Genomic DNA, 57671 nt, shown 5'->3' with positions numbered 1-57671 from the left:
CCTGGTCGAGAACTCGAAGTGGGCCGATGTCTTCGACGGCATCGACATCGACTGGGAGTACCCGAACGCCTGCGGCCTCACCTGTGACACCAGCGGGCGCGAGGCGTACAAGAACCTGATGGCGGCGCTGCGTTCGAAGTTCGGCGGCGACTACCTGATCACCTCCGCCATCCCGGCCGACGCCTCCGAGGGCGGCAAGCTGGACGCCGCCGACTACGCGGGCGCCGCCCAGTACGTCGACTGGTACAACCCGATGACGTACGACTTCTTCGGCGCCTGGGACGCGCAGGGGCCGACGGCGCCGCACTCGCCGCTCACCTCGTACGACGGGATTCCGAAGGCGAGTTGGCACTCCTCGGCCACCATCGCGAAGCTCAAGGAGATGGGCGTGCCCGCGTCCAAGCTGCTGCTCGGGATCGGGTTCTACGGACGCGGCTGGACCGGCGTCACGCAGGACGCGCCCGGCGGCACGGCGACCGGGCCCGCGGCCGGCAAGTACGAGCAGGGCATCGACGACTACAAGGAGCTGAAGAGCAAGTGCCCGGCCACCGGCACCGTCGGCGGCACCGCGTACGCGCGCTGCGGGAACAACTGGTGGAGCTACGACACCCCGCAGACCATCGCCGGGAAGATGGACTACAAGAATCAACAGGGCCTGGGCGGCACCTTCTTCTGGGAGCTGTCCGGTGACACCTCGGGCGGCGAGCTGATCAAGGCGATCAACTAGCCCGAACGGCAAGCGCCATGGTGCTCCCCTGTCCCGTACGGGTCAGGGGAGCACCGGCGCGGGGTACGAGGGCTCGAACTCCTCGATCACGCGCAGGGTATGACCGAGGGTGCGGACCAACAGGGCGCGCACCCGGCCCCGGTCGAGCTCCTGGTGGCCGATCCAGTCGAGCGTGATGCCCTCCACGCCGCACAGCCAGCCGAGCAGCGCCGTCCGCGCCAGGCGCGGCACCTCGGGCGTCCCGTACGCGGCCCTGGCGATGGTGTCGATCAGCGCGTCGCGCACCCCGTCCCTGATGGCCTGCACCTGGGCGTCGAAGCCGACGCCGCCCGTGACGATCGTGCGGTACGCCGCCTGGTTCCGCTCCGCGTAGCGCAGATAGCCGTCCACGGTGCGGTGCACGCGCTCGACGGGGGCCAGGTCGCCGACGCTGCTCGCGCCGTCGACGAGTTCGCCGACGGACTCCTCGATGATCGCCAGGTAGTAGCCGCGCTTGGACTTGAAGTAGTAGTAGATCAGCCCCTTGGCCACGCGCGCGTGCTGTGCGATGTCGTCCATGGACAGCGCGTCGTAGGACGTGTCGGCGAACAACTTGCGGCCGATGGCGATGAGTTCGGCGCGGCGGGCGGTGGAGCGGTCGGTGCCGTGCGCGGCCCGCTGGTGGCTGGTGTCGCTTGTGTCGCTGGTGTCGCTGGTGTTCACGTGCGGCCCTGGTCTCGGACTCCTGGCGGATGCCGCAGTATGGCAGACGCCTCGGTCACATCCAGCCGAGCTGGGTGACGAGCATCGCGAGGACCACGACGAAGGTCCAGCCCAGGACGTGTTCGAGGATCTTGGGCCCGTTGTCGTCGGGGCCGCCGGTGCGGGCGCGAGGGGCGGCGGCGGAAGCGGCGGTGGCAGAGCTTGCGGTCATGGGTGTCTCGCTCGGGTCGCGGTGCTGGTCCTGGCTCCCCCGGCGGCGCCCGGACCCCCTCCGGCGCCTTCTCCACCATGCCACCGGATCGCCGCCGCGCGGCCGAGAGCTTGGTCACGTACAACCGGGCCGCGCTGTGACGCGTCCCATATTGCGACGCGTTCCGTCCGACCGGAAGGTTCCCGATGAGCCCGCTCAGTACGTACCGGACACCCCGCCGCAGAACCCGTCTCGCCCTCGCCGCCGCGATCACCGTCACCGCGGCGCTGACCGGCCCGGCAGCCGTCTCCCGGGCGGCGACCGAGACCCCGACGCCGGGCGCCGCGGGCCTCGGCGACCCGATGTTCCCGCTCGACGGCAACGGCGGCTACACGGTGCGCCATTACACGCTCGACTTCGACTGGCAGGCGCCGCGCACCCCGTTCGCCGCCGCGACCACCGTCAAGGCCACCGCCACCCAGGCGCTCTCCCGCTTCGACCTCGACTTCGCGGGGAACGAGCTGCGCTCGGTGACCGTGAACGGGAGCGCCGCGCAGACCAGGCGCGAGGGCGACGAGCTGATCGTCACGCCCAAGTCCGCGATACCCAAGGGCAGTTCCTTCACCGTGCGGGTCAGGTACACCGCCGACCCGACGCAGGTGCGGCACCGCGACGACGCGATCGAGGACTACGGCTGGATCCCGACGCCGGACGGCACGGTCCTGTACCCGCAGCCCAACGGCGCCAAGATGATCTTCCCGTCGAACGACCACCCGAGCCGGCGTGCCCCCATCACGTTCCGCGTGACGACCCCCGCCGACCGGACGGCCGTCGCGAACGGGCGCCTCGTGGACCGCGCCGAGCAGGGCGACGGGCGGGTCCGCTGGACGTACGACTCCGAGCAGCCGCTCGCGACGCAGCTGGTCCAACTGGCCATTGGTAAGTTCCAGTTGATCGACGGCACGGGCCCCGACGGGCTGCCGCTGCGCGATGTCGTGCCGGACGACCTCGTCGCGCCGACGAAGCAGTACCGCGACCTCACGCCCGACCATTTGGCGTGGCTGCGGGAGAAGTTGGGCCCGTACCCCTTCAACCGGTACGGCGTCCTCGTCGGCGACACGGACCTCGGCGTCGCCCTGGAGACGCAGACGCTGTCGCTCGTCCCGAAGGCGGACCTGCTCGGCACCAAGGTCGACGCCGAGCGCAATCTCGTGCACGAGCTGGCCCACCAGTGGCTCGGCGACAGCGTCGGCATCGCCACGTGGTCCGACCTGTGGCTCAGCGAGGGCCACGCCCGCTTCTACGAGCGCTGGTACTCCGAGGAGCACGGCGGCGACAGCTTCGAGGCCGCCATGAAGACGGCCTACGAGAACCACGACCAGTGGCGCCACGACTACGGCGCGCCCGCCGAGCCCACCGAGCCGAACCTCTTCAAGCGCATGCGCTACGACGGCTCGGCGCTCGTCCTGTACGCGCTGCGCGCGCAGGTCGGCGCGGAGACCTTCGGGAGGATCGAGCGGGCGTGGGTCACGCAGTACCGGGGGAAGACCGCGTCCACGGCCGACTACATCGCGCTCGCCTCGAAGGTCGCGGGCCACGACCTGTCGGACTTCCTGCGTCCCTGGCTGTACGGCTCCAAGACGCCGCCGATGCCCGGCCACCCGGACTGGGTGGTCAACCCGGTCGTCACCGGCTGACCCCGGCCGTCACCGGCCGCCGACCCGCTCGTACACCACCCCGAAGTCCGTGTGCCACGCCTCTCCGTCCTTCGACGCCTCCCAGGCCCCCGTGAGGGTGTCGCCCGAGGCGTCGAAGCGGGCGGAGAAGCGCTGGTGGAAGTCGGGCGCTGACCGCCAGATCCGCAGCTCGCCCTCGGTCAGGCTCAGCCCGTACGCGCGGGAGACGCCGCGCCCGTCGGCGTAGAGCATCGTGAAGTGCCCGGCCGCGTCGTCGTACCCGATGTAGGCGACGGTCGGGAACGGGTGGTGTTCGCGCCAGCCCTCCGGGAGGACGAGGTCCGGCGGGAGGTCGGCGCGCTGCACGAGGAAGCCGCCGTCCGGTGTCCAGGCGTACGAGGTGGGGATCGGCCCGATGCGCGTGGACCCGCCGGGGAGCGCCCACTGGTGCCAGTCGCCGACGAGCGGGGCGAGTGCGCGGAGGGCGGGGTCGTTGGTGTTGCGCTGCCGCATCGCGGTCTCCTTACGTAGAGCGTCTCTACGTAAGGAGACCGCGGTGGGCGGTCCGGCTCATCGGTGCGCGGTCAGCGCACGCCCACCGCCGCCAGCGCCTTGCGCTGCCTGTCGGTCGGCTGGGCCGGGAAGTACAGGTAGCAGACGCCGCCCGTGCCGGAGACGACCTTGCCGTCGGCGTTGTAGCGCTTGGTGCGCAGCCAGATGTTCTCCCACTCGCGCCTGTTGTAGACGCGGCGGACCGCCTCGTCGCTGGGCGAGGCCGGGTCGTTGGCGATCACATCGCCGTCGGCGGTGAAGCCGATGACCGTCATCAGGTGTCCCGACGTGCCGTAGCCCGCTCCGGTCAGCTCCGACTTGAGGAACGACTGGGACGTTATGGCCGGGATGCCGGCCGCGATCAGCGTCTCCAGGTCCTTCAGGGAGGCGAGACGGGTGACGACGCCCTGCATGTCCTTGTACGTCGCCGCGTACGCCGCGTTGAACGGCCAGTTGCCGCAACCCTCGTACTGGTAGTCATACGTATAACGTGCCGCGTGGCAGACCTGTGGGTCGGCGAAGGACGGGTCGACCCAGGCCAGCTGCTCGGCCGTCGGCCTGCGGCCCCAGTACTCGATGATCATCTGCGAGGACGTGGGACTGCACCAGGCCTCGCCGCCGTTGTCGTACTCGGGGTACTGGCCGACGTGGATGTTCTGCGAGTAGCGCGGGACCTTCAACTCCTTGACGAGCCCCGGCGCGGACGCGGGCACCGTGAAGCGGTCCGGGATGTCCGAGCCCATGGCGCCGAGCCGCCACACCGTGGGCGACGCCTTGGAGCCCGGCGCGCGCAGCAGCGTGAGCCGCAGCCGGTACGAGACGAGGCGAAGGCCGGAGGCGGTGTCGTCGATGGAGAACGTGTCCGTCCAGATGCTCGACTTCCCGTCGGACTGGTCGTCCACCGAGGTGCGGCGGATGTCGGCGCTCTCGTCGTCGCCCGCCGTCCAGCGGCCCATCACGTACCACGGCGTCTCGGCGCCGTCCGTGTACGTGCCCTGGAGCTCGATCTGGATCCAGGTGCCCTTGGGGGTGCGCGCGTTCCAGGACGCGACGACCTCCGTGGCGGGTACGGAGAGCGCATGAACCGGGGAGAGCCACTCGGCGTACTCCCAGTCGGCCTTCTTGTGGAGGTGCGGATCGGTGTACGTCCGTGTGCCCGCGGGCGCGGCGATCGTCACGCCGGGGCGCTCGCCGTCGAGGGCGCGCGTGCCGTTCGCGGTGCCGGAGAGCCAGTCGGCGTACGACGTCCAGGTGCGGTTGTCCACGAGGCGGGGCGCCGCCTTCTTCTGCGCGGGCCGGGTGGCGTTCTGGGAGTTGCCGGAGGCGTGCGCGGGGACCGCGGCGGCCGTCGTGGCGAGCGCGGCGCCCGCGGCCGCCGCGAGCAGGGTTCTGCGGGAGAGGGGGGACGCGCTTTCGGGTCGGGTCATCGGCTGATCCCTCGGTCGACGGGTCGAACTGGTGTGGAGGAGTGCGCCAACTATGGCCGCAGAGGCGGGATTTCCACCAGCGTTCCGGGCCCGCGCCGCCGCACCAATATTGGTCTTCACCACTGGCATGACCTGCGGCGGCGCGCGCGAAACCGATCCGGGCCGCGTCGTACCCTTGCGGCCGTGAGCTACCACCATGTGCCCCTGTCCGAGCTGGCCGGGCGGATCCGCCGGCTGCCGCCCTCCTGCGGCCGCACGCGGCTCGTCGGCGTCGACGGGCACGCGGGTTCCGGCAAGTCGACGCTCGCGGTGCGGCTCGCGGAGGCGCTCGGCGGGGCGCCCGTGCTGCGGCTCGACGACATCGCGAGCCACGACGCCCTCTTCGCCTGGACCGAGCGGCTGCGCACGCAGGTCGTCGACCCGCTCTCCCGCGCCGAGGCCGCGCGCTACGAGACGTACGACTGGCACGCCCGCCGCTACACCGACGTGGCCGAACTGCCGCCCGCGGACGTCGCCCTGATCGAGGGCGTGGGGGCGGGAAGGGCCGAACTGCGGCCGGAACTCGCGGTGTTGCTGTGGCTCGACATGCCGCGCGAGGCGGCGTGGGCGCGCGGGCGGGCGCGGGACGGCGAGGCGCAGCGGGAGTTCTGGGACGGCTGGATCCCAGCGGAGCGAAAGCACTTCGAAGAGAACCCGTCCTTCCCCTTCGCACATCTTTTGGTACGCGAGTGTCCAGAGGGGTACGAGGTGCGGGAAGGGCCCGGTGGACGCCAACCCTCAAAGCCAGCCGTCACGCACCGTGATGAACCGCCAGCGGTGCGGTGAACCTCTGGAAACAGCCTTCCGCCACTTTGCACGAGAGCCCCAACTCTGCTTGACCGAGGGGCCGTACAGGACTTACGTTCTGAATGTGCGGCCTTGCGGGGCCGCCTCCAGACGCGAAGCCCCCGGTTGTTCCCCCGTGATCGGGGGCTTCGTTCTGCCCGCAATGCCCCTTCCCGAGCGCACCGAGGCGCACTTCGCTCACCCTGGGTCACCATTCGACACGGCGCTCACCTGCACCGAATCCCCCCTTTCGGACCCCGATCCGACCGACCCGCGCCCTACGGCCCACCTGACCCCCGCAGGTACGATGCCCTCGGTGCGGCCTACGGACGGCTCGCTGTCCGCATCGTGACAACTCCCGTCCATGACAGAGCGGTTCACAGAACGGTTCGACAGAGCGGTTCATCGGGGGCACGGTTTGTGGGGGACGTGATGGACTTCGGCACCGGTGCACAGGCCGGACCGGCCGACCTCGCCTGGCTGCGAGGCGTCGACGCCTACACCATGGGCGCCTATCCGCAGGCGGAGGACGAATTCCGCGCGGCGGTACGGATGGATCCGGGGATGGCCGACGGCTGGCTCGGGCTGCACGCGCTGCGCGTCGACACGACGACTTCGCTGCTGCGCATGTTCCGGCACCGCGACCGGTTCGGGGAGCAGCGCGCCCGGCACCGGCGCACGCTCAACTCCTGGTACTGGCTGGGCTGGTGGGTGCAGCCGGTGCTCGAGCACCCGCGCGATCTGCTGCTCGCGCACGCCTCGCACTGGCTGGACGGGCGCCATGTCCCGGACCTGGACCGGGCGCTGGCCACCCTGCCGCCGTTCGACGCGGACCCGCAGGTGCGGTTCCTGCACGCCTGCCGCTCGTACCTCGTGAAGGACTGGGAGCAACTGGTCCGGCACACCGACCCGTTGACCGACGACGCGATGCTCGGCATCGAGGCGGGCCTCTTCGGCGGCATGGCGCGGGTGCGCCTTGAGATGTACGGGCAGGCGGAGCCGCTGCTCTCCTCGGCCCTGATGCGCTGCCGCAGCGAGCAGCCGCAGCGCAAGGAGTTGCGCTACTGGCTGGCCAGGGCCCATGAGGGCACCGGGCGTTCGGCGGCGGCGCTCCCCCTGTACCGGGCGGTGCACCGGGTCGACCCGGCGTTCATGGACACCTCCGCGCGGCTCGCGGCGATCGCCGAGGCGGACGGGTACGGGGAGTTCGGCGACGGGGCCGACCTCACGACGCTGACCATGACGGGGTATCAGGACGGGCTCGACGGGGACCCGGGCGATCCGCTGTACGAGAGCGACGGGCGGGGGCTGAAGGTGTCCGATCCGGGGCTGTCGGCGCCGGGTGGGGCGGGTTCGGGTGCGGGCTCCGGGGTGGCTTCGGACGATGCCGACATGGTGCGGGAGAAGGCCGTGGTGCCGGTGCCCGCGCCGCCGCCGGCCTCCAGTACGGATCCGGTGCTCCTGGAGGAGGCGCTCACCGAGCTGGAGCGGATGGTGGGGCTCGAACCCGTGAAGCGTCAAGTGAAGGCGCTGTCCGCGCAATTGAACATGGCGCGGTTGCGGTCCGGGCAGGGGCTTCCGGTGCAGCCGCCGAAGCGGCACTTCGTCTTCTCCGGGCCTTCGGGGACGGGGAAGACGACCGTGGCGCGGATCCTTGGGCGGGTGTTCTACGCGCTGGGGCTGCTGGGCGGGGACCACCTGGTGGAGGCGCAGCGGGCGGATCTGGTCGGCGAGTATTTGGGGCAGACGGCGGTCAAGGCGAATGAGTTGATCGACTCGGCTTTGGGTGGGGTGCTGTTCGTCGATGAGGCGTATGCGTTGTCCAATTCCGGTTACGGGAAGGGCGACGCGTACGGGGACGAGGCGCTTCAGGTGTTGTTGAAGCGGGCGGAGGACAACCGGGACCATCTTGTTGTCATTCTCGCCGGGTACCCGGAGGGGATGGACCGGCTGCTCGCGGCGAATCCCGGGCTGTCGTCGCGGTTCACGACGCGGGTCGACTTTCCGTCGTACCGGCCGCTCGAACTCACGTCGATCGGTGAGGTGTTGGCCGGGGAGAACGGGGATGTGTGGGACGAGGAGGCGTTGGACGAGTTGCGGTCCATCGCCGGGCATGTGGTCGATCAGGGGTGGATCGACGAGTTGGGCAACGGGAGGTTCCTGCGGACGCTGTACGAGAAGTCGTGTGCGTATCGCGATTTGCGGTTGACCGGGTACACGGTTGAGCCCACGAGGGATGACTTGGCGACGTTGCGGTTGCCGGATCTTATGCAGGCGTATGGGGAGGTGTTGTCGGGCCGGGGGCCGTCCGGCGGTTGATCCGTCGGGGTGGGGCGGCCCCTCCGTTCCGTTCGGCGGCGCCGGGGTTGGCGTCGCGGGGCTCTGCCCCGGGCCCCGCTGCTCAATCGCCGCAGGGGCTGAAAATAGTCACCCGCCGCCGAGGCTTGAATGGATCGGCCGCCGCCAAGGCTTGAATGGATCGGCGGCCGCCAAGGCTTGATCTGGTTACGCCAGGGCCTCCTCACGGGTGCGGGCCGGGGGGACGCGTGGGGGGTCGGGGGTGCGGTGGGTGGGGTCTTTGACTTCGCCTACGAGGAGTTCGAGGACGTCTTCCAGGGCGACGAGGCCGAGGACGCGGCCGGAGGCGTCGGCGACCTGGGCGAGGTGGGTGGCGGCGCGGCGCATCACCGTCAGGGCGTCGTCCAGGGGGAGTTCGGCGCGGAGGGTGGCCATGGGGCGCCAGAGTTGTTGCGGGACCGCGCGGTCCGTGTCAGGGCCTTCGATGAGGTCGAGGACGTCCTTGACGTGCAGGTAGCCCATGAAGGCGCCGTCGTCGGAGCAGAGGGGGAAGCGGGAGTACCCGGTGCGGGCAGTCAACTCGATGATTTCGGCCGGGGTGACCGAAGGGCCGACCGTGACCAGGGACGCCTTGTCGATCAGGACGTCCGTCACCGGGTGCGAGCCCAGTTCGAGGGCGTCTTCGAGGCGTTCTTGCTCCTCGGGCGCGAGGAGGCCCGCCTGGCCCGAGTCCTCTACGAGGCGGTTGAGTTGTTCGCTGGTGAAGACCGCCTCCACCTCGTCCTTCGGGTCGACCCGGAAGAGGCGCAGGATGAGGCGGGAGCAGGCGCCGAGCGCCGCCGTCACCGGCTTGCAGAGGCGGGCGAAGGCGACGAGGCCGGGGCTGAACCACAGCGCCGTCTTCTCGGGCGCGGCCATCGCCAGGTTCTTCGGCACCATCTCGCCGATGACGAGGTGGAAGAAGACGACGGCCGCGAGCGCGATCACGTACCCGAGCGGGTGGATCATGCCGTGCGGGACGTGGGCCGCCTCGAAGACGGGCTCCAGGAGGTGGGCGACCGTCGGTTCTGCGACCGCTCCCAGGGTCAAGGAGCAGACGGTGATACCGAATTGGGCCGCCGCCATCATCTGTGGCAGGTGTTCGAGGCCGTACAGGACCTGTTTGGCGCGTTTGCCGGGGATGGGTTCGATCTGGCTGCGGCGGACCGAGACCAGCGCGAACTCCGCTCCTACGAAGAAGCCGTTCGCCAGGACCAGCAGGCCGGCGAAGACGAGTTGCAGGGCGCTCATCGGGCCGCCTCCAGGACGGGCGTGGGGGCGTCGGCGGTCTTCACGAGCCGGACGCGTTCCGCCCGGTAGTGGTCGACGGCGCGCACCGAGAGGCGCCAGCCGGGGAGTTCTGCCCTGTCGCCGGGGGCCGGGATGCGGCCCAGGAGGTCGGCGACGAGGCCGGCCACCGTCTCGTACGGGCCCTCGGGGACGTCCAGGCCGATGCGGCGCAGGATGTCGACGCGGCAGCCGCCGTCGGCGTCCCAGGCGGGGCGGCCGTCCTCGGGCGGGGCGGTGGCCAGCTCCGGGAGGTCGAGGCCGTCGTGTTCGTCGCGGACCTCGCCGACCAGTTCCTCCACGATGTCCTCCAGGGTGACGACCCCGGCCGTGCCGCCGTACTCGTCGACGACGACGGCGATCGGCTGCTCGCTGCGGAGGCGGGCGAGGAGGGGTTGCACGGGGAGGGTCTCGGGGACGAGGAGGGGCGGTTGCGCGATGCGGCTCACCGGTGTGCGGAGGCGCTCGTGCGCGGGCTTCGCGAGGGCGTCCTTGAGGTGGACCATGCCGATGATCTCGTCGATCCGCTCCCGGTAGACCGGGAAGCGGGACAGGCCGGTGGCGCGCGTCAGGTTGACCACGTCCTCGGCGGTCGCGGACGCCTGCAGCGCGCTGACCTTCACGCGCGGCGTCATGACGTGCTGCGCGGTGAGTTCGGCGAGGGACAGCGTGCGTACGAAGAGGTCGGCCGTGTCCTGTTCGAGGGCGCCCGCCTGCGCGGAGTGCCGGGCCAGGGAGACGAGTTCGCCGGGGGTGCGGGCAGAAGCGAGCTCGTCGGCGGGCTCGACGCCGAGGGCGCGGACGATTCGGTTCGCCACCGCGTTCAGCAGGGCGATCACCGGGCGGAACAGGCGGGAGAAGGCGTGCTGGGGGCCGGCCACGAAGCGGGCCACCTGGAGGGGCTTCGACACCGCCCAGTTCTTCGGTACGAGTTCGCCGATCACCATTTGCACGGCGGAGGCCAGGAGCATGCCGACGACGACCGAGATGCCGCCGACGGCGCCTTCGGGGAGGCCGACGGCGGTGAAGGGGGCGTTCAGGAGCTGGGCCAGGGCCGGTTCGGCGAGCATGCCGACGACCAGGGAGGTGATGGTGATGCCGAGTTGGGTGCCGGAGAGCTGGAAGGAGAGCTGCTTGAGGGCGTTGACCACGGTGCGGGCGCGTTTGTCGCCCGCGGCCGCGGCCTTCTCGGCGTCGGGGCGTTCCACGGTGACGAGGCCGAATTCGGCCGCGACGAAGAAGCCGTTGGCGAGGATCAGGAGGAAGGCGGCCGCAAGGAGCAGCAACGGGATGGTCATGCCGCCGCCTCCGGGGACGTGTGCGCCTGGGGGGCGCTATGTCGGGAGGGGGCGGCGCAGGTACTACCGGACGATCCGTCCATCGCTGGAGGGAGTCACTCCTCGGTTAGCAGGAGCCCTTGGCTCCGCCGGGGTGGCGGGGCACGGGCGGGGCGGCGCGTGTGGCTCGCCCCGCCACCAGATTAATCAAGCCGGGGACTCGGAGTCACCGGCAACGGGGGTGGCGTCTCGGGGCGCTACCCCGGACCCCGCTCCTCAATCGCCGGCGGGGCTTGAGTGGGTCGCCGATTCCGTCAGGGCGCGGAGCGCCTTGGCGTCGCGGATGGCGGATTGTTTGGCGATGCCGGGTTGGATGCCCATGGCGGCCAGACTGGTGCCGTCGGTGAGGTCGAGGAAGACCCAGGGGTCGCCGGGGCGGAGGTTGACGCGGACGATTTCGGCCCAGGAGAGGCGGCGGCTGCGGGCGACGTTCACCACCGTGACGCCCTCGGTGTCGGCGACGACCTTCGGTCGGGCGAGGAGCCACAGGACTGCCCAGAACAGGGCGCCGGTGAAGACGAAGCTGGCCTTCTCGCCCGGGCTCAGGCCCGCGAGGAGCAGCGCGACGATCGTGATCACGACGAAGGACGCCGCGCCGAGGGCGTGCAGGATGGCGCGGGTGCGGGACGGGCGGAACGTGACCGGGAGGGCAGGGGGCTCGGACATGACGAGGGTCCTCAGAGGCGGCAGGCGTGGATGGCCGTGGTGAGGATGGCCCGCGCGCCGAGGGCGTACAGGTCGTCCATGATGCGCTGGGCGCCCTTGGCCGGGACCATGGCGCGGACCGCGACCCAGCCCTCGTTGTGGAGCGGGGAGACCGTGGGCGATTCGAGGCCGGGCGTGAGGGCGACGGCCTTTTCGAGGTGTTCGGCGCGGCAGTCGTAGTCCATCATCACGTACGTCCGGGCGACGAGGACGCCCTGGAGGCGGCGGAGGAACTGCTGCACCTTGGGGTCGTCCGTGCCCTCGCCCTCGCGGCGGATCACGCAGGCCTCGGAGCGCATGATCGGCTCGCCGAAGACCTCCAGGCCGGCGTTGCGCAGCGACGTGCCGGTCTCGACGACGTCGGCGATCGCCTCGGCGACACCGAGTTCGATGGCGGTCTCGACGGCGCCGTCGAGGTGCACGACGTTGGCGTCCACGCCGCGCTCGGCGAGGTAGCGGGCGACGATGCCCTCGTAGGAGGTCGCGATCGTCTTCCCGGCGAGGCCGGCGATGTCCTTGACCGCGCCGGGGCGCGAGGCGAAGCGGAAGGTGGAGCGGGCGAAGCCGAGCGGCAGGATCGTCTCGGCCTTGGCGCCGGAGTCGATCAGCAGGTCCTCGCCGGTGATGCCGATGTCGAGCTTGCCCGAGGACACGTAGATCGCGATGTCCTTGGGGCGCAGGTAGAAGAACTCGACCTCGTTGTCCGGGTCGACCGTGACGAGTTCCTTGGACTCCTTGCGCTGCCGGTATCCGGCCTCATGCAGCATGTCCGACGCAGGCCCTGAGAGTGAACCCTTGTTGGGGACGGCGATGCGCAGCATGAGGGCGGATTCCTTTGCGTAGGTGGGGAGTTGGGGATGGGGCGAGGCGTACGCGGGTCTAAAGGTGCGCGTACACGTCGTCGAGGGAGATGCCGCGGGCGACCATCATCACCTGCACGTGGTAGAGGAGCTGCGAGATCTCCTCCGCCGCGGCGTCGTCGCTCTCGTACTCGGCGGCCATCCAGACTTCGGCGGCCTCCTCGACGACCTTCTTGCCGATGGCATGGACGCCCTTGTCGACCAGTTCGGCGGTGCGGGACGTGGCGGGGTCGCCGTTGGCTGCCTTGTGCTGGAGCTCGGTGAAGAGCTCCTCGAACGTCTTATTGGACATGGTGGCGTCTACTTTACGCGTCCCGGACCGGCCCTCAGCGCCAGGGCTCGGCGATCGTGCGGAGCGTGGTCGCGGTGGCGACGGCCGCGGTGACCGCCTCGTGTCCCTTGTCCTCGCTGGAGCCCTCGATTCCGGCCCTGTCGAGCGCCTGCTCCTCGGTGTCGCAGGTCAGGACGCCGAAGCCGACGGGGACGCCGGTGTCGACGGTGACCTGGGTGAGGCCCTGCGTGACGCCCTGGCAGACGTACTCGAAGTGCGGGGTGCCGCCGCGGATGACGACGCCGAGCGCGACGACCGCGTCGTAGCCGCGGCCCGCGAGGACCTTGGCGACGACCGGGAGCTCGAAGCTGCCGGGGACGCGGAGCACGGTGGGCTCGCTGATGCCCAGTTCGTTCAGGGCGCGCAGCGCGCCGTTGACGAGCCCGTCCATGACCTGCTCGTGCCACTGCGCCGCGATGACGGCCACCCGCAGGTCGCCGCAGTTCTTCACGCTCAGTTCGGGTGCACCCTTGCCGCTCACGCGCTTCTCCTCGTACGTACGTAGATCAACAGTCGGTTGTTACTGGGTTGCCGCTACTGGTTGTTGCAGGCCGACGCCGCGGAGGCGTCGAGCCACGGCAGGTCGTGGCCCATGCGGTCCCGCTTGGTGCGCAGGTAGCGCAGATTGTGCTCGCCCGCGGTGACCGGCATCGGCTCCCGCGCCGTGACCTTGAGGCCGTGGCGGGTGAGGGCGTCGGTCTTGTCGGGGTTGTTGGTCATCAGGCGCAGGCTGCGGACGCCGAGGTCGCCGAGGATCTGGGCGCCCGCCGCGTAGTCGCGGGCGTCGGCGGGCAGGCCGAGTTCCAGGTTGGCGTCGAGGGTGTCGCGGCCCTGCTCCTGGAGTTCGTACGCGCGCAGCTTGGAGACGAGGCCGATGCCGCGGCCCTCGTGTCCGCGCAGGTAGACGACGACGCCGCGGCCCTCGTCGACGATGCGGCGCATCGATTCCTCCAGCTGGGGGCCGCAGTCGCAGCGCAGGGAGTGGAAGACGTCGCCGGTGAGGCACTCGGAGTGGATCCGGGCGAGGACCTCCTCGCCGTCGCCGATCTCGCCGTGGACGAGGGCGACGTGCTCGACGCCGTCGACCGTGGAGCGGTAGCCGTAGGCCGTGAACTCGCCGAAGGCGGTGGGGAGTTGGACGGTGGCCTCGCGCTTGACCGTGGGCTCGGAGGTGCGGCGGTAGTCGATCAGGTCCTTGATGGAGATGATCGTCAGGCCGTGCCTGCGGGCGAACGGGACCAGCTCGGGCAGCCGCAGCATGACGCCGTCCTCGCCCGCGATCTCGACGATGGCGCCGGCGGGGCGCAGGCCCGCGAGCCGGGCGAGGTCGACGGCGGCCTCGGTGTGGCCGTCGCGGACGAGCACGCCGCCTTCCCTGGCGCGCAGCGGGAAGATGTGGCCGGGGCGGACGAAGTCGCCGGGCACGCTCTCGCCGGAGGCGAGCAGCTGGAGCGTGGCGGCGCGGTCGGCGGCCGAGATGCCGGTCGTGACGCCGTGCGCGCCGGAGGCGTCGACGGAGACGGTGAACGCGGTCTTCATCGACTCGGTGTTGTCGCCGACCATCTGCGGGAGTTCGAGCCGGTCGAGCTCGGCGCCCTCCATGGGGGCGCAGATCAGGCCGCGGCACTCGCTCATCATGAACGCGACGATCTCGGGCGTGATCTTCTCGGCGGCGACGACGAGGTCGCCCTCGTTCTCCCGGTCCTCGTCGTCGACGACCACGACGGGCCGTCCGGCGGCGATGTCGCGGATCGCCATCTCGACCGGGTCGAGGGCGAGGTCCTCGACCTCGTACAGGTTGGGTGCCGTGCTCATGCGCGGGCTCCTTCCATGGCCGTGGCCGGGGTGGCGGGGGCGGCGGCCGCGCGGGAGCGCAGCCACCAGTCGCGCATGCCCCACAGGACGAGCGCGCCGTAGATGACGTAGACGAATCCGGAGAAGGCGAAGCCGTTGGCGAAGTTCAGGGGGACGCCGACGAGGTCGACGAGCAGCCAGGCGAACCAGAACTCGACCATGCCGCGGGCCTGCGCGTACATGGCGACGACGGTGCCGACGAAGATGTAGGCGTCCGGCCACGGGTCCCAGGACAGCGTCGGGAACGCGGAGAACAGTCCGCCCACGGCGAGCGTGCCGACGGCCGCGGCGCCGATCAGGTAGCCGCGCTCGCGCCAGGTCGCGAAGCGGACGGCGATGGAGCCGTCCTGCGCCTGGCCCTTGCCGCGGTTCCACTGCCACCAGCCGTACAGGGCGACGAGGATGACGACGAGCTGCTTGCCCGCGCTGCCCGAGAGGTGGGCGGTGGCGAAGGCGGTGAGCAGGATGGCGCCGGAGAGGAGTTGGGCGGGCCAGGTCCATATGGAGCGGCGCCAGCCGAGCGCGAGGGCGATGAGGCCGACGGTGTTGCCGATCATGTCGGTCCAGAGGATGTGCTGGCCGAAGATCGTGAAGGCCTCGGTGTTGAGCCAGTTCACTTTCCGGCCTCCTGCTGGGTCAGCATCCGCTCGACGTACTTGGCGATGATGTCGACTTCGAGGTTCACCGGGTCCCCGGCCTGCTTCACGCCGAGCGTGGTCAGGGCGAGGGTGGTGGGGATGAGGCTGATGGTGAAGTAGTCGTCGGCGGCCTCGACGACCGTCAGGCTCACGCCGTCGACGGTGATCGAGCCCTTCTCGACGACGTACTTCGACAGCTCGGCCGGCAGCGAGATCTTGACGATCTCCCAGTGCTCGGAGGGGGTGCGCTCAACGATCGCGCCGGTGCCGTCGACGTGGCCCTGGACGACGTGTCCGCCGAAGCGGCCGTCGGCGATCATCGGTCGTTCGAGGTTGACGCGGGAGCCCGTGGTGAGCGCGCCGAGGCTGGAGCGCTTGAGGGTCTCGGCCATGACGTCGGCGGTGAACTCGTCGTTCTCGTGCTCGACGACGGTGAGGCAGACGCCGTTGACGGCGATGGAGTCACCGTGTTTCGCGCCTTCGGTGACGACGGGGCCGCGGACGCGGAAGCGGGAGGCGTCATCGAGGTTCTCGACGGCGGTGATCTCGCCCAGCTCTTCGACGATTCCGGTGAACACTTCCCGGGTCCTCCCTTTTCGGGCCTGGACTCCGGGGCACTGTCGTACGACGACGACAGAACGTACGGACAACGACACCGGGAGCGGGGAGCGACGCCGTGTTCGACACCTGTCCCGTGGGACCGGTGAAACAGCCGGCGACGCGCACTCGGGGTGCCCGTCCGCCGCGCACTGCCTCCCATCCGGACTTTAACCGTCGGTCCAGGAATTTCACCTGGTCAACCGGCCACTGGATCGTGACCGGGTCGCGGACTGTAACCGCCGGTTCGGACTTTCACCGACCCCGGAGTGCGCTGCTTCTGGTACACGGCCAGTGTGCCACGTCCGCTCGACGTGCATGCATGCGAACGGTGTGGCCTGACTCACAGGCGGTCGCGGGCGCGTACCGCACGGCTTGATTGAGATTGGTACAGACCTATTGACGGGTTGGTCTAGTCCTCTTAAGTTCCACGCAACTCAGCCGTGCACCACCGATCCCTCCACGGGAGGAACCGCCGTGCCGTACTTCAGACGCCCCAGACCCCCGAGACCCGCCCTTCTGGCAGGAGCCGCCGCGGTCGCCGGGCTGCTGCTCGCCTCGCTGCCCGCGAGCGTCTCGCACGCCGTCGACCACGAGGCCTGCCGCCCCGACGGCCTGTACGAGACGCCCGGCGTCGCCGTCCCGTACTGCTCGGTGTACGACGCCGACGGCCGCGAGAAGATGGGCACGGACCACCAGCGCCGGGTCATCGGCTACTTCACGGGCTGGCGCACCGGCAAGGACGGGCTGCCCGCCTATCTCGCCTCCGACATTCCGTGGGACAAGGTCACCCACATCAACTACGCCTTCGCGCACGTCGATTCGGGCAACAAGATCTCGGTGGGCGGGGACAGCGAGAAGAACGCCGCGACCGGAGTGACCTGGCCGGGCACCGCGGGCGCGGAAATGGACCCGGCCCTCCCCTACAAGGGCCACTTCAACCTTCTCAACAAGTTCAAGAAGCAGCACCCGAACGTCAAGACCATGATTTCTGTGGGCGGTTGGGCCGAGACCGGCGGCTATTTCGGCGACGACGGAAAGCGTGTCGACTCGGGCGGCTTCTACTCGATGGCGACGAACGCGGACGGCAGCGTCAATCAGGCCGGTATCGACACCTTCGCCGACTCGACCGTCTCCTTCATCAAGAAGTACGGATTCAACGGCGTCGACATCGACTACGAGTACCCGACGACGATGAAGGACGCGGGCAATCCGCTCGACTGGTCGCTCGCGAACGCCCGCAGGCCGGGCCTGGTCAAGGGATACGCGGCGCTGATGAAGACGCTGCGCGAGAAGCTGGACCGGGCGGGAGCGGCCGACGGCAAGCACTATCTGCTGTCGGTGGCGGCGCCGTCCTCCGGGTATCTGCTGCGCGGCATGGAGACCTTCCAGGTCCAGAAGTACCTGGACTACGTCAACATCATGTCGTACGACCTCCATGGCGCGTGGAACGAGTACGTGGGTCCGAACGCCTCGCTCTACGACGACGGGAAGGACGCCGAACTCGCGTCCGCTGGCGTGTATTCGACGTCTCAATACGGTGGCATCGGTTATCTGAACACCGACTGGGCGTACCACTACTTCCGCGGCTCGATGCCGGCGGGCCGGATCAATATCGGGCTGCCGTACTACACACGCGGATTCAAGAATGTGCAGGGCGGTACGAACGGTCTGTGGGGCAAGGCCCCGGCCACGACCTGTCCGGCGGGCGCGGGTCTGACGAAGTGCGGTGACGGCGCCGTCGGAATCGACAACCTCTGGCACGATCTCGACACCAACGGCAAGGAATCCCCCGCCGGTTCGAACCCGATGTGGCACGCGAAGAACCTTGAGAAGGGCGTCGTCGGTGACTACGTCACGAAGTACGGATTCCCCGCCGACACCAAGCTGACGGGCACGTACCAGCGGAATTACGACTCGACGCTCGTCGCGCCCTGGCTGTGGAACTCCGAGAAGAAGGTGTTCCTTTCCACGGAGGACGAGCAGTCGGTGGCCACCAAGGCGAAGTACGTCGCCGACAAGGGCATCGGCGGCGCGATGATCTGGGAGCTGGCGGGCGACTACGGCTGGAACGCCGGTAAGGGCCAGTACGAGCCGGGGACGACGCTGACGAACACGCTCTACGACGCCTTCAAGTCCACGACTCCGTACGGCGCGAAGCGGTCGAAGGTCGAGCTGCCGAGTGAGGCGCTCGATGTTGATGTGAGCTTCGGGGAGTTCCCGTTGGGCGACTCCAACTACCCGATCTCGCCCAAGGTGAAGATCACGAACAACACGAAGACGACGCTGCCGGGCGGCACGGAGTTCCAGTTCGACTACGGAACCTCGGCGCCTGCCAACGCCAAGGACCAGTCCGGGTTCGGCACGACGATCGTGCGCAGCGACCACAGCGGAAGCAATGTGGGCGGCCTGAAGGGCGACTACAACCGGGTCTCGCTGAAGCTGCCGAGCTGGCAGTCGCTCGCGCCGGGCGCGTCCGTGTCGCTGGACTTCGTGTACTACCTGCCGGTGTCGACGCCGTCGAACTGGACGGTGAGCTTCGGCGGGAAGACGTACGGGCTGGCCGGGGATCTGACGCGGGGGGCGAAGGTGGTTGAGCCGGGGTCGGATTCGGGTTCGGGGACGGATCCGGGGCCGACGCCATCACCGACCTCGACCTCGACCTCGACTCCGACGCCTACGCCTACGCCGACCGGTGGTGCCTGTACGGCTCCCGCCTGGGCCGCCGCCGACTCGTACAACGGTGGCGCCGTCGTCTCCCACAAGGGCCACTCCTGGAAGGCGAAGTGGTGGACGAAGGGCGAGGAACCGGGGTCGACCGGTGAATGGGGTGTGTGGCAGGACCAGGGGGCCTGCTGACGCCACGGGCATCGGGCTCCGGTCTGGCAGGCTGAGCGGCGTGAACACGCCGCTCAGCCCACCAGACCGCGCCGCCGAGTTCGAGAGTCACCGGCCCCGGATGTTCGGCCTCGCCTACCGGATGCTCGGCTCCGCCGAGGAGGCCAAGGACACGGTGCAGGACGCGTATCTGCGGTTCGCCGCCGCCGAGCCGGGCACCGTCGAGCACGTCGGCGCCTGGCTCGCCAAGGTCGTCACGAACCTCTGCCTCAATCGCCTGACTTCGGCCCGCGTACAGCGAGAGCGGTACGTGGGCCCTTGGCTGCCCGAACCCGTCCTCACCTCGGACGGCACGCTCGGGCCGCTGGAGTCCGCCGAGCAGTTGGACTCGGTGTCCTGCGCGCTGCTGGTCCTTCTTGAGCGGCTCACGCCGACGGAGCGGGCGGTGTACGTGCTGCGCGAGGCCTTCTCGTACGGGTACCGGGAGATCGCCGGGGTGCTCGACCTCGGTGAGGCCAACTGCCGTCAGCTGTACCGGCGTTCGGTGGCGCGGATTCGGGAGGAACGGGCGCGGTTCGAGCCGGCGGAGCGGGTGCGGCGGGAGCTGGTCGAGGCGTTCGTGGGCGCGGCCCGCGAGGGCGATCTGGCCGGTCTCGAGAAGATCCTCGCCACGGATGTGCGGTGGTGGGGCGACGGCGGCGGCAAGGTCACGGCGGCGCGCAAGGCCGTCGAGGGCCGGGAGAAGGTGCTGCGGTTCCTGGAGGGCATCGCCGAGAGGTATCTGGTGGGCGTCGAGCTGTTCGTCGCCGAGATCAACGGGGAGCCGGGGATCGTCGCGCGGCGGGCGGACGGTGGCCTGTTCGCGGTGGTCTGCTTCGAGGTGCGGGAAGGGCGCGTTTCGGTCGGGCGGACGATCCTCAATCCGGACAAGCTGGGGTTCGTGACCCGGCAGCTGTCACATTCGGGTGGGCCGGCCGGTTCCTAGGTGGCGAGGGGCGTTCCGCAGGGGGACGCCTCGGCGCGAAGGAGCTGAGAACGCGATGACCACGATCCTGGTGACCGGCGGAACCGGCACGCTCGGCCGGCTCGTCACCGAGCGGCTGCGGGCGGACGGGCACGAGGTGCGGGTGCTGAGCAGGCACAGCGAGCCGTACGCGGTGGACCTTCGGGAGGGCGGGCCCGCGCTCGACCGGGCCGTGACGGGCGTGGACGTGATCGTGCACTGTGCGACGACGCAGACCGGTGGGGACGAGAAGGCGGCGCGGAATCTGGTGGCGGCGGCGCGGCGGGCCGAGGTCCCGCACCTCCTCTACATCTCGATCGTCGGCGTGGACAAGGTGCCCTTCCCGTACTACAAGGCGAAGCTCGCCGTGGAGCGGCTGATCGAGGAGTCGGGGCTCGGGTGGACGGTGCTGCGGGCGACGCAGTTCCACGACCTGGTGGTGACGATCGTGCGGGCGGCGGCGAAGTTGCCGGTGGTGTTGCTGCCGGCGGGGGTGAGTGATCAGCCGGTCGAGGTGGGGGAAGTGGCGGAGCGGTTGGCGGAGTTGGCGGTGCTGCCTCCGGCGGGGCGGGTGGAGGACATGGGTGGGCCGGAGGTGCGGACGTTCGCGGATCTTGCGCGTACGTATCTGGGGGCGGTGGGGAAGCGGCGGGCGGTTGTCTCGGTTCCGCTGGCCGGGAAGGCGTATCGGGCGTTTCGGGAGGGTGAGCACCTGGTGCCGTCCCGGCGGGTCGGGAAGGTGACGTTCGCGGAGTACTTGGCTCGGCGTTGACCGTTCCTACGCCGCGGGGCGCTGCCCCGGGCCCCGCGCCTCAAACGCCGGCGGGGCTGGATGCGGCTCTCTCTCGCCGCCGACAGCGAAAAAGGCTGGGGCTCTGCCCCATACCCCGCTGCTCAATCGCCGCAGGGGCTTGACCTATTAAGCCCCGCCGGCGATTGAGCCCCGGGGCGTCAGCCACGGGTGGGGTACAGGGTGGTCTGGGCCGACTCACGGGCCATCAGGAGCGCGCCGCGCAGAACCGCTCCGCCGCCCAGCTCACCGGCCCGCACCTCCGTCGCCAGCGGCGACATGCGCGACAACCTCTCGGCCACCCGCCCGGCAAGGGCCTCCCCTCCGGCGCGGCCCACCTCGCCCGCGAGGACCACGCACCCCGGATCGAGGACGGCGACCACCGCGGCGGCGCCCAGGGCCACTCGGTCGGCGAGGGCGTCGAGGAAGGGTGGGGGGCCGGAGCGGACCACGTCTGCCGCCCGTTCCAGCGGCTCGCGCGGGCCCACGAGGCCGTGTTCGGCGGCGAGTTCGAGGATCGCCGCCGAGCCCGCCAGGGAGTGGAAGCCGCCGTCGCAGCCGGACGCGGACGGCAGTCCGACCGTCCCCGGCACCGGCAGGAAACCGACCTCACCCGTACCGCCGGAGGCACCGCGCCGCAGCTTTCCGTCGAGGACGACGGCCGCGCCGATGCCGAGGCCGAGCCAGAGCAGCACGAAGGTCTCGCGGTCGCGGGCGGCGCCGTCGCGGCGTTCGGCAATGGCGGCGAGGTTCGTCTCGTTCTCCACCAGCACCCGCGCGGGCAGGCGTTCTTGGAGCGCGGCGATCAGGCTGCGGTGCCACCGCGGCAGGCCCGACGAGTCGCGCAGCGAACCCGTCGCGGGGTCGATGAGCCCGGGCGCGCCCACCCCGACCGTGTGCAGCCGCTCGGCGCCCGCCTCCTTCGCCGTGCGCTCCAGGGTCGCGACGGTGTGCTCGACCGCGGCCGATGCCTCCTCCCCCGCCGCCACCGGCACCGCCGCCTCGGCGAGCACCGTGCCCATCAGGTCGGCGACGACGAGACGTACGCCTTCGGTGCGGACGTCGAGCGCGGCGAGGTGGGCGAGGTCGGTCACGATGCCGTAGAGGCGGGCGTTCGGGCCGCGGCGCTGGGCGCCGGACTCGCCGACGACCGTGATGAGGCCGGCTGCCGTGAGGCGTTCGACGAGGTCGGCGACCGTGGGGCGGGACAGGCCGGTGCGCTCCTTCAACTGCCCTGCGGTGAGCGGCCCTTCGTCCTGGAGAAGGCGCAGCGCGAGCCGGTCGTTGATGGCTCGGGCGGTCCTGGGGGACGCGGGCACAGCGGGCGTGGCGGGCATGGCGGGATCCTACGCGGATATTCCTCTCACTATCAGGCAGGGTTCCTGATAGTTTACGGCGGCACGCACGCAAGGGACACCTGGGGAGGGCCTGCCGCATGGCAGAAGTGACGTATGCAGTAAGGGAGTTGAAGCGGGCGCGGTACGCGGTCGCCGCTGTTTTCTGTATTCATGGCTCGGTGACGGGGTCGTTCGCGACGCGGGTGCCGTGGATCCAGGAGCACGCGAGCGTGAGCCCCGGGCAGTTGGGGCTCGCGCTGGCGTTCCCGGCGATCGGCGCCTCGGTCGCGATGCCGCTGGCGGGCCGCGTCAGCCACCGCTTCGGCGCCCGCGCCGCGCTGCGCGGGCTCCTCGCGCTGTGGACGCTGGCGCTGGTCCTGCCCTCGCTGGCGCCGAACCTGCTCACGCTGTGCGTCGCGCTGTTCGTCTACGGGGCGACGTCCGGCATGGCGGACGTCGCGATGAACGCGCTGGGCGTCGAGATCGAGAACCGGCTCGACAAATCGATCATGTCGGGGCTGCACGGGCTGTGGAGCGTGGGCGCGCTGCTCGGCTCGCTCGGCGGCACCGTCGCCGCGCACCTGGGCGCGGACGCGCGACTGCACCACGCGCTCGCCGCGGGCGTCCTGACCGTCGCGGGCGTGACCGCCTGCCGGTGGGTGCTCGACCTGCGCCCGGCCGAGGAGGAGGAGCCGCCGCCGCGCTTCGCGCTGCCGCCCAAGTCGGCGCTGCTGATCGGCGCGGTCGGGTTCTGCGCGGTGTTCGCGGAGGGCGCGAGCCTGGACTGGTCGGCGGTGTATCTGCGGGACGTGCTCGACACATCGGCCGGGCTCGCGGCCGCCTGCACCACGGCGTTCACGCTGACGATGGCGGTGGTGCGGCTCGTGGGCGACGCGGTGGTGGACCGGTTCGGCGCGGTGCGCACCGTGCGGATCGGCGGCGTCGTGGCCACGCTCGGCGCGCTGCTCGTCGTCCTCGCGCCGGTCCCGGGGGTGGCGATGGCCGGATTCGGCCTGCTGGGCGTGGGCATCGCCGTCGTGGTTCCGCTGTGCTTCGCCGCCGCGGGGCGCAGCGGCCCGAACCCGAGCCAGGCCATCGCGGGCGTCGCCACCATCACGTACACCTCGGGTCTGATCGCGCCGAGCCTGATCGGCGGCGTCGCGCAGGCGACGAGCCTGGTGGTGTCGTTCTGCGTGGTCACCCTGCTGGCGAGCGGCCTCGCGGTGTTCGCGAAGGTACTGCGCGGCGGGGACCGTACGCGGACGGGGGCGGGCGAGCCGAGTCCCGCGCGCGCCGTGGATCCCGCGCCGTAGGAGGGGACGGTGGGCGGCCCGCTCCGCATGCGGGCCGCCCACCGTCACTCCTTCGAGACGATGAGCAGCAGCCGCACCTCGGAGTCGTCGAGGACCCGCCAGCGGTGCGGGAGCGAGCCGGGGTAGCTGACGACCTCGGTGGGCCCGAGCCGTTCCCTTCGGCCGTTCTCGAAGTCGATTTCGATCGACCCGGTCACGACGTAGATCAGCTCGTGCCCGGGGTGCTGGAAGTACTCCTCGAACTCGGCCGGTCCACCCGTGTACTCGATCGGCTGGACCGGCCAGTCGTGCCGGGTCAGGGAGCGCACCACGGCGCCGTTGGGGGTGTCGGTGCGCGGGACCCGGAGCCCGTCGCCCTCGCGCAGCACGTCCACTTCCTGCTCGGCGGGGTGCGCGAGGAGGGCCGAGATCGTGGTGTCCAGGGTGCGTGCGATCCGGTTCAGCGTGGTGATGCTGGCCGTGGTGAGCCCGCGCTCCAGCTGGCTGAGGAAGGCGTGCGACAGGTCGGCGCTCTCGCCGAGCTGCTGCAGGGTCAGCTTTCTGGCCTGCCGCAGGGACCTGATCCGCACCCCCAACAGCCGCATCAGGTGGTCGTCTTCGGGTCGGGGGCTGTCCGCGACCGGTTTGCGTGCCACGAGAGAAGACTACCTATCGCCGTCAGCCGAGCAGCGGGACGACCTCTTCGGTGAAGCGCCGCATCTGTTCGGCGGCCATGTCGTAGGTGTGCCCGGGGAAGTGCGGGAACAGCACCAGGTGTTCAAGGCCCAGGGCGTCGCGGTGGTGGGCGACGATTTCGGCGACCTCCTCCGCGGTGCCGACGGCCCACGTCTTCTGCGCGGTGGACTCCTCCAGGGTGGGGACGAGGCCGGGCGGCGCCGGCTTGCCGTCCGCGCCCATGTAGCCGCGGCTCCAGCCGAACGGCGCGAGCAGGTTCCAGAACTCGTCGTGCCCGCGCCGCCCCGTCTTCCACGCCTGCTCGTGGGTGTCGCCGATGTGGAACGGCAGCACCAGGATGCGGTTCTGGCCGGGGCCGAGCGCGTCGTCGTGGTGCTCGGCGTACAGCTCGGCGTACCGCTTCCACTGCGACTCGATGAACGAGTGGTGCTGGTTCCACCACACGCAGCCGTGCCCGGCCTTCGCGGCGTAGTCAAGGGTCGGCGGGCTGGTGACGGCCTGCCAGATGCTCACCGGGTGCAGCGGGCCGGGCAGCAGCGACAGGGTTTCGACCGGCTCGCCGTCCGGGCCCTCGGTGCCGGGCGGCGGGAACTCGAAGAACTTGCCCTTGTACGAGAAGGACTCCTCCGCGAGGGCGGTGCGGATGATGTCCATGTACTCGGCGAACACCTCGCGGTTGTGCTCGTCGGCCGCGGCCCGGGCGTCGCCCTCGGCGATGTGGATGTCCGCCTGGTGCGCGGCGAGGCTGCGCAGTTCGCGCGGGACGGTCCCGCGGCCGACGCCGAGCACCGCGCGTCCGCCGGAGAGATTGAGCAGCGTGCTGAAGTCCTCGGCGAGGCGCAGCGGATGCCATTGGGGAACGATGTTGAACATCGCGCCCACCTGGATGCGTCGGGTGCGCGCGACCAGATTGGCCTCCAGGAGCAGGGAGTTGGGGACGACCTCGTACCCTTCGTGCTGGAAGTGGTGTTCGGCGAGCCAGTAACTGTCGTAGCCCAACTCCTCGGCCAGTACGCCGAGTTCGAGAAGTCGCTCGGTCGCGTGCCACACCTCCTCACGAGAGGCCCGGCGCTGTCCGGCCGGGAGCCACTGTCCGTTCCGCACATCGGCCATCTCGATCGATCCGAAGTAGAAGACGCCGTATCGCACGCCGCACCTCCCAGTAGCGGGGCCGCTCCAGGGCGGGGCCGCCCCGGAGCGGGGTCGTCGAGCGAGGTCCGCCTCGACGCTCCTTGTAAGTGATACTTACATCGGCGTCGACGTCAAGACCGCGCGAAACGGCAATCACCCTTGACAGCACAGCCTGTTGGGCGAACTCTCGACTCCAGATGTTCGTGACATCAACAGTCGCCTCCCGTGGAGGGCCCCATGAGTGTCGAGCGCAACGGGATCGAACACGTCGCCGAGGACGAACGGCGGGGCAGAGTCTCCTCGTCGTTCACGCTCTGGTTCTCGGGAAATCTCCAGTACTCGGCCATCGTCGTCGGGGCGCTGCCCACGGCGTTCCTCGGCCTGAGCTTCGTCCAGGCCGCCTGCGCCCTGGCGGTCGGCACCCTCGTCGGGAGCCTGCTGCTCGGCCTCACCTCGTCGATGGGGCCACGGGCGGGGACGGCCCAAATGGTGCAGTCCCGCGGCCCGTTCGGGTACCTCGGCAATGTCCTGCCGACCCTGTTCCTGTTCATGACGGGCTTCGGCTTCTTCGCGGTGAACACCGCGCTCGGGGCCTACATCGTGCGGTACCTGTTCGGCATTCCGTTCCTCGGTGCCGTCGTCCTCGTCGCCGCGCTCCAGATGGTCATCGTGGTCATCGGCCACGACCTCGTGCACAAGGTCGAGCGGGCACTCGTGCCGGTCATGGGCGTGCTGTTCGTCGTGGTGACGGTCTACGGGCTGAAGGCCGGCGATCTGACCGCCCCGGGCAAGGGCGCCGAGCACGGCGTCGTCGGGGCCATGCTCACGGCGGTCGCGCTCAGTTCCTCGCGCACCTTCGGCTTCGCGATCTGCGCCTCGGACTACACCCGCTATCTGCCCACCGACACCAGCCGCAGGAAGGTCACGGGGGCGACCTTCCTCGGGGCCGCCGTGGCCGGGCTCTGGATGCATCTGCTCGGCGCGGCGATCGGCTCGGTCATCTTTCCGCAGAGCCCGACGGACCTCGTCACCGCCATCGCGCCGCCGTTCGTCGCGGTCATCGCGCTCATCCCGCTGCTGGCCTCGACGGTCGCCGCCGGTGTCATCGACATCTACTCCGGCTCGCTCGCCCTGCTGATCGCCGACATCCCGCTGCGCCGCTGGGTGTCCGCCCTCGTGACCGGGGTCGCCGGGGGTTCGCTCGCCTGGTGGGCCGGGGTCGGGGGCGGGGCGTTCGCCAACTTCCAGAACTTCCTTTTCCTGATGGGCTATTGGGTGGGTCCCTGGCTCGGCGTGACGCTCACCGACCATCTGGTGTTCCAGCGCGGGGACGGGGTGCGGGCGGCCTGGTTCTACGACCGCTCCTGGCGGCTGGGCCCCGGGCTTCCCGCCTTCGTCCTCGGCGTCCTGGTGTCCGTCCCGTTCATGAACCAGGAGCTGTACGTCGGGCCCGTCGCCGCGCGGTACCCCTTCCTCGGCGACATCACGTACTGGATCGGCGGAGCCGTCGCGTCCCTCGCCTACCTGGCGATCCGGTACAGCCGCAGGTCCTGGTCGGTGGGCGCCCGCACGAAGGGCGCCCCGGCCGCCGCCGGCCTGGACCGGAGCCCCGCGTGAGCGCCAAGCGGGGACTCGGCCCGCTGTACTACGGGACGGCCCAGCAGCCGTGGAGCCGTGGCGCCGCGGCCGGCCAATGGGTCGTCACCAGCGGCATCGACGGTGTCATCGACGACTCCGGGACCGCGCTGTCCGGCGTCGAGTCCCAGACGGTCATGGTCCTTGAGCGGATCCGGGCGATCCTCGCCGACGCGGGATGCGCCGTCGACGACATCGTGGCGCTCGACCAGTACCTGGCCGACCCCGCCGAACGCTCCGCGTACATGCGGGTGCGGGACCGGTGGCTCGCCGAGCACGGCCCCGGCCTGTACGCCCGGCGCGACTACGCGTCGCTGCTGGTCTATCCGCGCCTGGCCACGCCGCAGATGCGCGTCGAGATCCGGGCCGTCGCCCACCTGACCGGTCTTCCCCAGGTCCCCGGTCTTCCCCAGGTCCCCGATCCGCCCCACCGTTCCGATCTTCCCGGCCTTTCCGATCCGACCCCGCAGGAGGGTTCATGACGTCCCCGTCGCGCCGCTTCGCCGAGTTGAGCGTGGCCCAGGTCCGAAGCCGGTGCTCGGCCGACTCCGTCGCGGTCCTGCCGGTCGGCGCCGTCGAGCAGCACGGCCCGCACCTCCCCCTGATCACCGACGCGCTCGTCGCGGAGGCCGCGAGCACGGCGGCCGTGGACCGGCACGGCGAGGAGCTCGACCTGTGGCTGCTGCCGACGCTGACGTACGGCAGGTCCGTGGAGCACGAGTGGGCCCCGGGCACCCTGTCCCTGTCGACCAGCACCTTCGCCGCCGTACTCGCCGACCTCGGGCGCGGCGTCGCCGCCACCGGGATCCGCCGCCTCGTGCTGGTCAACGGGCACGGCGGCAACTCGTCCGAGATCCAGACGATGCTGCGCGACCTGCGCCGCGCCCACGGACTGCTGACCTTCGCGGTGAACGCGTTCCCGCCGCCGGAGGAGGACCCGTTCGCCGACGTCGAGCGGGGGCAGGGCATCCACGGCGGAGCGGGCGAGACCTCGCTCCTGCTGCATCTGCGCCCGGATCTCGTCGACATGGACGCCGCGGCGCCGCGCCTGCCGCGCGGCCTGGCCGACAACACGCACGTCCGGTTCGGCGGCACTGTGGGCTTCGGCTGGCTGTCCGACGACTTCGGCCCCGACGGCTATCTGGGCGACCCGACACGGGCGAGCGCCGACACCGGCCGCAAGGCCTTCGCCGCGATGACCGCACAACTCGGGGAGCAGCTGGCCGAGATCGCCCGCTTCGACTTCACCCACCACCTCGCCACACACCACCGCACCGTCCCCGTGCTCTGAAGCCACACCACCCGCCGCCACTCTCCCCCCACCCTCCGCCACTCTCCGTACGAAGGAACCACCATGCCCACACCGCAGTACGGCGACTATCAATACGAGATCTACTTCGACGCCCTCGACGGCATCGCCCCTCGGTTCCCGGTCGACGCGGCCTCGCTGGAGCGCAAGGCCGCCGAGGTGCTCCCCTGGTGGCTGCACTCGTACGTCGCCGGGGGCTGCGGCGACGAGGGCACGCAGCGCGCGAACACGGCGGCCTTCGCCCACCACGGGATCGTGCCGCGGATGCTGAACGGCGCCTACGAACGGGACCTGTCGGTCGACCTGTTCGGGATGTCGCTGCCCAGCCCGCTGTTCATGGCCCCGATCGGCGTGATCGGCCTGTGCGGCCAGGACTTCCACGGCGACATCTCCGTCGCGCGGGCCTCGGCGCGCACCGGCGTCCCGATGGTCGGCTCCGTGCTCATGCAGGACCCGATGGAGGACGTCGCCGCGCACTGCGGCGACACCCCGGGCATGTTCCAGCTCTACGTTCCCCGCGACCGCGACCTCGCGGCGAGCCTGGTCGAACGCGCCGAGGCGGCCGGATACCGCGCGATCGTGGTCACCGTCGACACGTGGACGACCGGCTGGCGGCCGCGGGACCTCAACACGGGCACCTTCCCGCAGCTGCGCGGGTACGTCCTGGAGAACTACTTCTCGGACCCGGCGTTCCTCAAGCGGCTCGCCGTGCCCCCGGCCGACGACCCGCGCGCGGCGGTCCGGGAGTGGATCGGGATCTGGGCCAACTCCCTGCACTGGGACGACCTTCCGTGGCTGCGCTCGCTCACCTCGCTGCCGATCCTGCTCAAGGGCATCTGCCACCCGGACGACGTCCGCCGCGCCCGCGACCACGGCATAGACGGCATCTACTGCTCCAACCACGGCGGCCGCCAGGCCAACGGCGGACTGCCCGCCCTCGACGCGCTGCCCGGTGTGGTCGAGGCCGCCGACGGGATGCCGGTGCTCTTCGACTCCGGGGTCCGCTCCGGCTCCGACGCGGCGAAGGCGCTCGCGCTCGGCGCGACCGCGGTCGGGATCGGACGGCCGTACGCGTACGCGCTCGCGGTCGGTGGCGTGGACGGCGTGGTGGCGCAACTGCGGTCGCTGCTCGCGGAGTTGGACCTGCTGATGGCGATCGACGGTTTCCCGGCCCTGGCCGACCTGCGGGCCGCGGGCACCGTACCGGTCAGGGCCTGAACCCTCCCCACGGACCAGGAGAGACAGACATGCACACGAAACAACTGCCGTCGTTCCGCGAGGTCCTGGGCCACTTCGCGTCCGGCGTGACCGTCGTGACCGGAGTCGACGAGCACGGCCCGGTCGGCTTCACCTGTCAGTCGTTCTCGTCGCTGTCGCTGGATCCGCCGCAGATCATCGTCCTGCCGGGACGGTCGTCGACGAGCTGGCCGCGCATCGCCGCCGGTGGCCGCTTCTGCGTGAACATCCTCGCCGACCACCAGGGGGACATCAGCACGGCCTTCGCGACGTCGGGCATCGACAAGTTCGCCGGCGTCGCCTGGACCCGCTCCCCCTCGGGGCTGCCGCGCCTGGACGGGACCTGCGCCTGGCTGGACTGCACGGTCGCGGAGGTCCACCCCGGCGGCGACCACTTCATCGTCATCGGCGCGGTCGACGACCTCGGCGCCGCGCTGCACGCCGACCCCCTGCTGTTCCACCGGGGCCACTACGCGGGCATGGCGGGGCCGGGGACCGGGCCCGCGCGATGACCGACGCACACGTACGCCCCCCGTGCTGGACGGGCGGGCGCCCCCGGCCCTACCCGGAGCGCTCGGCACCCTCGTCGTACTCGGTGGTCCCGGCGTCCAGGAGCGGCGGCTGCGGGGTGCCCGCCGCCTTCGACAGCCACCGCAGCGCGTGGTACCCGGTCAGCACGATCAGCGTGCCGAGGGCGATGCCGGACAGTTCGAAGTTGTCGGTGAACTTCAGGGAGACGCCGCCGATGCCGACGATGACACCGGCCGCCGCAGGGACGAGGTTGAGGGGCTGGCTGAAGTCGACGCGGTTGCGGATCCAGATCTGCGCGCCGAGGAGCCCGATCATGCCGTAGAGGATCACCGTGATGCCGCCGAGCACCCCGCCCGGGATCGCCGCCACCAGCGCCCCGAACTTCGGGCACAGGCCGAACAGGAGCGCGAAGCCGGCGGCCGCCGTGTACGCGGCCGTGGAGTAGACGCGGGTCGCGGCCATCACGCCGATGTTCTCGGCGTAGGTGGTGGTGGCGGGGCCGCCGGCCGCGGTCGACAGGACGGTCGCCGCGCCGTCCGCCATGATCGCCTTGCCCATCTGGTCGTCCAGCGGGTCGCCCGTCATCTCGCCCACGGCCTTGACGTGTCCCGCGTTCTCGGCGATCAGCGCCACCAGGACGGGCAGCGCGACCAGGATCGCGGAGGCGGAGAAGTTCGGGGCGTGCAGGGTCGGGAAGCCGATCCAGTCGGCGGAGGTGACGGCGGAGAAGTCGATCCGCCAGTGGTCGGTGACCTTCCCCGACCCGTCGACCGAGTGGATCTTCCCGGTCGTCCGGTCGAGCACCCACGACAGCACGTACCCGAAGAGCAGCCCCAGGAAGATCGCGACACGCGACCAGAAGCCCCGCAGCACCACCAGGGCGAGCCCCGTGAACAGCATGACCGCCAGGGCCGTCCACTGGTCCTGCGGCCAGTACGTGGAGGCCGTCACCGGCGCCAGGTTGAAGCCGATCAGCATCACCACCGCACCGGTCACCGCGGGCGGCAGCACCGCGTGGATCACCCGGGCGCCCAGGATGTGGATGGCGAGCCCGCAGCCGGCGAGGCACAGCCCGACGACGAGCAGCGCACCGGTCAGCGTGCCCGCGTCACCGCCTTGCGAGGAGATGACCGCGGACACCCCCACGAACGAAAGCGACGACCCCAGGTACGACGGGATACGCCCCTTCGTGACCACGAGGAACAGAATCGTCGCCACACCCGAGGCCATCAGCGCCAGGCTCGGATCAAGGCCCATGAGGACCGGAGCGACAAAACAAGCACCGATCATCGACACGACGTGCTGCGCGCCGAGCCCGATCGTGCGCGGCCAGCTCAGCCGCTCCGACGGCCTGACGACCTCGCCCGGCCGCAGCTCCTTCCCATCGCCATGCAGCGTCCACCCGAATCTCGACACGACCACACCTCACTACTCCGGTACGCCCCGCGCACCGCAGAGCCGACGTGATCCTCAGTCGACCACCCCCGCCATGGCAAACCAGGACGCGCGTGCGAGTGTCAGGCCCCGCCGGCGCCCCCGCCGCCCCACCGCACCACCTCCGGTCCTGGCAGCCCGAGTTGATCGAGGATCCGGGCGACGGTGTGGTCCACCAGCTCGTCCACGGTGCTCGGCCGACCATAGAAGGCGGGCATCGGCGGCACGATGCGGACGCCCATGCGGGCGAGGGCGAGCATGTTCTCCAGGTGGACCTCGTGCAGCGGACTCTCACGCGGTACGAGGACGAGCGGACGCCGCTCCTTGAGCGTCACGTCGGCGGCCCGGCCCATGAGCCCGTCCGCGTACCCGGCACGTATCCCCGCGAGCGTCTTCATGCTGCACGGCGCGACGACCATGCCGTCGGTGCGGAAAGAACCGGAGGAGACGGCGGCCGCCTGGTCGCCGGGCCGGTACGTGACATCGGCGAGCTTCTGTACGTCGCCGACGCCGCGGTCCGTCTCCAGCTCGATGGTCGTACGCGCCCAGCGGGTCAGGACCAGGTGCGTCTCGACGTCGGGCGCGGCGCGCAGGGCCTCCAGGAGGCGGACGCCGTAGACGGCACCCGTGGCGCCGGTGATCCCGACGACGAGCCTCACGCGGCGCCCCGGTCGAGCAGCTCGCGGGCGCGCGCGGCACGGGCCGGGTCCGTACGGATGCGTACGGCGTCGAAGTGCGGGCCGCGGGTGGCGTCGAGGCCCATGCGGGACGTGGTGCCGTCCGGCGTCGACGAGGGGTCGAGGGGGCTGCCGGGCAGTCCGTCGACCATGAACACGTCGGTGTGCGGCTGGAGATGGGTCGCCAACGCCCACAGCACCTGCTGATCACTGGTGATGTCGACATCCTCGTCGACCGCGACGACGGTCTTCAGATACGGATCCCACCCCAGCAGCGCGAGCATGATCTGCCGCGCCTGCCCCGGGCGGGCCTGACGCAGCGCGACGTACGCGTGGAAGTGCGTGCCGGAGTTCGGATAGTGCACCGCCGTGGCCTCGGGAAAGCGGGACTTCAACTGCTCGGCCATCTCGGACTCGCGCGGGATGCGGGCGAGGTTCAGATGCTCGGCACTGTTGCCCCCGACGATGTCGAAGAGGAGCGCGTCACGACGGCGCAGCACGCTGTGCACGGTGAGGACGTTGTTCGTGGAGCGGTCGGACGAATACCCGGAGAACTCGCCGAAGGGCCCCTCGGGCGCGCTGCGCGCCGGGTCGATGACACCTTCGAGTACGAGCTCGGCGGCGGCCGGGACACGAATGCCGTGCCGCGGCGTGCGCACGACCTCCAACGGGCCCCCCAACAACCCACCCGCCAGCTCACGCTCATCGACATCAGGCCCGACACGGGCGGAGGCCGCGAGCTGGAAAAGGGGATGGGCCCCGACGACCATCGCCACCGGCAGCGGCTCCCCGCGCTGTTCGGCGAGGCGCAGCAACTGCCACAGGTGGCCGCGGGAGTGCAGGCTGGTGGCGAGTTCGGTGCGGCTGTGCACGAGGGCGCGGTGGTAGCTGAGGTTGCCGGAGCGGCCCGGGGTGCCGGGCGGGGCCTCGGCCGTGATGACGCCGCTGGTGAGGTACGGGCCGCGGTCCGAGTCGAAGTGGGTGAGCAGCGGCAGCGTGGTCAGGTCGACGTCCGGGCCCTCGGCGACCGTGTCGAGGACGGGCCCGGTGGGGACGACGCGGGGTGCGGTGCGGCGGGCGGCGGCCTGCTGGTAGGCGTGGTGCAGGCCGGCCGGTTCGGTGCCGAGGAGGCGGGCGACGCGGCGGCGGGAGGCGAAGAGGTTGGTGACGAGCGTCGTCCCGCCGAGCCCCGACACCCGCGGGCACACGAGCAGTTCGGCACGCCCACGAGCGGCGAGCTCCGCCACCAGCGCGGCGACGTCCGCCCCCTCCAGCTTCTCGTCGACGGTGAGTACGTCGTCGGGGTGGGCGGCGCGGTAAGCGTCGAGGAAGCCACGCAGATCCTGCTCGACCGCGGCGTAGGGACGCTCAATGGCTGTCACAGCAGACCCCCGCGTGCACGCCTCCCGTGAACAGCTCGCCCCACGCCGGTGCTTCGACCCCCGTACCGAGGAGATCGAGCCCGGTCCGCACGGCCACCCGCGCCCCGTCGTGCACGGGCTTCCCCAACTCCCGCTCCACCATGGCGGCGACGGGCGCGACCGGCAGCTCGGTCCCCGCCACCACCAGACACTCGGCGTCCACGGAGTCGGCGCCCAGCAGCACGCGCCGAACATGCGACACGGGCAGCTCCGCCGCCTCACGCGCAGTGGCGAGCCCGAGCGCGGTCACGGAGGCAATCCGCAACCCCGCCGCAAGACACGTATCGGCGAGCCGCCCCGCCTGCCGCTCGGTCCCGGCAGTGATCAGAGCGATGGAATGGGTGGCATCACGGGCAAGCAGATCGAGCTGCCCGAGCGTGACGGTGGAGGCACGCACCCCCGCGGTCCGCTCAATGACCCGAGCCACGGCCCGCGCGTGCGCGGCCCCATCAAGCCCGCCGGACGTCCCGTGCCACACGATCCCATCAACCCCCGCCTGCGCCAACTGCTCGGCACCACGCCGCAGTTCGGCGGTATGGGTGTGCGTCAAGGCCGGCCCGTACGCGAACTCGGGCAGCAGCGCCCGGGCGGCAGGATGAGCGACATCGACCTGAACCGACGCACAAATCTGCCCGACCCACCGGTCTGCGCCGAGGGAGGTGGCGGGGAGGAGGTGTCCTATGCGTTGCATTCTTGGCGGCTCCGATCTGTTGCCGAACTCAAGCCCCCGCAGCACTCAAGCAGCAGGCGACCCACAATCAAGCCCCCGCGGCACTCAAGCAGCAGACGCCCACAATCAAGCCCCCGCGACGCTCAAGCAGCAGGCGCCCACCTTCAAGCCCCTGCGGCGATTGAGCAGCGGGGTCCGGGGCGGAGCCCCGCGGCCGGGGAGCGGCTGACCCCCACGGCCACAGGGCGAAACCCACACCTACGTACGAGCCACCCGGTCCAACGACGCGTACGTGTCGGTCAGCCGCAGCCGCGCCTCCTCCTGGTCCCGCGGCGGAGCCGTCGGCTCCAACCCCAACAACTTCGCCATGTTGTTGCCCAGGTACCCCTCCAGGTCCTCCTCGGAGAGGTTCATCCCCTGCGGCGGCGGCCCGCACAGCACCTCCAACTCCCGCGCCCACATGCCCGGTTCGTTCGGCGGCGAGTCCGTCCCGAACACCAGCTGATGGCGCTCCATCTGCTGCGCGAACTCCACGATCCGCGACTGCAGCAGCCACCCGGACTCCCCGTACACGTTCGGCGAGTCGAGGATCATGTACAGCGCCTCGAAGCAGTACACGCCACCGGTCTGCACACCGAAGTGGGCGAGGATGAAGTTGACGTTCGGGAACTCCCGGATGATCGGGTAGAACTGCGTCGGGATCGAGTACGGCCCGTCCCCGGTGTGGATGAGGACGACGACACCCAGCTCGTCGCAGACCCGCAGCACGGGCCGCAGCCAGTCGAGGGCCCGGTCGGGCCGGTAAGCGTGCATGTTGGCATGCAGCTTGAGCATCTTGTAGCCGTACTCCTTGACGTGGAACTCCAGCTCCTTCGCCCCGTTCTCGGGCCCGAAGCGCGGGTTGTACATGAAGTTCCCGATGAACCGGTCGGGGTACGTGGTGACCAGTTCGGTGATGTACGACATGTAGTCGCGGATGCCCTCGCGGCCGGTGCGCATCCCGTCCTGCCAGACGGAGTTGCCGGGCGGCGGCATGATGCAGCCGTAGTCGATGCGGCGCGGCTTGCCGTTGATCATGTACGGGCCGTCCATCATCTCCAGCGTGCGCTCACCCGTGAACGGGGAGCCGTCGTGCCGCCACGCCTGGTCGACGATGTTGGTCGGATGCATGTGGGTGTCGATGATCAAGGTGGTGTTTCCTTCCCAGCTGGTGCCAACCGTGTTCAGTGGTGGACCGTTTGGGGACCCAGGGCAGGGCCCGCCTCACCTCCCTCCGGTGTCGACGACGATGTCCTCGGGCCGCACCGGCACCCGCCCGAGCTCAAGCCCCGTCGCGGCACGCAGCGCGTTCGCGATGGCGGGAGTCGACGACAGGGTGGGCGGCTCACCGACGCCGTTGAGGCCGTACGGCGAGTCGGGGTGCGGAAGTTCGAGCAGGTCGATGGGGACGCGCGGCATGTCGGCGATGGTCGGGATCAGATAGTCCGTGAACGACGGATTGCGCACCCGCCCGCCCTCCACCCGCAGCTCCTCAAGGACGGCGAGCCCGAGCCCCTGCGCGCTGCCGCCCTCGATCTGCCCCTCCACGGCAAGCGGGTTCATCGCCTTGCCGACGTCCTGCGCGGTCGCCAGCTCGACGACCTTCACGAGCCCGAGGTCCGTGTCCACGTCGACGACGGCCCGGTGCGCGGCGAACGCGAACGCGATGTGCGCGTCGCCCTGCCCGCGTTCGTCGTCGACGGGGAAGGTCCGGCGGTGCGCGTACTCGTACTCGGCCTCCAACGGCCCGTATTCAGCGAGCAGTTCCGGCAGCGGCCGCCGCCCCTCCCCCAGCTCCTCCACCCGCCCCCTCAGCGCCTCGCACGCCCCCCGCACCGCTCCCCCGCTCATCCACGTGATCCGTGAGGCCGAAGCGGACCCGGCGTCCCCCACCCGCGTGTCGGCGGGCAGCACGACCACCCGCTCGACGCCGAGCTCGGTCCGTACGATCTGCGCCTGTACGGTGACGATGCCCTGGCCGCACTCGGCGGCGGCGGTGTGCACCTCGGCTACGGGCTCGCCGCCGTTCAGCACGAGCCGGACACGGGCGGTCGACCGGTCGTCGACGCCTCCGGAGAAGCCGATGGCCTTGACCCCGATCGCATACCCGACGCCCCGCCGCACGCCCTCCCCGTGACTGGTGTTGTTCAGCCCACCGGGGTTCCCGAACGCGCCCTCCCCCACTCCCGGAAGGGGCCGTGCCCGCAAGCGCTCAAGCAGCTCGGCCGCCGGCGCGGGACCGTCGACGGCCTGCCCGGTGGGCAGCACCGTCCCGGTCGTCATCGCGTTCCGAACCCTCAACTCCACTGGATCCATGCCGAGTTCACCCGCGAGCCGGTCGAGATTGGATTCGACTCCGTAGCAGGACTGCACGGCGCCGAAGCCGCGCATCGCGCCGCAGGGCGGGTTGTTGGTGAAGACGGAGAAGCCGTCGATCTCGGCGTGCGGCACGTCGTAGGCGCCGGCCGCGAAGTACGAGCCGTTGGCGATGACGACCTGCGAGGTGGAGGTGTAGGCGCCGCCGTCGAAGAGCAGCCGCGCCTTGACGAAGACGATGCGCCCGTCCCGCGTCGCGCCGTGCTCGAACCACATACGCGCGGGATGCCGGTGCACATGCCCGTAGAAGGACTCCTCGCGGTTGTAGCTCATCTTCACCGGCCGCCCGGTGCGCAGCGCGAGCATCGCCGCGTGGATCTGCACGGACACGTCCTCGCGCCCGCCGAACGCGCCGCCCACGCCGGACAGCGTGAGCCGCACCTTCTCGGGCGGCAGTCCGAGCGCGGCGCACATCTGGTGCTGGTCGTCGTGCAGCCACTGCGTCGATACGTAGACGTCGACGCCGCCGTCCTCCGCGGGGATCGCGAGCCCGGACTCGGGGCCGAGGAACGCCTGGTCCTGCATGCCGACCTCGTACGTGCCGCTGACGACGACCTCGGCCTCGGCGCGGGCCCGCTCCATGTCTCCGTGCCGGATGCGGACGTGCCGGACCACGTTGCCGCGCTTGCCGTCGACGCGCGCCTCGTGGACGAGCGGGCCGACGCCCCGTACGGCGTCCTCGGGGTCGGTGAGCGCGGGCCGCTCCTCGTACTCGATGTCGATCAGCGCGAGCGCCCTGCGCGCGGTCTCGGGATGGTCGGCGGCGACGAGAGCCACCGGCTCGCCCTGGTAGCGGACGCGATCCGCGGCGAGCACGGGCTGGTCGGAGACCTTCATGCCGTACGTCGACTGCCCGGGAACGTCCTCGTGCGTGAGCACCGCCACCACTCCCGGCAGCCGCAGCGCCGCGCTCGTGTCGAGCCGGACGATGCGGGCGCTCGGATGCGGGGAGCGCAGGGTCGCGCCCCACACCATGCCCTCGGCGCGCAGGTCGGAGGAGTACGCGAAGTCACCCTTGACCTTCAGTCGGCCGTCGGGCCGCTTGACGCTGATGCCGACGCCGTCTCGCGCTTCGGTATCGGTGGCGGTGCTCACGGTCGTTCACTTCCCTTCATGCCTTGCGACGTGCGGGAGTTGAGCGGTACGTGGTGCGGTGGTACGTGGCGCGTAGTGCGGTGGCGCTATTCGACGGGGCGTACGCGGCCGGGCTCGGCGGTGCCCGAAGGGCCCGGCGCGACCGCCTGCGAGAGGCGGATGCGCAGCTTGCGGATGTGGTCGCGGGCCGCGATGTCCGCGGCGTCCGGGTCGCCGGAGGTCATCGCCTCGAAGATGCGGCGGTGCTCGGCGACGGCGAGGCGCGGCGCCTCCTGGCCGCGCCACAGCTGGTGCAGGGCGAGGTGGGCGCGGCCCTGGATGGTGTCGAGAGCGGCGGTGAGATGGGCGTTGTCGGCCACCTCGCGGATCATGCGGTGGTAGGCCATGTCCATCTCGATGTGCGTGCGCTCGTCGACCCCTGTGCCGACCTCGCGCTCGTGCCGTTCGAGGAGTTCGCGCAGTTCGGCGACGCGCGAGGCGTCGAGGCGCTCGGTGGCCAGGCGGGCGGCGAGGCCCTCCATCACCTCACGGACGACGTACAGCTGCCGCACGTCCTCCACGTCGACCGTGGCGACCACGGCCCCCTTGTGCGGGACGTGCGTGGCGAGGCCGTCGTGGATGAGGCGCTGCACCGCCTCGCGCACCGGGCTGCGGCTGATGCTGAGCTGCGCGGCGAGCGCGGGCACGGAGAGGGCGTCACCGGGACGCAGCCGATTGGCCAGGACGGCGCCCTTCAGCTCCTCGTACGCCCGGTCGGCCAGGAGGCTGCCGGCCGCGACCGGATTGACCGCACGCTCTGCGCCCATCTCAACTCCCCCTCAACGCTTGCCCGTTGGAGATACATGTTGCATGTAATGTTCGGGCGCGTCAATGGATTCGACGTCCTCTGACGCCTCCTCCGGGCCCTCCGGGCGCTTCCTCCGCCGCCCGGAGGACCGCCCTCCGAAGGGAAGCCGCAGGTGGTGGAAGAAGAGGTTCAGGAGGACCGCCGTGAGCGTGCCGAGGATGATGCCGCTCTCGAAGAGCGCATGCAGCTGCCGCCCCGGCATCTGCTCGGCGAACTGCGGGAACGCTGTGGGCAGGAAGCCCACGCCGACGCTGGCCGCGACGAGGATCGTGTTGCGCTGGTCGGTCAGATCGGCCTGGAAGAGGATCTGCACGCCGACGACGGCGATCGTGGAGAACAGCACGATGGTCGCGCCGCCGAGCACGGAGGCCGGCATCGCGGCGACGATCGCCCCGACCTTCGGCACGAGCCCGAGCACCATCATGATCACGCCGGACGAGGCCACGATCCACCGGGACTTGACCCTGGTCAGCCGGATGAGGCCGATGTTCTGCGAATAGACCGTGCTGGGGAAGGAGTTGAAGACGCCGGCGACCGCCGTGGCGAGGCCGTCGGCGCGCAGGGCGCGCGTCACGTGCTTGCCCTCGACCTTCCGGTCCACGATCTCGCCGACGGCGAAGAACTGCCCGATGGACTCGACCGCGATGATCACCATGACGAGCACGACGGACAGCACCGCGACGACGTCGAAGCGCGGCGCCCCGTAGTGCAGCGGGGCCGCCGTGCCGAGCCAGGGCGTGGAGGCGATCCCCGAGAAGTCGGCGAACCCGGCGAGCGCGGCCACCACCGTGCCGATGACCAGGCCGACCAGCACGGCCACCGTGGCGAGGAAGCCCCGCGACAGCTTGTGCAGCAGCAGGATGACGACGAGCGTGACGGCGGCGAGCCCCAGGTGGGCGGGCGAGCCGAACGAGCCCTGGCTCGGGTCTCCCCCGCCCACCTGCCGCGCCGCGACGGCGAGCAGCGTGATCCCGACGATCGTCACGATCGTGCCGGTGACCAGCGGCGGGAAGAACCGCACCAGCTTGCTGAAGACGGGCGCGACGACGAACAGCGCGAGCCCCGCCGCGATCACCGCCCCGAACACGGTCGGCAGGCCCGCCTTCGCACCGCCCGCCGCGAGCCCCACCGACACCAGCGAGGGCACGGCGGTGGTGGACGTGCCCTGCACGACCGGCAGCCGGATCCCGATGCCCGGCAGGCCCGCCGACTGGAGGAGCGTGGCGAGGCCGCAGGTCAGCAGGGACGCGTTGACGAGGAGGGCGATGTCGTCGCCCTTCATGCCGATGCCCTCGGCGACGAGCAGCGGCATCACGACGGCGCCCGCGTAGAAGGCGAGCACGTGCTGGAACCCGTAGAGGACGAGGCGCCACACGGAGGGCACGGAGTCGACGGCGTCCTTGCGCCGCGCTACCGGCTTCTGTTCCGGATTCGGTTCCGGATTCTGTTCCGGTTTCTGTTCCGGATTCGGTTCCGGGTCCGGTTCCGCCGTGACCGCATCCGCCGTCCCACCCTGAACTTCCTTTTCGGACATGTGCGTTACTCCCTCCACCCGGTGTTCCGGGTGTTGTCTCGTTGCGCACTTACCGGGGCCGTGGACGGACGGCCGCAACCTGTCGCTTCCTGTCTTCTTCCGGGCGCTCGCCTGTCGCTCTCAGTTCCGCCAGGGCGTGGTGAGCGGGCCGAACCCGGCCCGCCTGACGAGGCGTTCGGCCCGCTCCTGGGCCTCGGCCATGACCGCCTCCTCGTCGACGAGGGTGCAACGCCCTTCCGCTACGACGACGCGTCCGCCGACGACCGTCATGTCCACGTCGCCGCCGCGCGCCGAGTAGACGAGCGCGGCGACGGCGCGGTGCAGGGGCCGCAGGTGGGGGCGGTCGAGCGCGACCACGGCGAGGTCGGCGGGGGCGCCGGGCGCGAGTACGCCCGCGCCGTTGCCGACGTACCGGCCGCCCTCCCGCGTGGCCAGTTCCAGGGCCTCCTCGCAGCGCGCCACGGCCGGGTCGAGCGTGTCGAGGCGCTGCGCGAAGAGCGTCTGCTTCATCACCTCGAACATGTCCTGGCGGTGCCCCGCGCTCGGCCCGTCGGTGCCGAGCGACACGACGGCCCCGGCGTCGCGAAGGCGGCGCAGCGGCATCACACCGGAGGCGAGGTACGCGTTGGAGGCCGGGTTGTGGGCGACGCCAGCGCCGTGTTCGCCGACGGCCTTGGTCTCGGCGTCGTCGAGCCAGACGGCGTGCGCGAGGGTGGCCCGCCCGTCGAGCAGCCCCTCCGCCGCGAGCCAGCTCACGGGCCTGATCCCGTACGCGTCGAGGTAGCTCGCCGGATCCTTTGCGCCCTCGCTGCAGTGCGTGTGCCAGCGGGTGCCGTGGGTGTGGGCCAACTCGGCGGCGCCGCGCACCAGTTCCTGGTCGCCGTAGCTGAGGTTGAGCGGGGCGGGCCAGATCTCGACGGCGGAGCCGGGCGGCCGGGCGCGCACGCAGTCCCGGGTGATGTCGAGTTCCTCGGCCACGGAGTAGCGGAACAGGGCGTCGGGCAGCCCGCGCGCGGCGGCGACGGCCGTCTTGTGCCCGACCATGCCGCGCGCGACGACGCCGCGGAGGCCGGTCGCCTCGATGGCGCCCGCCACGGAGAGAACCGTTTCGGCATCGGTCGGCGCGTAGTGGTTGTCGACGACCGTCGTGATGCCGGAGCGCAGCGCCTCCACCGCGCCGAGCGTCGCCGCGACCCGCGCGTCCTCGGCATCCATGGCGATCGAGTACGGCCACATGAACTCGCACAGCCACGGCCAGATCCCCTGCCCCTCGCCGAGCCCTCTGGCCAGGGCCTGGAACAGGTGGCTGTGCCCGTCGACGAACCCCGGCAGCACGGCCCGCCCCCGGCAGTCCACCACCCGCGCGCCCCGCCACCCGGCCTCGATCTCCGCGGCCGGGCCCACCGCCACGATCCGGTCGCCCGACACGGCGACGGCGCCGGGCTCGTACACATTCCTGCCGTCGTCCACGGTGACCACGTGTCCGCCGGTGAAGAGAAGATCGCAGTGCCGAACGGGGTCCATTGAGCCTCCAGGGTCCAGGGGGTCTCGGGCGCCAGCCACACGTCCGCGTTCATATTTCACATTGCATGCAACATATTCCGGCCATCGGAACTGTCAACCCCTCACGTCCGTACGGGACTTACCGGGCGGCGTCCCGGACCGCCGTTCCCTCGTTCCGACGTTCCCTCGTTTCGGGGACGCCTCCGGCCAGCCGACGCCCGCGCCGGGCCGCGGCTGGGACGCTGCGTGCATGGCGCAGTTGGAGCGGTTCGCACAGACCGGGGCCCCGGCCCCCGCTCAAGGGGGCTACACCCTCGACACGGCGGTCGACACAGTCGACGCGGTGATCGCGCGGATGCGCGCGCTCGGCGCGGATCTGCCGCCCCGGGACGGCGTGGCCGTCTTCAACCGGGTCTATCTCTCCGTCACGGAGGCGGTCGACCGGGCGATCGACGCGGGGGCCGCGGGCGGCTTCCCGGACCGGGGAGCGGCGGTAGCGCTGGACGTACGGTTCGCCGAGCGCTATCTCACGGCGGTCGACGCGGCGGCCCACGGCTCCCGGCCACCCGCCTGCTGGCGACCCCTGTTCCAGTTCCGCCGCCACCCCGGCGTGCGCCCGCTGCAGTTCGCGCTCGCGGGCATCAACGCGCACATCGGGCACGATCTGGCGCTCGCCGTCGTGGACGCCTGCCGGGCGCTCGGCTGCGAACCGGACGCGCTGGAGGACGAGTTCGAGCGCGTCGGCGACCTCCTCGTCACGCTGGAGGAGCGCATCCGCGAGGAGCTGATGCCGGGCCCCGACCTGCTCCAGGTCGCCGACCCACTGACCCATCTGCTCGGCGCGTGGAGCCTGGAGCGGGCCCGCGACGGCGCGTGGGGAGCGGCCCGCGCACTGTGGGCGCTGCACGAACTCCCTTCCCTGGCAGCCGAGTTCGCGCACCGCCTCGACACGTCGGTGGGCTTGGTGGGGCGGATGCTGCTCACTCCGCTGCCCGACTGACACCGCGGGAACATCCGCACCACAGCCGGGCGTTGACACACAGGCCCGCACCGTCGAGCAACTGTCGAGCAAAGGAGCACGAGCATGGCGACGACGACCCGACTCGGCCTCGGACTGCCCCAGATGAAGCAGTACGACATCGGCAGGGACGTGCCCGATGTGGCGCGCGCGGCGGAGGCCGTCGGTTACGACAGCCTGTGGGTCTTCGAGCGGATCCTGTTCCCTGAGCCCGCCACCCAGGGCCTGTACGGGATCCCGGGCCTGCCCTGGCCGGACCGGTACCGCTCGACCGCCGACCCGCTCGTCACGCTCACCCTCGCCGCGTCCGCCACGTCCCGGGCCCGCCTCGGCACCAGCGTCCTGGTGGCGCCGCTGCACGTGCCGTTCCAACTCGCCCGGACGTTCGCCTCGTTGGACGCGGCGAGCGGGGGCCGCGTTGTCGCGGGGGTCGGCACGGGCTGGTCGCACGACGAGTACGCGGCGGCCGCCGTGGCGCCGTTCGAGAAGCGCGGCCAGGTGCTCGACGAGTTCATCGACGTGTGCCGCGCGGTGTGGGGCCCGGACCCGGTCGCGTACGAGGGTGAGCTGACGACGATCGCGCCGTCCGTCGTCGGCCCCAAGCCGGCCGGACCGCTGCCGATCCTCCTCCCGGCCAACAGCCCGAAGGCCGCCCGGCGCCTGGTCGACAAGGCGGACGGCTGGATGCCCGCCGCGATGGGCGCGGAGGGCCTGAAGCAGCAGTGGGCCGGCCTCCAGGCGCTCGCCGAGGACCGCGGCCGCACCGCTCCCCTCCAGACGGTGCTGCGCGCCAACACGGCGTACACGCGCGACCCGTACACCGGCGACGACCGCAGGCCGTTCCAGGGCAGCGTCGACCAGATCGTCGAGGACCTGGTGGCGCACGACGAGGTGGGCCTGGAGGAGATCCTGATCGACCTCCAGGGCCCGGCCCGCGACGCCGAAGAACTCAAGGACGTCGCGGCCGAGGTGTACGAGAAGGCGCGCGCGGCGGGCGTATAGCCGACCGCGTATCAGTCCTCCGGCAGCTCCACCGGCGCGATCTCGTCGAACACGTCGCCCGGGCCGGGGTTCGCCGCGTCCGTGCTGCCGCCCAGCTGGTGCATGACGCCCCACACGGCGTTCAGCGCGGTCTGCACGGCGCCCTCGGCCCAGCCCGCCGTCCACGAGATGTCGTCACCGGCGAGGAAGATGCCGCGCCGGTCCTCGGGCAGCGTCTCCTGCATGAAGTGCGTGAACAGGCGGCGCTGGTAGCGGTAGTGGCCGGGCAGGTTCGCCTTGAACGCGCCCATGAAGTACGGCTCGTTCTCCCAGGACACGGTCACCGGGTTGCCGATGATGTGGCCCCGGATGTCGACCTTCGGGTAGATCTCGCCGAGCGACTTGAGCATGACTTCGAGGCGCTCGTTGGCGGACAGCGGCAGCCACTTCAGGCTGTCGTCGCACCACGTGTACGACAGGCAGATCACGGCGGGCTTGTCAGGACCGTCGTCGAGCAGGTACGTGCCGCGCGTCATCCGGTCCGTCAGCGTCATCGACATGACGTCGCGCCCGGTGATCTCGTCCTTGTCCAGCCAGAACGGCCGGTCGACCGGCACGAACAGCTTGCTGGACTCCATGTAGTGGGTGCGCTCGATCGCCGTCCAGTGGTCGATCGGGAACAGTTCGTCGTCGCAGTCCACCTTCGACAGCAGCATCCACGACTGCGCGGTGAAGATCGCCGCCTTGTACGTGCGGATGTCGCCGTCGGCGTCCGTGACGGTGATGTGGTTCCCGGCGGTGCGGGAGAGCCGGGTGACGGCCGGGCGCGGCTTGCCGTCGACGTGCAGCGTCGCGAGGGACGTCCCGTACGCCCAGTTCACGATCTTCTCCGGGGCGCGCTCCCACAGCCTGAGCGGGAGCTGCTGCGAGCCGCCGACGATGCCGCGGTGGTGGTCGTCGGCCTCGGTGTAGACGACGCGCAGGATTTCGAGGATCGAGTTCGGGAAGTCGGTGTCCCAGCCGCCGGTGCCGAAGCCGACCTGGCCGAAGATCTCCCGGTGCCGGAAGGACTTGAACGCCTCGGACTCGCAGAGGAACCCGTAGAAGGTCTGGTTGTCGAGCTTCTCGACGAGCTTGCCCCAGATCTCGCGGATGCGCGGCACGTCGCGCTCGCGCATCGCCTGGTTCATGTCGGAGAAGTCGGCGCCCTCGTCGAGGCACTTGTTCCACGCGTCGGCGACATCGCGGTAGACCTGCGGAAGGTCGTCGAGCGTCTCGGCGTAGTGGGACTCGCCCTTGAGGTCGACGACGGTCGAAGGCGTCGCCTCCGAAAGGGGGTTGGGGAACGCCTTGGTCTCCAGGCCCACCATGTCGATGTAGTGCTGAAGCGCCGTGGACGACGGCGGGAAGCGCATCGCGCCCATCTCGGCGGTCAGGCCGGAGGCCCCGGCGGGGGTGCCCTCGAAGCCGACCGTACGCAGCCGGCCGCCGATCTGGTCCGCCTCGTACACGACGGGCTTGAGGCCCATCTTCATCAGCTCGTACGCGGCGACGATCCCGGAGAGGCCGCCACCGATGACCGCGACCTCGGTGCCGTGCTCGGTCGCGGGTATCTGGCCGAGTCCCGCCGGGTGGGCGAGGAACTCGTCGTACGCGTACGGGAAGTCCGGCCCGAACATCGTGATGGGCGGCTGGCCCTCGGTGTGCTGGGCGGCGGTGGGCACCGTGGACGTCATGGGGTGCGGACTCCTTGCGGGTACTGAAGTGCTGGGCAGGAAGCGGGAGTTGGGCGCCTGGTCAGGCGGTGAGCGGGCCGTACAGCTCCGGACGGCGGTCGCTCAGATACGGGTTGGCCGCGCGGGAGGCGGCGAGGAGGTCCGGGTCGGCGTCGGCGAACACCAGCTCCTCGCCGCGCCCGGCACGCGCGCGTGCCACCCCGTCCGGACCCGCGAGCGTGGAGAGCCCGACGAAGTCGAACTCGCCCTCCGCGCCGACCCGGTTGACGTACGCGACGTACATCTGGCTCTCGAAGGCGCGCACCGGCACGACGGACTCGGCGACGAACTGGAAGGGGTGCATCTGCGCCGTCGGCACGAGCAGCAGGTCGGTGCCCGCGAGGGCGTGCGCCCGAACGTTCTCCGGGAACTCGACGTCGTAGCAGATCATCAACCCGACCCGCAGACCGCCGAGTTCGGCCTGGACCACGGGCTGTTCGCCCGGCGTGAACCGCTCCCGCTCGAAGCAGCCGAAGAGGTGCGTCTTGCGGTAGTTGGCGAGGCGGGCGCCGTCGGCCGCGACGAGCTGTACGGAGTTGAAGACGGCGGCTCCGTCCCGCTCCGGGTATCCGTACGCGACGGCGAGGCCGTGGCGGCCCGCGATGTCCGCGACGGCGTCCGCCGCGTCCCCGTCGGCGGGCTCGGCGAGCCGGGCGACGTCGTCACCGATCGCGTACCCGGTCAGGAACATCTCCGGCGCGACCAGGACCCCGGCGCCCGCGGCGGCGGCCCGCGCGGCGGCCGCGTCGAGAACCTTGAGGTTCGCGGCGGTCGAGCCGGGGTGTCCTGAGCTCTGGAGCAGGGCGGTGCGCATGCGTGTCCTCAACCGGTACGGGGGCGGGATTCGGGGTCACCAGAAATTTACGGTCGCCCGTGACCCGCGTACAAGAAGCACCCGTTGCACGCTGCTGAGCTGTTTGTTGCGCGATTTCCGCCCGGAACGGCGATTCGTTGTGCGAGCCGTGCGCCAGGGAAGCTACGCGGGCGAACCCGACGTGAAACGCCGCATCAGCGGCGACAGGACCAGCACGGACTTGGTCCGCTCGACGAACGGCTCCCCCGCGATCCGCTCCAGGACCCGCTCGAAGTGCCGCATGTCCGAGGCGAAGACCTGGACGATCGCGTCCGCCTCACCGGTGACGGTGGAGGCGGACGCGACCTCGGGATAGCGCTCCAGGCCCCGCCGGATCGCCTCCGGCGAGGTGTTGGAGCGGCAGTACATCTCGATGAACCCCTCGGTCTCCCAGCCGAGCGCGGCCGGGTCGACGCGCACCGTGAACCCGGTGATCGCGCCGGTGGCCCGCAGCCGGTCCACGCGGCGTTTCACGGCGGGCGCGGACAGGCCGACGATCTGGCCGATGTCCGCGAAGGAGCGGCGGGCGTCCTCGGCGAGGGCGTGCACGATGCGTTCGTCGAGATCGTTCAGCAAGGCAGGAGGTTCACTTTTCTGCGTCTACGAGACCGGGGTGTCCACGGATTCCGTGGCCGGTCGGGCCAGCCGGGAGCGGCGCATCCCGTAGCTGAAGTAGAACACGAGACCGACGACCATCCAGACACCGAAGACGATCCAGGTGATCGCGGACAGGCTGCCCATCATCCACACACAGAACCCGAAACCGACGACCGGCAGGACCGGCGACAGCGGCACGCGGAACGTGCGCTTCATGTCGGGGCGGGTCCTGCGCAGCACGATGACGGCGATGTTGACCAGGGCGAAGGCGAAGAGCGTGCCGATGCTGGTGGCGTCGGCGAGCTGGCCGAGCGGAATGGCCGCCGCGAGGACGCCGCAGAACAGGGACACGATGATGGTGTTGGCGCGCGGCGCCCCGGTCTTCGGGTGGACCTTCGCGAACACCTTGGGCACGAGACCGTCGCGGGACATCGCGAACAGCACGCGGGTCTGCCCGTAGAGCACGGTGAGCACGACGGACGCGATGGCGATGACGGCTCCGGCGGCGAGCACCGTGCCCCAGAAGGGCTGACCGGTGACGTCCTTCATGATCGCGGCAAGGGTCGCCTCGGAGTCGGTGAAGCCCGTCCACTTGCGGGCACCGACGGCGACCGCGGCCACGAGCACGTACAGCGCGGTGACGATGATCAGCGACAGCATGATGGCGCGCGGCAGGTCGCGCTGCGGGTTCTTGGCCTCCTCACCCGCGGTGGAGGCGGCGTCGAAGCCGATGTACGAGAAGAAGAGCGTGGCACCGGCGGCGCTGACGCCCGCCATGCCGAGCGGCATGAAGTCCTCGTAGTTGCCGGACTTGAAGCCCATGAAGCCGATGACGCAGAACAGCAGCAGCGCCGCGATCTTCACGGCGACCATGATGGTGTTGGCGCGCGCCGACTCCTTGGCGCCGCCGAGCAGGAACACCATGGCGAGCAGGACGACGATGAGCGCCGGCAGGTTGAATATCCCGCCGTCGCCGGGCGGCGCGGACAGCGCGTCCGGAATCGTGACCCCGATCGTCCCGTCGAGCAGCTCATTGAGGTACTCACCCCAGCCGACGGCGACCGCGGCGACCGAGACCCCGTACTCCAGGACCAGGCACCAGCCGCAGACCCAGGCGAGCAGTTCGCCCATCGTTGCGTACGCATACGAGTAGGAGGATCCGGCGACCGGGATGGTGCCGGCCAGCTCGGCGTACGAGAGCGCGGAGAACAGCGCCGTGATGCCGGCGATCACGAAGGACAGCGTGACGGCGGGTCCTGCCTTCGGGACGGCCTCGCCGAGCACCACGAAGATTCCGGTGCCGAGCGTGGCACCGATGCTGATCATGGTCAGCTGCCACATCCCGAGCGAGCGCCGCAGCGCCCCGCCCTCTCCTTGGCCGCCCTCCGCGACCAGGAGTTCCACCGGTTTGCGCCGCATCAGGCGGGCGCCGAACCCCGCGGGCGCGGGGGCGGCTTGCGGGGTGCGCGGGGGTGCGCCGTGGTCGAGCACGGGCTGGCTCCTTGATCGCTGCCGGGTGGGGTGGCCGCGGCGAGGGGCCGCGGCGGAGCACACCCGGAAAACGGGTCCCGCCGAGCAGGCCGAACCCCCGCCACGCAACGTACAGCGGATGACTTTAGAGCAGTTTTCTTCCCAGTCGTAATGCAGCAACCTTGCGCAGTCACGCATGATCGTTGCGCTACGTTCCGGGAGCCGAATGATTATTGCGCGCGGCGTTTGATCCGTTGCGTACGGAATGCCCGGAAACGACGACACCCCGCGCCCTCCGGAGAGGGACGCGGGGTGCGCGGCGGGGTGGCGGGGAGGGTCAGCTCCAGCTGGCGTGCAGCGGCTTGCCCTCGGCGTAACCGGCGGCGGACTGGATGCCGACGACTGAGCGCTCCTCGAACTCGGCGAGCGAGTTGGCACCGGCGTAGGTGCAGGAGGAACGGACGCCCGCGATCACGGAGTCGATCAGGTCCTCGACGCCCGGACGGGCCGGGTCGAGGAACATCCGCGAGGTGGAGATGCCCTCCTCGAAGAGCGCCTTGCGGGCACGGTCGTACGCGGACTCCTCGCTCGTCCGGTTCTTCACGGCGCGCGCGGAGGCCATGCCGAAGGACTCCTTGTACGCGCGGCCCTTGGCGTCGTGCTGCAGGTCGCCCGGCGACTCGTACGTGCCCGCGAACCACGAGCCGATCATGACGTTCGACGCACCGGCGGCGAGCGCCATGGCGACGTCGCGCGGGTGCCGCACACCACCGTCGGCCCACACGTGCTTGCCGTACTTCTTGGCCTCGGCGGCGCACTCCAGGACGGCGGAGAACTGCGGGCGGCCGACGCCGGTCATCATGCGGGTCGTGCACATCGCACCCGGGCCGACACCGACCTTGATGATGTCGGCGCCCGCCTCGATCAGGTCCTTCACGCCCTCGGCGGCCACGATGTTGCCGGCCACGATCGGCACCTGCGGGTCGAGCGCCCGCACGGCCTTGATCGCGGAGATCATCGACTCCTGGTGGCCGTGCGCGGTGTCCACGACGAGCGTGTCGACACCGGCGTCGAGCAGCTGCTTGGCCTTGCCCGCGACGTCGCCGTTGATGCCGACGGCGGCGGCGACGCGCAGCTTGCCGTTGGCGTCGACGGCCGGGGTGTAGAGCGTGGCACGCAGGGCGCCCGTACGCGTGAGGATGCCGGCGAGCTTGCCGTCCTTGTCGACGGCCGGGGCGTAGCGGCGGTTGGCGCCGTCCAGCTTGTTGAAGGCGTCGCGCGGGTCGATGTCCGCGTCGAGCAGGAGCAGGTCCTTGGACATGACCTCGGACAGCTGCGTGAAGCGGTCGACGCCGGTCAGGTCCTGGTCGGTGACGACGCCGACGGGCCGCTGCCCGGCGTCGACGACGACACCGGCGTTGTGCGCGCGCTTGTTGAGCAGCGCGAGCGCGTCCGCGACGGTCTGCGACGGCGCGAGGACGATCGGGGTGTCGAGCACCAGGTGCCGGGTCTTGACCCAGCCGATGACCTCGGTGACGACGTCGATCGGAATGTCCTGCGGAATGACGACGAGCCCGCCACGACGGGCGACGGTCTCGGCCATCCGACGACCGGCGATCGCGGTCATGTTGGCGACGACCAGCGGAATCGTGGTGCCCGTGCCGTCCGGCGACGAGAGGTCCACGGCCTGCCGGGAGCCGACGGCGCTCCGGCTCGGCACCATGAAGACGTCGTCGTACGTCAGGTCGTACGCGGGCTTGATGTCATTGAGGAAACGCACGTGCGGACATCCCAGTCGGTAGAAGGGGGCCCCAGAAGTCTGCTCCCGGGGCACAAAGCACGTACTTCATTTTCCCACGCGGCGAGCGGCCGAGTCTTCGGGCCGAACGTCCCAAGATCAACCCTGCTCGTTGGACGATCCTCCGAGCGAAACCCGCACGTCAACGGCGGTCGCCCGCTCGAACACCTCACGAGCGACCCGCCACTGCCCCGGCTCCCGCTCCGCGAAGTCCTGCCACCCGGTGACGAGCAGCACCCGCTCCCCGCCCACCTGCCCGGGATCGCTCAGGGCGTCGGCGAGCGCGTCCCAGTTCCGCCCGAACCACGAGGGCAGCGCGAGGGCGACGGCGACGCGGTCCATGAAAGCCGCCTTGTCACGCGCACCAGTCAGATCAAGCGTCACCACAATCAAGCCCCTCCGGACAATCAAGCCCCTCCGGCGATTGAGGAGCGGGGCCCGGGGCAGCGCCCCGCGACGTCAACCCCGCTCCCCGCAACAGTCACACCCCGTCCGGATCCGCCCTCTGCAACGCCGGCTTCGGCGCCGCCCCGGCGGCCAGCAGGAAGTCGGCCGCGGCGGTATCGGTGACCAAGGACGTCACCAGCCCCGACCGCAACACCGCGTCGATGGCGGCGGCCTTCCGCTGCCCACCCGCGATCGCGACGACCTCCGGTATCCGCCGGAGGCGATCCGCCTCCACGGTGATGCACCGCTCCCCGAGGTCCCGCCCGACCCGCCGCCCCTGCGCGTCAAACAGGTGCGCGGACATCTCGGCGGCGACACCGAGGGACGCGTAGTGCGCGCGCTCCTCGTCGCTCAGCATGTCGTGCACGGTCGAGATCCCCGGCTCCCACGAGCCGATGGACACGCACGCCACGGTGACCTTGTCGAAGTACTCGAAGGCGCGGGCGATCCCCGTCTGGTTGCGCAGCGCCGTCGCCGTCGCGGCGTCCGGCAGCAGCATCGGCGCGTAGATCGGGTGCGCGTCGCCGCCCGACACCTGCGCCGCACGCCGCACGGCCTCGACAGACCCGCGCTCCGCGGTCCCCGCGTCGTACACGCCCGTCAACTGCACGACGGTGCACGGCGGAAGCCGGTCGAGGGCGGCGGCCATGTGGATCGTGGAGCGGCCCCACGCGAGGCCGAGCACATCGCCCTCGGTGACCAGCTCGCCCAGCAGATCCGCCGCGACCTCCCCCAGGTTCTCCGGGTCGGGCGACTCGTCGACCTCCGCGGGCGACTCGACGACGACCGCGTGCCGCAGCCCGTAGCGGGCGCGCAGGGCGTCGGAACGCTCCGCGTCCAGTTCGGCAGGGACCCGGATCTCGATGCGTACGAGATCCCGCTCGAGGGCGGTCTCGAGAACCCGCGCCACCTTGAAGCGGCTCACGCCGAACTCCTCGGCGATCTGGATCTTGGACTTGCCCTCCAGGTAGAAGCGACGGGCCATGGCCGCCGCCTGCACCAGCTCCGCGGGTCCCATCCGCAGGGCCGCCCGTCCCGCCGATGATGCGGACACGGCGTTCTCCTCACTTCTCTTCTTTGTCTTCAGTCTCTTCAGTCTCTTCGGTAGCGCTCTTCGGTAGCGCTCTTCGACAACGCTCTTCGGTCATGCTCTTCGGTCATGCTCTTCGGCAAGGCCTCGACCGCTGCTCACGCCGTTCGTCGTTCACAACCTCGATACGCGGTTCATCCTTGCAGATCCGACGCGGTCGATCAGCCCTGAAGGAAGCCGTTCACGTACCCGTGGCTCAGTGGTCGCACGCCCAGGCCGCCGACGCCGTGGCGCCCTCCGCCTGGGTGCGCAGTGCACGTACCGCCTCTGCCGGGTCCTTCGCCCCGTACACCGCCGAACCGGCGACGAAGACGTCGGCTCCCGCCTCCGCGCACCGCTCGACCGTCGCGGCGGAGACCCCGCCGTCGACCTGCAGCCAGAGCTCCAGACCGTGCTTCCCGATCAGCTCACGGGTGCGGCGGATCTTGGGCAACATGATGTCGAGGAACGACTGCCCGCCGAATCCCGGCTCAACCGTCATGATCAGCAACATGTCCAGCTCGGGCAGCAGATCCTCGTACGGCTCGATCGGCGTGGCCGGCTTCAGGGCCATCGAGGAGCGGGCGCCCTTGGCGCGGATCTCGCGCGCGAGGCGGACGGGAGCGGCGGCGGCCTCCGCGTGGAAGGTGACGGAGCCGGCCCCCGCTTCGACGTACTGAGGGGCCCAGCGATCGGGGTCCTCGATCATCAGATGGCAGTCCAACGGGGTGTCCGTCGCGCGCGCCAGCGACTCTACGACCGGAACCCCGAGGGTCAGGTTCGGGACGAAGTGGTTGTCCATGACGTCGACATGGAGCCAATCGGCGCCTTCGACGGCCTTTGCCTCGTCGGCAAGGCGGGCGAAGTCCGCGGACAGGATGCTGGGGTTGATCTGCACGGCCATGCCCCAAGCGTGCCATGCCCGGCGCCCACCCTCCGCCTCGGTCCGGACCAAGACGTGCGACCGATGCCGAGCCGTGCCCACCCGTGCCATTCTTGGCGGCTCGCAGGAGGGGCCGGTACGCGGCCCCCTGGGGGAGGGCCGCGCGCGACGCGGGGCCGGGGGACGGACGCCATGGCGGACGACAAGAGCACGACGGGCACGGCAGGGGCGGCGGACACTTCAGGCGGCACGGCGGCGGGTGCGGGCGGCACCGCCGGCCCGGCGGGCCCGGGATCCGGGCGCCAGGGTGTGGCCTGGCTGGTGTGCGGCCGGCGCAGCAAGTGGCTGGTGCTGCTGCTGTGGCTGGTGGTCATCGTGGGCACCGCGCCGCTCGCCCAGAAGCTCACCGACGCGCAGGACAACGACGCCCAGTCCTGGCTGCCGGGTTCCGCCGAGTCCACCCAAGTCCTCGACATCTCCAAGGACTTCAGGCCGGAGACCATCCCCGCCGTGGTGATCTACGCGCGCGAGGGCGGGCTCACCGTCGCGGACCGGGCCCGGATCGCCAAGGACGTCACCCAGATCAAGCAGCTCGACGAGCACGGGGTGCGCGGCACGGAGACCCGAGGACCCGTCCTCGACAAGCGGTCCGGGGCGTCCGCCGCGCAGATCTACGTACCGATCACGATGGGCCCCGAGGGCTGGCAGCAGATCGCGCCCGCCGTGGACTCCGTCCGGGACCTGACCGGCAAGACGACGGACGGCCTGCAGATCCACATCACGGGGCCGGGCGGCACATCGGCGGACTTCTCGGAGGCGTTCGAGGGCATCGACTCGACGCTCCTCTTCTCCGCCCTCGGCATCGTCATCGTCATCCTGCTGTTCACGTACCGGAGCCCGTCCCTGCTGCTCGTACCGGTACTGAGTGTGGTGGCGGCGCTGTTCACGGCGCAGGCGCTGATCTATCTCCTGGCCGCGCACGCGGGACTCACGGTGAACGGGCAGAGCGCGGGCATCCTCACCGTCCTCGTGTTCGGCGCGGGGACGGACTACGCGCTGCTCCTGGTCGCCCGCTACCGGGAGGAGCTGCGCCGGCACGAGGACCGGCACGAGGCGATGGCGCTGGCCCTGCACCGGGCGGGCCCCGCCGTCCTCGCCTCGGGCGCCACGGTCGTCCTCAGCATGCTCGTCCTCCTCACCGCCGACATGAACTCGACGCGGGGCCTCGGCCCGGTCGCCGCGATCGGCGTGGCCGTGGCCCTGCTCGCGATGCTGACCCTGTTCCCTGCCCTCCTGGTGATCTTCGGCCGCTGGCTGTTCTGGCCGGTGATCCCGCACGTCGGCTCCGTGGAACCCACCGAGCGCGGCCTGTGGGCCCGCATCGGACAGCGCATCGCCCGCCGCCCGCGCATGACCTGGGGCGTGACGGCGGCGGCGCTCGCGCTCCTGTCCCTCGGACTGATCCAGCTGGAGGCGGCGGGCATCAGCAACGCCGACTCGTTCACCGACAAACCGGACTCGATCGTGGGACAGGAGGTCTCGGCGGAGTACTTCCCCGCGGGCACCGGCGACCCGCTCGTCATCATCGCGGACCAGGGGCACCGCGCCCAGGTGACCCGGGCGGTGGCCACGACCGACGGAGTGGTGGCACAGAGCATCGGCGTACCCCCGAACACCAAACCCCGGGCGGACGGCCGGATCCTCTTCGAGGCGACGACCACCGACCCCTCCGACAGCCAGGCCGCGAAGGACACGGTGGACCGGGTGCGCGCCGCGGTGCACGCGGTCGACGGCGCGGACGCCAAGGTGGGCGGCGGCACGGCGGCGCTGCTCGACATGGACCGGGCGACCGCGCACGACAACAAACTCGTGATCCCGCTGGTCCTGACGGTCGTCCTGCTGATCCTCTGCCTGCTCCTACGTGCCCTGATCGCGCCGCTGCTGCTGATCGGAACGGTCGTCCTGTCCTTCGCGGCGGCCCTCGGCATCAGCGCGCTGGCCTTCCGCCACCTCTTCGACTACGCGGGCGAGTCCACGGACTTCCCGCTGTTCGTCTTCGTCTTCCTGGTGGCGCTCGGCATCGACTACAACATCTTCCTCACGACCCGCATCCGCGAGGAAGCCGCCCGCCAGGGCACCCGCCCCGGCGTCCTCACGGGCCTCGCCGCGACCGGCGCGGTGATCACCTCGGCGGGCCTGGTCCTGGCGGGCACGTTCGCCGCCCTCGGCACCCTCCCGATGGTCGCCTTCGCCGAAATCGGCTTCGCGGTGGCGGTGGGCGTCCTCCTGGACACGTTCATCGTCCGCTCGGTACTGGTGACGTCCCTGTTCCTGGACGTGGGTTCAAAGGTCTGGTGGCCCAACTCCCTGACACAACGGGACACTTCGCGGACACAGTGACCCAAATCAAGCCCCTGCGGCGATTGAGCAGCGGGGCCCGGGGCAGAGCCCCGCAACCTCAGCCACGGCCGACCGCAACAAGACCTACGCGGTCCGCCGAATCAACGCCAAATACATCGCATCGGTACCGTGCAAGTGCGGCCACAACTGCACATCAGGCCCATCCCCCAACCCCGGCACCCCCTCCAACAACGCCCGCACATCCACCAGTTCAACCCCACCAACCCGCTTCACCACGTCATCGACCACCGCCCGCGTCTCCGCCAAGTGCGGCGAACACGTCGCATACCCCACGACGCCCCCGACCCGCACCGCCTCGAGCGCCTTGCGCAGCAGCTCCCGCTGCAACGGCCCGAACCCGTCCAGGTCCTCGGGACGCCGCCGCCACCGCGCCTCAGGACGCCTCCGCAACGCCCCAAGTCCCGTACACGGAACGTCCATCAGCACCCGGTCGAAGGTCCCCGGCCGCCACGGCGGACGCGTACCGTCCGCGGCGATCACCTGATACGGCCCCGGATTCCCGGCCAGCGCCTTGCCGACCAGCCCGGCCCGGTGCGGCTGCTTCTCCGACGCGAGCAGCGTCGCGCCCCGCTCACTTGCGAGCCCCGCCAGCATGGCCGCCTTGCCCCCGGGACCGGCACACCCGTCGAGCCACCGCTCGTCCCGCCCCTCGATCGGAGCGTTCGCGAGCGCAAGGGCAACCAGCTGACTTCCCTCGTCCTGCACCCCGGCCCGCCCGGACCGCACCACATCGAACGCCCCCGGCTCACCACCCTCGGCGAGCCGCACGGCGTACGGCGACCAGCGCCCCGGAAGCCCCGACTCCTCGCCCACCTCGGCGAGTACGGCCTCGGCAGTGGTCCGCCCCGGTCGCGCCACGAGCGTCACCTCGGGCCGCTCGTTGTCGGCCTCCAGCAGATCCTCGATCCCGGCACGCCCGCCGCCCAGCGAGTCCCACAGCGCCGAAACAACCCATCGCGGATGCGAATGGACAACCGCCAGATGGTCCTCGGGGTCCTCGTCGTACGGCGGCGCGACCCGCTCGACCCACCCGTCGAGATCGTCCCGCGAGACCTTCCGCAGCACGGCGTTGACGAACTTGGCCCGCCCGTCCCCGAGCACGACCCGCGCCAGCTCGACCGACGCGGACACGGCGGCGTGCGTCGGAATCCGCGTCGCCAGCAGCTGGTGCACACCCAGATTCAGCACGTCCAGGACCGGCGGGTCGACCTCCCGCAGCGGCCGGTCGATGCACGCCGCCACGATCGCGTCGTACGTCCCCTGCCCGCGCAGCGTCCCGTACACGAGCTCGGTCGCGAGCGCGGCGTCCCGCCCGTCGAAATCGCCCTTCTCGCGCGCCTTGCGCAACAGCGGCGGCAGCACGAGGTTCGCGTACGCGTCCCGCTCGTCCACCGCGCGCAACGCCTCGAAGGCGAGGATGCGCACGGGATCCTTCTTGGGACGACGGTGCGGCTTACCGGGATTGCCTGGCTTGCCTGACTTACCTGGCGTTCCGGAATTACGGGGGCCACGGCCGGGCTGGTCACTCAAAGGTGCTCCGCTGCTGGGATCGTACGGGCGCTACGCACGGGTCGTACGCCTAAATGAACCCTCCCAGCGTACGTCGCGCACGCCCGACGGACCCCCACGGACCCCCACGGACCCCCACGGGCCTCGGCCGGGCCTCAGCCCAGCCGCTCCCCCGCGGCGATCCGCGTGCCCCGCGCCCAGTCCGCCGCGGCCATCGGCTTCTTGCCCTGCGCCTGCACCCACAGCAGCTCGACGGCGTGCGAACCCGTACCTACATAGAGGTTCTTCTTGCCCGCGCCGATCTCGCCGGGAGCCAGATCCGTCCGGTCGGGCGCGAGGACGGCCGTACGCACCTTGAGCCGCTCGCCGCGGAACTCGGTCCAGGCACCCGGCGCGGGCGTACAGCCGCGCACCACGCGGTCGACGCGCAGGGCGGGCGCGTTCCAGTCGATACGGGCGTCCTCCACCGTGATCTTCGGGGCGAGCGAGACCCCGTCGGCGGGCTGCGCCACGGCCTCCACGGTGCCGTCCTCGATGCCGTCCATCGTGGCGGCGAGCAGCCCTGCCCCGGCGAACGCGAGCCGGGTCAGCAGGTCACCACTGGTGTCGGTCCCCCGCACGGCCTCGGTCACGGTCCCGTACACGGGCCCGGAGTCGAGCCCCTCCTCGATCAGGAACGTCGACGCACCCGTGATCTCGTCGCCCGCCATCACCGCGTGCTGCACGGGCGCGGCGCCCCGCCACGCGGGCAGCAGCGAGAAGTGCAGATTGACCCAGCCGCGGGCGGGCACGTCGAGCGCCACCTTCGGCAGCAGCGCCCCGTAGGCGACGACCGGGCAGCAGTCGGGGCCGATCTCCCGCAGCCGCGCCAGGAACTCCTCGTCCCGTGGCTTCGCGGGCTTCAGCACCTCGATGCCGGCCTCCTCGGCCCGCTCGGCGACCGGGCTCGCGACCAGTCGGCGGCCGCGCCCCGCCGGGGCGTCGGGCCGGGTGACGACCGCGGCGACCTCGTGCCGGTCGGAGGCGATCAGGGCGTCCAGAGCGGGAACGGCGACCTCGGGGGTGCCGGCGAAGACGAGCTTCATCGGTGGCTTACGGCCTCTCGGGGCAGGGTCACGGGCAGCGCACCAGTCTATGGGCGCCGTGCCGCGGGCGCTTACGGGGCGCACGTCACGACGCGCGCCCCGCGCATATGCGGATACGCCCGAACAGCGTGACCCCTCACCGGATGGCGCGTTGGTCAAGAAAGAGTTGACCAGTCAATGGGCCGCAATCGGTATCGGTACCGGTGTCAGTGATCGGTGCCGTTCATCGGCGCCGATGATCGGTGCCGATCTACAGGTGCCGGTGTCGCCGGACGCGAGCGTGGCCCCGATTTCTTTCCTTTTCACATCTACATCGCCGGTTCGAG

Annotated in this window: 51 protein-coding genes and 1 riboswitch (1 of these 52 cut by a window edge); of the genes, 16 read left to right on the top strand and 35 right to left on the bottom strand. The window is 70.9% G+C overall.

The window, feature by feature from the left end; all coding sequences use genetic code 11:
* On the top strand, positions 1 to 727 hold the 3' portion of the coding sequence (locus tag RBJ65_RS34605) for a glycoside hydrolase family 18 protein (protein WP_306320713.1). The gene continues 515 nt to the left of window position 1, outside the view; the window shows 727 of its 1242 coding nt (coding positions 516–1242); the start codon falls outside the window, past its left edge; it ends in the stop codon at positions 725 to 727.
* 42 nt (positions 728 to 769) lie between these two features.
* Here the strand turns inward: RBJ65_RS34605 and RBJ65_RS34600 are convergent, their stop codons facing one another.
* Both RBJ65_RS34600 and RBJ65_RS34595 read right to left on the bottom strand, forming a co-directional pair.
* Entirely contained in the window at positions 770 to 1429 is a 660-nt protein-coding gene (locus tag RBJ65_RS34600) for a TetR/AcrR family transcriptional regulator (protein WP_306320712.1), read from the bottom strand.
* Positions 1430 to 1484: 55 nt separating this feature from the next.
* A complete protein-coding gene (locus RBJ65_RS34595; protein ID WP_306320711.1) occupies positions 1485 to 1640 on the bottom strand; it encodes an SCO1431 family membrane protein in 156 nt (51 codons plus the stop codon).
* Between the two features lie 185 nt (positions 1641 to 1825).
* Between RBJ65_RS34595 and RBJ65_RS34590 the strand changes: the two genes are divergently transcribed.
* The gene (locus tag RBJ65_RS34590; RefSeq protein WP_306320710.1) at positions 1826 to 3316 is read left to right on the top strand and encodes a M1 family metallopeptidase; all 1491 of its coding nucleotides are present in this window, start codon (positions 1826 to 1828) and stop codon (positions 3314 to 3316) included.
* Between the two features lie 9 nt (positions 3317 to 3325).
* On the opposite strand, the gene RBJ65_RS34585 is transcribed toward RBJ65_RS34590, so the two are convergent.
* Both RBJ65_RS34585 and RBJ65_RS34580 read right to left on the bottom strand, forming a co-directional pair.
* Complete coding sequence (locus RBJ65_RS34585; protein WP_306320709.1) at positions 3326 to 3808, bottom strand: hypothetical protein; 483 nt, start codon at positions 3806 to 3808, stop codon at positions 3326 to 3328.
* A 71-nt stretch (positions 3809 to 3879) separates the two neighbouring features.
* A complete protein-coding gene (locus RBJ65_RS34580; RefSeq protein ID WP_306320708.1) occupies positions 3880 to 5274 on the bottom strand; it encodes a peptidase C39 family protein in 1395 nt (464 codons plus the stop codon).
* Positions 5275 to 5457: 183 nt separating this feature from the next.
* On the opposite strand from RBJ65_RS34580, the gene RBJ65_RS34575 reads away from it, so the two are divergent.
* Positions 5458 to 6099 carry a uridine kinase gene (locus RBJ65_RS34575; protein WP_306320707.1) on the top strand — a complete coding sequence of 214 codons (642 nt, stop codon included), beginning with the start codon at positions 5458 to 5460 and terminating at the stop codon, positions 6097 to 6099.
* Between the two features lie 432 nt (positions 6100 to 6531).
* Entirely contained in the window at positions 6532 to 8418 is a 1887-nt protein-coding gene (locus RBJ65_RS34570) for an AAA family ATPase (protein WP_306320706.1), read from the top strand.
* Between the two features lie 186 nt (positions 8419 to 8604).
* Here RBJ65_RS34570 and RBJ65_RS34565 read toward each other — a convergent pair whose 3' ends face one another.
* The 9 genes from RBJ65_RS34565 to RBJ65_RS34525 all read right to left on the bottom strand — a co-directional run bounded on the left by RBJ65_RS34565 (position 8605) and on the right by RBJ65_RS34525 (position 16026).
* Positions 8605 to 9687: a hemolysin family protein gene (locus tag RBJ65_RS34565; protein ID WP_306320705.1), complete on the bottom strand. Its 1083-nt coding sequence runs from the start codon at positions 9685 to 9687 to the stop codon at positions 8605 to 8607.
* Entirely contained in the window at positions 9684 to 11021 is a 1338-nt protein-coding gene (locus RBJ65_RS34560; protein ID WP_306320704.1) for a hemolysin family protein, read from the bottom strand. The genes RBJ65_RS34565 and RBJ65_RS34560 overlap by 4 nt, the downstream gene beginning before the upstream one ends.
* A 255-nt stretch (positions 11022 to 11276) precedes the next feature.
* The gene (locus RBJ65_RS34555; protein WP_306320703.1) at positions 11277 to 11726 is read right to left on the bottom strand and encodes a PH domain-containing protein; all 450 of its coding nucleotides are present in this window, start codon (positions 11724 to 11726) and stop codon (positions 11277 to 11279) included.
* Between the two features lie 11 nt (positions 11727 to 11737).
* Complete coding sequence (gene hisG, locus RBJ65_RS34550) at positions 11738 to 12586, bottom strand: ATP phosphoribosyltransferase (RefSeq protein ID WP_306320702.1); 849 nt, start codon at positions 12584 to 12586, stop codon at positions 11738 to 11740.
* Positions 12587 to 12644: 58 nt separating this feature from the next.
* The gene (locus RBJ65_RS34545) at positions 12645 to 12917 is read right to left on the bottom strand and encodes a phosphoribosyl-ATP diphosphatase (RefSeq protein ID WP_306320701.1); all 273 of its coding nucleotides are present in this window, start codon (positions 12915 to 12917) and stop codon (positions 12645 to 12647) included.
* A 34-nt stretch (positions 12918 to 12951) separates the two neighbouring features.
* Positions 12952 to 13437 carry a 6,7-dimethyl-8-ribityllumazine synthase gene (ribH, locus tag RBJ65_RS34540; RefSeq protein WP_306320700.1) on the bottom strand — a complete coding sequence of 162 codons (486 nt, stop codon included), beginning with the start codon at positions 13435 to 13437 and terminating at the stop codon, positions 12952 to 12954.
* 53 nt (positions 13438 to 13490) lie between these two features.
* Positions 13491 to 14771 carry a bifunctional 3,4-dihydroxy-2-butanone-4-phosphate synthase/GTP cyclohydrolase II gene (locus RBJ65_RS34535; RefSeq protein WP_306320699.1) on the bottom strand — a complete coding sequence of 427 codons (1281 nt, stop codon included), beginning with the start codon at positions 14769 to 14771 and terminating at the stop codon, positions 13491 to 13493.
* Positions 14768 to 15427: a nicotinamide mononucleotide transporter family protein gene (locus RBJ65_RS34530; RefSeq protein WP_306320698.1), complete on the bottom strand. Its 660-nt coding sequence runs from the start codon at positions 15425 to 15427 to the stop codon at positions 14768 to 14770. The genes RBJ65_RS34535 and RBJ65_RS34530 overlap by 4 nt, the downstream gene beginning before the upstream one ends.
* Positions 15424 to 16026 carry a riboflavin synthase gene (locus tag RBJ65_RS34525; RefSeq protein WP_306320697.1) on the bottom strand — a complete coding sequence of 201 codons (603 nt, stop codon included), beginning with the start codon at positions 16024 to 16026 and terminating at the stop codon, positions 15424 to 15426. The genes RBJ65_RS34530 and RBJ65_RS34525 overlap by 4 nt, the downstream gene beginning before the upstream one ends.
* Positions 16027 to 16190: 164 nt before the next feature.
* Positions 16191 to 16322: riboswitch (FMN riboswitch) on the bottom strand.
* A 200-nt stretch (positions 16323 to 16522) separates the two neighbouring features.
* On the opposite strand from RBJ65_RS34525, the gene RBJ65_RS34520 reads away from it, so the two are divergent.
* Genes RBJ65_RS34520 through RBJ65_RS34510 form a run of 3 tightly spaced genes read left to right on the top strand, consistent with a single transcriptional unit; the run spans position 16523 to position 20658 of the window.
* Entirely contained in the window at positions 16523 to 18904 is a 2382-nt protein-coding gene (locus RBJ65_RS34520; RefSeq protein ID WP_306320696.1) for a chitinase C-terminal domain-containing protein, read from the top strand.
* Between the two features lie 40 nt (positions 18905 to 18944).
* Positions 18945 to 19868, top strand: a complete 924-nt coding sequence (locus tag RBJ65_RS34515) for an RNA polymerase sigma-70 factor (RefSeq protein ID WP_306320695.1) — start codon at positions 18945 to 18947, stop codon at positions 19866 to 19868.
* Between the two features lie 55 nt (positions 19869 to 19923).
* Positions 19924 to 20658 carry an SDR family oxidoreductase gene (locus RBJ65_RS34510; RefSeq protein WP_306320694.1) on the top strand — a complete coding sequence of 245 codons (735 nt, stop codon included), beginning with the start codon at positions 19924 to 19926 and terminating at the stop codon, positions 20656 to 20658.
* Positions 20659 to 20837: 179 nt separating this feature from the next.
* Here the strand turns inward: RBJ65_RS34510 and RBJ65_RS34505 are convergent, their stop codons facing one another.
* Complete coding sequence (locus RBJ65_RS34505) at positions 20838 to 21995, bottom strand: ROK family transcriptional regulator (RefSeq protein WP_306320736.1); 1158 nt, start codon at positions 21993 to 21995, stop codon at positions 20838 to 20840.
* A 116-nt stretch (positions 21996 to 22111) separates the two neighbouring features.
* Between RBJ65_RS34505 and RBJ65_RS34500 the strand changes: the two genes are divergently transcribed.
* Positions 22112 to 23326 carry an MFS transporter gene (locus RBJ65_RS34500; RefSeq protein ID WP_306320693.1) on the top strand — a complete coding sequence of 405 codons (1215 nt, stop codon included), beginning with the start codon at positions 22112 to 22114 and terminating at the stop codon, positions 23324 to 23326.
* Positions 23327 to 23370: 44 nt separating this feature from the next.
* Here RBJ65_RS34500 and RBJ65_RS34495 read toward each other — a convergent pair whose 3' ends face one another.
* A complete protein-coding gene (locus RBJ65_RS34495; protein WP_306320692.1) occupies positions 23371 to 23961 on the bottom strand; it encodes a helix-turn-helix domain-containing protein in 591 nt (196 codons plus the stop codon).
* A 22-nt stretch (positions 23962 to 23983) separates the two neighbouring features.
* Positions 23984 to 25150: an LLM class flavin-dependent oxidoreductase gene (locus RBJ65_RS34490; protein ID WP_306320691.1), complete on the bottom strand. Its 1167-nt coding sequence runs from the start codon at positions 25148 to 25150 to the stop codon at positions 23984 to 23986.
* Between the two features lie 219 nt (positions 25151 to 25369).
* Between RBJ65_RS34490 and RBJ65_RS34485 the strand changes: the two genes are divergently transcribed.
* The 5 genes from RBJ65_RS34485 to RBJ65_RS34465 all read left to right on the top strand — a co-directional run bounded on the left by RBJ65_RS34485 (position 25370) and on the right by RBJ65_RS34465 (position 29824).
* On the top strand, positions 25370 to 26749 hold the full coding sequence (locus tag RBJ65_RS34485; protein WP_306320690.1) for a cytosine permease: 1380 nt from the start codon (positions 25370 to 25372) through the stop codon (positions 26747 to 26749).
* Entirely contained in the window at positions 26746 to 27249 is a 504-nt protein-coding gene (locus RBJ65_RS34480; RefSeq protein WP_306320689.1) for a RidA family protein, read from the top strand. The genes RBJ65_RS34485 and RBJ65_RS34480 overlap by 4 nt, the downstream gene beginning before the upstream one ends.
* Positions 27246 to 28058 carry a creatininase family protein gene (locus RBJ65_RS34475; RefSeq protein ID WP_306320688.1) on the top strand — a complete coding sequence of 271 codons (813 nt, stop codon included), beginning with the start codon at positions 27246 to 27248 and terminating at the stop codon, positions 28056 to 28058. Before RBJ65_RS34480 ends, RBJ65_RS34475 begins: the two co-directional genes overlap by 4 nt.
* Before the next feature lie 63 nt (positions 28059 to 28121).
* The gene (locus tag RBJ65_RS34470; protein ID WP_306320687.1) at positions 28122 to 29294 is read left to right on the top strand and encodes an alpha-hydroxy-acid oxidizing protein; all 1173 of its coding nucleotides are present in this window, start codon (positions 28122 to 28124) and stop codon (positions 29292 to 29294) included.
* A 29-nt stretch (positions 29295 to 29323) separates the two neighbouring features.
* Positions 29324 to 29824, top strand: coding sequence for a flavin reductase family protein (locus RBJ65_RS34465; RefSeq protein ID WP_306320686.1), 501 nt, complete (start codon positions 29324 to 29326; stop codon positions 29822 to 29824).
* A gap of 49 nt (positions 29825 to 29873) precedes the next feature.
* On the opposite strand, the gene RBJ65_RS34460 is transcribed toward RBJ65_RS34465, so the two are convergent.
* The 9 genes from RBJ65_RS34460 to RBJ65_RS34420 all read right to left on the bottom strand — a co-directional run bounded on the left by RBJ65_RS34460 (position 29874) and on the right by RBJ65_RS34420 (position 41460).
* Positions 29874 to 31259: a uracil-xanthine permease family protein gene (locus RBJ65_RS34460; RefSeq protein ID WP_306320685.1), complete on the bottom strand. Its 1386-nt coding sequence runs from the start codon at positions 31257 to 31259 to the stop codon at positions 29874 to 29876.
* A 101-nt stretch (positions 31260 to 31360) separates the two neighbouring features.
* Positions 31361 to 31936 (bottom strand): UbiX family flavin prenyltransferase, encoded by a 576-nt coding sequence (locus RBJ65_RS34455; RefSeq protein ID WP_306320684.1) that lies wholly within the window; start codon positions 31934 to 31936, stop codon positions 31361 to 31363.
* Positions 31933 to 33336, bottom strand: a complete 1404-nt coding sequence (locus tag RBJ65_RS34450) for a UbiD family decarboxylase (RefSeq protein ID WP_306320683.1) — start codon at positions 33334 to 33336, stop codon at positions 31933 to 31935. The genes RBJ65_RS34455 and RBJ65_RS34450 overlap by 4 nt, the downstream gene beginning before the upstream one ends.
* Positions 33323 to 33925 (bottom strand): hypothetical protein, encoded by a 603-nt coding sequence (locus tag RBJ65_RS34445; protein WP_306320682.1) that lies wholly within the window; start codon positions 33923 to 33925, stop codon positions 33323 to 33325. The genes RBJ65_RS34450 and RBJ65_RS34445 overlap by 14 nt, the downstream gene beginning before the upstream one ends.
* A 378-nt stretch (positions 33926 to 34303) precedes the next feature.
* Positions 34304 to 35233, bottom strand: a complete 930-nt coding sequence (locus RBJ65_RS34440; RefSeq protein WP_306320681.1) for an amidohydrolase family protein — start codon at positions 35231 to 35233, stop codon at positions 34304 to 34306.
* 75 nt (positions 35234 to 35308) lie between these two features.
* Entirely contained in the window at positions 35309 to 37555 is a 2247-nt protein-coding gene (locus RBJ65_RS34435) for a molybdopterin cofactor-binding domain-containing protein (protein WP_306320680.1), read from the bottom strand.
* 86 nt (positions 37556 to 37641) lie between these two features.
* Positions 37642 to 38361 carry a GntR family transcriptional regulator gene (locus tag RBJ65_RS34430; RefSeq protein ID WP_306320679.1) on the bottom strand — a complete coding sequence of 240 codons (720 nt, stop codon included), beginning with the start codon at positions 38359 to 38361 and terminating at the stop codon, positions 37642 to 37644.
* 12 nt (positions 38362 to 38373) lie between these two features.
* Positions 38374 to 39936, bottom strand: a complete 1563-nt coding sequence (locus tag RBJ65_RS34425; protein WP_306320678.1) for a solute carrier family 23 protein — start codon at positions 39934 to 39936, stop codon at positions 38374 to 38376.
* Between the two features lie 120 nt (positions 39937 to 40056).
* Positions 40057 to 41460: an amidohydrolase gene (locus RBJ65_RS34420; protein WP_306320677.1), complete on the bottom strand. Its 1404-nt coding sequence runs from the start codon at positions 41458 to 41460 to the stop codon at positions 40057 to 40059.
* A gap of 334 nt (positions 41461 to 41794) precedes the next feature.
* Between RBJ65_RS34420 and RBJ65_RS34415 the strand changes: the two genes are divergently transcribed.
* On the top strand, positions 41795 to 42439 hold the full coding sequence (locus RBJ65_RS34415; RefSeq protein ID WP_372341339.1) for a DUF5995 family protein: 645 nt from the start codon (positions 41795 to 41797) through the stop codon (positions 42437 to 42439).
* An 84-nt stretch (positions 42440 to 42523) separates the two neighbouring features.
* Complete coding sequence (locus tag RBJ65_RS34410) at positions 42524 to 43459, top strand: LLM class F420-dependent oxidoreductase (RefSeq protein WP_306320675.1); 936 nt, start codon at positions 42524 to 42526, stop codon at positions 43457 to 43459.
* A gap of 11 nt (positions 43460 to 43470) precedes the next feature.
* On the opposite strand, the gene RBJ65_RS34405 is transcribed toward RBJ65_RS34410, so the two are convergent.
* From RBJ65_RS34405 to rpe, 8 genes are all read right to left on the bottom strand, one after another.
* Complete coding sequence (locus RBJ65_RS34405) at positions 43471 to 45174, bottom strand: NAD(P)/FAD-dependent oxidoreductase (protein WP_306320674.1); 1704 nt, start codon at positions 45172 to 45174, stop codon at positions 43471 to 43473.
* A gap of 61 nt (positions 45175 to 45235) precedes the next feature.
* Positions 45236 to 46027, bottom strand: coding sequence for a carbon-nitrogen hydrolase family protein (locus tag RBJ65_RS34400; protein WP_306320673.1), 792 nt, complete (start codon positions 46025 to 46027; stop codon positions 45236 to 45238).
* A 162-nt stretch (positions 46028 to 46189) separates the two neighbouring features.
* Complete coding sequence (locus tag RBJ65_RS34395; RefSeq protein WP_306320672.1) at positions 46190 to 46642, bottom strand: Lrp/AsnC family transcriptional regulator; 453 nt, start codon at positions 46640 to 46642, stop codon at positions 46190 to 46192.
* 24 nt (positions 46643 to 46666) lie between these two features.
* A complete protein-coding gene (locus RBJ65_RS34390; protein ID WP_306320671.1) occupies positions 46667 to 48154 on the bottom strand; it encodes an amino acid permease in 1488 nt (495 codons plus the stop codon).
* A gap of 316 nt (positions 48155 to 48470) precedes the next feature.
* Positions 48471 to 49913, bottom strand: a complete 1443-nt coding sequence (locus RBJ65_RS34385; protein ID WP_306320670.1) for a GuaB1 family IMP dehydrogenase-related protein — start codon at positions 49911 to 49913, stop codon at positions 48471 to 48473.
* 117 nt (positions 49914 to 50030) lie between these two features.
* Positions 50031 to 50315: a barstar family protein gene (locus RBJ65_RS34380; protein ID WP_306320669.1), complete on the bottom strand. Its 285-nt coding sequence runs from the start codon at positions 50313 to 50315 to the stop codon at positions 50031 to 50033.
* A gap of 97 nt (positions 50316 to 50412) precedes the next feature.
* Positions 50413 to 51396 carry a sugar-binding transcriptional regulator gene (locus RBJ65_RS34375; protein WP_306320735.1) on the bottom strand — a complete coding sequence of 328 codons (984 nt, stop codon included), beginning with the start codon at positions 51394 to 51396 and terminating at the stop codon, positions 50413 to 50415.
* A 268-nt stretch (positions 51397 to 51664) separates the two neighbouring features.
* The gene (gene rpe / locus RBJ65_RS34370) at positions 51665 to 52351 is read right to left on the bottom strand and encodes a ribulose-phosphate 3-epimerase (protein WP_306320668.1); all 687 of its coding nucleotides are present in this window, start codon (positions 52349 to 52351) and stop codon (positions 51665 to 51667) included.
* A gap of 171 nt (positions 52352 to 52522) precedes the next feature.
* Here rpe and RBJ65_RS34365 point away from each other — a divergent pair, with 171 nt between their 5' ends.
* Positions 52523 to 54730, top strand: a complete 2208-nt coding sequence (locus RBJ65_RS34365) for an MMPL family transporter (RefSeq protein ID WP_306320667.1) — start codon at positions 52523 to 52525, stop codon at positions 54728 to 54730.
* Between the two features lie 84 nt (positions 54731 to 54814).
* On the opposite strand, the gene RBJ65_RS34360 is transcribed toward RBJ65_RS34365, so the two are convergent.
* Together RBJ65_RS34360 and fmt are read right to left on the bottom strand one after the other, a co-directional pair.
* On the bottom strand, positions 54815 to 56281 hold the full coding sequence (locus RBJ65_RS34360) for an RsmB/NOP family class I SAM-dependent RNA methyltransferase (RefSeq protein ID WP_372341337.1): 1467 nt from the start codon (positions 56279 to 56281) through the stop codon (positions 54815 to 54817).
* Between the two features lie 134 nt (positions 56282 to 56415).
* Positions 56416 to 57345, bottom strand: a complete 930-nt coding sequence (gene fmt, locus RBJ65_RS34355; RefSeq protein WP_306320665.1) for a methionyl-tRNA formyltransferase — start codon at positions 57343 to 57345, stop codon at positions 56416 to 56418.
* Positions 57346 to 57671 lie beyond the last annotated feature (326 nt).

Origin of the sequence: Streptomyces sp. KL109B (genome assembly GCF_030766935.1) — a bacterium.
In the GTDB taxonomy this organism is placed as follows: domain Bacteria; phylum Actinomycetota; class Actinomycetes; order Streptomycetales; family Streptomycetaceae; genus Streptomyces.
Note: the sequence above shows the minus strand (reverse complement) of the source record. Positions and strands in the feature narration are given on the sequence as shown.

Excerpts from the sequence above, each read along its gene's own strand:
- RBJ65_RS34410 (WP_306320675.1), top strand. The coding sequence starts at position 42,524 with ATGGCGACGACGACCCGACTCGGCCTCGGACTGCCCCAGATGAAGCAG.
- RBJ65_RS34400 (WP_306320673.1), bottom strand. The coding sequence starts at position 46,027 with ATGCGCACCGCCCTGCTCCAGAGCTCAGGACACCCCGGCTCGACCGCC.
- RBJ65_RS34595 (WP_306320711.1), bottom strand. The coding sequence starts at position 1,640 with ATGACCGCAAGCTCTGCCACCGCCGCTTCCGCCGCCGCCCCTCGCGCC.
- RBJ65_RS34405 (WP_306320674.1), bottom strand. The coding sequence starts at position 45,174 with ATGACGTCCACGGTGCCCACCGCCGCCCAGCACACCGAGGGCCAGCCG.
- RBJ65_RS34555 (WP_306320703.1), bottom strand. The coding sequence starts at position 11,726 with ATGTCCGAGCCCCCTGCCCTCCCGGTCACGTTCCGCCCGTCCCGCACC.
- RBJ65_RS34585 (WP_306320709.1), bottom strand. The coding sequence starts at position 3,808 with ATGCGGCAGCGCAACACCAACGACCCCGCCCTCCGCGCACTCGCCCCG.
- RBJ65_RS34465 (WP_306320686.1), top strand. The coding sequence starts at position 29,324 with ATGCACACGAAACAACTGCCGTCGTTCCGCGAGGTCCTGGGCCACTTC.
- hisG (WP_306320702.1), bottom strand. The coding sequence starts at position 12,586 with ATGCTGCGCATCGCCGTCCCCAACAAGGGTTCACTCTCAGGGCCTGCG.
- RBJ65_RS34365 (WP_306320667.1), top strand. The coding sequence starts at position 52,523 with ATGGCGGACGACAAGAGCACGACGGGCACGGCAGGGGCGGCGGACACT.
- fmt (WP_306320665.1), bottom strand. The coding sequence starts at position 57,345 with ATGAAGCTCGTCTTCGCCGGCACCCCCGAGGTCGCCGTTCCCGCTCTG.
- RBJ65_RS34470 (WP_306320687.1), top strand. The coding sequence starts at position 28,122 with ATGCCCACACCGCAGTACGGCGACTATCAATACGAGATCTACTTCGAC.
- RBJ65_RS34535 (WP_306320699.1), bottom strand. The coding sequence starts at position 14,771 with ATGAGCACGGCACCCAACCTGTACGAGGTCGAGGACCTCGCCCTCGAC.
- RBJ65_RS34485 (WP_306320690.1), top strand. The coding sequence starts at position 25,370 with ATGAGTGTCGAGCGCAACGGGATCGAACACGTCGCCGAGGACGAACGG.
- RBJ65_RS34425 (WP_306320678.1), bottom strand. The coding sequence starts at position 39,936 with ATGTCCGAAAAGGAAGTTCAGGGTGGGACGGCGGATGCGGTCACGGCG.
- RBJ65_RS34580 (WP_306320708.1), bottom strand. The coding sequence starts at position 5,274 with ATGACCCGACCCGAAAGCGCGTCCCCCCTCTCCCGCAGAACCCTGCTC.
- rpe (WP_306320668.1), bottom strand. The coding sequence starts at position 52,351 with ATGGCCGTGCAGATCAACCCCAGCATCCTGTCCGCGGACTTCGCCCGC.
- RBJ65_RS34415 (WP_372341339.1), top strand. The coding sequence starts at position 41,795 with ATGCGCGCGCTCGGCGCGGATCTGCCGCCCCGGGACGGCGTGGCCGTC.
- RBJ65_RS34560 (WP_306320704.1), bottom strand. The coding sequence starts at position 11,021 with ATGACCATCCCGTTGCTGCTCCTTGCGGCCGCCTTCCTCCTGATCCTC.
- RBJ65_RS34500 (WP_306320693.1), top strand. The coding sequence starts at position 22,112 with ATGGCAGAAGTGACGTATGCAGTAAGGGAGTTGAAGCGGGCGCGGTAC.
- RBJ65_RS34375 (WP_306320735.1), bottom strand. The coding sequence starts at position 51,396 with ATGGGACCCGCGGAGCTGGTGCAGGCGGCGGCCATGGCCCGTCGCTTC.
- RBJ65_RS34475 (WP_306320688.1), top strand. The coding sequence starts at position 27,246 with ATGACGTCCCCGTCGCGCCGCTTCGCCGAGTTGAGCGTGGCCCAGGTC.
- RBJ65_RS34420 (WP_306320677.1), bottom strand. The coding sequence starts at position 41,460 with ATGGACCCCGTTCGGCACTGCGATCTTCTCTTCACCGGCGGACACGTG.
- RBJ65_RS34590 (WP_306320710.1), top strand. The coding sequence starts at position 1,826 with ATGAGCCCGCTCAGTACGTACCGGACACCCCGCCGCAGAACCCGTCTC.
- RBJ65_RS34510 (WP_306320694.1), top strand. The coding sequence starts at position 19,924 with ATGACCACGATCCTGGTGACCGGCGGAACCGGCACGCTCGGCCGGCTC.
- RBJ65_RS34545 (WP_306320701.1), bottom strand. The coding sequence starts at position 12,917 with ATGTCCAATAAGACGTTCGAGGAGCTCTTCACCGAGCTCCAGCACAAG.
- RBJ65_RS34565 (WP_306320705.1), bottom strand. The coding sequence starts at position 9,687 with ATGAGCGCCCTGCAACTCGTCTTCGCCGGCCTGCTGGTCCTGGCGAAC.
- RBJ65_RS34570 (WP_306320706.1), top strand. The coding sequence starts at position 6,532 with ATGGACTTCGGCACCGGTGCACAGGCCGGACCGGCCGACCTCGCCTGG.
- RBJ65_RS34430 (WP_306320679.1), bottom strand. The coding sequence starts at position 38,361 with ATGGGCGCAGAGCGTGCGGTCAATCCGGTCGCGGCCGGCAGCCTCCTG.